Genomic DNA, 57,671 nt, shown 5'->3' with positions numbered 1-57,671 from the left:
CAAGCTCGGTCTGTCCTTCCTGGACCGTAATCTGCTGACGCAGCTCCTCCATGATTTCCGGCAGCGCATTCCTCTCGTTATACACTTCGAATTCGAAGAAGGAGTAGCCGTACACGATGCCTTCTACAGGCCTTCTGCTCACACCCTGGAATTTCACGTACCGGGCTTGCCTCTGCTGGAACTCGATCACGTCGGGCCCTTGCGCGGCTGCCGTCAGAATGCCGTCGTTCTCCATCACATTGTCCCAATTCACCTTGTCCTTGGATACCAGAATCTGATATTTGTCAGCGGGCGTCTGCCAATGAATGACGACTTTGGCGATCGGCTGCACTTCGCCCAGATCGACATAGAACCACTGCCCGTCATCCTTGGCGGACGACCATCTTGTTCCTGAGTCCCCGTCAACGGCATTGCCCGGTCCGAGCCAATCCACTTCATTGCCCGAAGCATAGACGGACTTGCCCACCGAGACGTTGGTGCCCGCAGCCTCGGACTTGTCCGGCTGAATAAAGACGATGGCGAATAAGAACATCATAACCATGAGAATGTAATAATCTCTGTTCCGCTTATTCATATACTTACCCTCCTGAAGAAACTAATAGTATCCAGTTCGTCCTGCTGTACAATCTGAAGTAGCGAACTCCCTCCCTACCCATGAAATTGAAGCTCCCGACACGCAAGCCGATCATAGGGAGCTTATTCTTTATTTTGGTTATAAACCTGTTGAGGAGGATAGATACTATTATTTACTTCCATATACAGTTATTGACCTGCGGACCTGGAGGATAAGCCGAATGGCTACAGCAGTAACCTGTGCGCGATCGGTGTCTTCAGGCTAACGAGGGACTTGGAGCTTCCGAACGGCAGGAGCGATTCCTGGAATGCCGTCAAAGCCTCTATCGACGAAGTCTGCACCTTCAGCATATAGTTGAAATCTCCGCTAGTTCTATGCAGCTCGCACACCTCCGGCGCGGTCTCGCAATAGGTCAGAAACGCCTGACACTTCTCCGTCTTGAACAAAAGAAAGGCGGATACTCCTCTATCCAGTCTTGCGGGATCGAGCGACGTGTAATAACCCGTAATAACGCCGCTTTCCTCCAGCTTAATGATCCGCTCCTTCACGGAAGGCTGCGACATCGCCACTTGCCGGCTGATTCGAGACACGGGCATACGCGCATTCTCCTGCAAGAGCTTCAGTATTTTCATATCTGTATCATCTAACTGTATGTGATGACGCACGACGACAACTCCTTAGGCGAAAAATGGGCTTAACCTTTATTAATAAGGCATTATAGCAATAATCCCTTCTTAATGACATGTCATCTCCCACTGCCAATCTGTACACTTGATGATGAAGGGAGAGACATCTATGTCCAACGTGAAAGGAATCGCACATATCGCCATTCAAGCCAAGCACTTCGAGCAGGCAGTCGCCTTCTATACAGAAGCGCTGGAGTTCCAAGTGGCCCACACCTGGTCCTTGCCCGAATTTCAATTGAAAAAAGCAGCTATGCTGGTATCCGCCGATCGACATACTTGCATAGAAGTATTCGATGACGAAGCGCAGATAGCTGCTCAAGGAAGCAAAGCTCACAGTGAAGAAGAGATGAAGCACGGCGCTTTGCTGCATATTGCCGTTGCGGTTGACAATGTACAGGAAGCCTACGACAGAGCTCTAAAGCATGGCGCGGCGAATTGCATCCCTCCCATGCACTTGAAACTGGGAGAACCTGCATGGGAAGTTCATAATGCGCTCGTATACAGCCCCAACGGGGAAGTCATCGAATTCATCGCATCCCCGATCTATCCGGCTCAGCCCGCCAATGCCTTCACCGAATAAGCGTACGTCCAAGTATAACTGCCGGAGCCGATCTCCAGTTGCATGCCCCCGTTGACCTGTCGGGCCTGCCCTTCCGGCGACACGCTGTCAGGATTGGCGCCGGGAAGCAGGATGGCGGCCGTCGTATTGGCGGGAATGGTTACATCCACCGTCAGCTGTCCATCCTCACCCAGCTGCCACTGACTTCTGATCTCGCCATACGGGGAAGCATAGGAAGCCTTGACATAGGTCAATCTGGCGTCCGGCTCCGGAGCGATAACGATTCGCTTAAAGCCGGGCGCTTCAGGGGCCATATCGATGCCCGCCGCCTTGCGGAACAGCCATTCCCCGACTGATCCGTAAGCGTAATGATTGTAAGAGTTCATATCCTTGCTCCAGAACGTGCCGTCCGGCTTAATGCCGTCCCAGTGCTCCCATATCGTGGTCGCTCCCTGCTCGATGGAATACAGCCAAGACGGGTATTGCTTGTTCAGCACAAGATTGTAAGCCCAATCGCTTCGCCCATGGCCGCTCAGAGCCAGACACAGATAAGGCGTGCCGACAAAGCCGGTCGTCATGCAGCCTTTATTATCCTCAATAAGCTTCACAAGCTCCCGTATTGCCCTTGACTGATGCTTCTCCTCCAGGAGACCGAATTGCAGTGCCAGCACATACGCCGTCTGGAACGGTCCGACCAGCCTGCCGTTCGCCGTGACGAATTCATCGCGGAAAGCTTGCACAATCGACTCATATAATGCCCCGTATTCCGCTGCGTCCTCCGCGTAACCGAGAGCCTCTGCCGACTTTGCCAGAAGCTCCGTAGAATAAGCATAGAAGGCTGTCGCAATCAAATCCTGCGGCGTCGCGCCGATATAGCTGCCTTCCTTCGCATCCATGCCAAGCCAGTCGCCGAAGTGGAAGCCCGTATTCCATAGCGCTTCCGTATCCCCTTGCGCCCGCATGTACTCCACCCAAGCCTTCATGCTGCCGTATTGCCGTGCAAGCACCCGCTTGTCTCCGTACATCTGGTATATCGTCCACGGACATACCGTTGCCGCATCGCCCCATGCGGCGGATGAATGCTGATCGCCTCCCAGCACATCCGGAATGACGAACGGCACCCCGCCATTGGGAAGCTGCTCCGAGCTCAAGTCCTGCAGCCACTTGGTGAAAAACGGCGCCACATTCCTGTTGTAAGCCGCCGTTCGTATGAACACCTGAGCGTCTCCCGTCCAGCCCAGACGTTCGTCGCGCTGCGGGCAGTCCGTCGGCACATCGACGAAATTTCCCTTCTGCCCCCAAACAATATTGCTCTGCAGCTGATTCAGCATAGAATCTGAGCATTCGAACGTGCCTGCCTGCTCCATGTCGGAATGCAGGACGATCGCGGTGAACCGCTCAAGCGCGATGTCTCCGGGATAGCCCGTCACGCGTACATAGCGGAAGCCCTGGAAGGTGAAGTGCGGCTCGAACACCTCTTCTTCGCCCCCCTTGCATATATAGCGGATCTCCTGCTTGGCGCTGCGCAGATTGTCCGTATAGAAGTTCCCTTCCTTATCCAGCACCTCCGCATGATGCAGAATAATGCTATCGCCCGCTGCGGCTTGCGAGATGCGCATTCTCACCCAGCCCACCATATTTTGGCCGAAGTCAAGCACTTGATCGCCCTCCGGCGTAACGATGAGTGACACGGGGGACAGCTCGCCCGACCTTCTCACCGGCTCGTTCACCTGCGCCAGCAGCCGATCATTCAGCGCCTCCACCGGCCATACGGGGAGCCAGCCTGCCGCTTCATAATCCGGAGCGCTCCAATTCCCTAGCTCTAGCCGCGCATCATATACCTCTCCATGGTAAATGGAAGAGGAGCGAATCGGGCCTTCGCTTCCGCTCCAGCTTCCATCCGTGCTTACGACATCCTCCGTCCCGTCCTCGTACCAAATATGGAGCAACGCACTCAAGGCTCTTCGCTTCCCGTAAATATCCTTCTGATCCTTCCAGCCCAACTCTCCTCTGTACCAGCCGTCCCCGACAACGCCGCCGAGGCCATTGTGTCCTTGCCGCAGCAGAGCCGTCACATCATACGTCTGGTACTGAATACGCTGCTTGTAATTCGTCCAGCCCGGCGTAAAATGGCTGTCTCCGACCCTCGTCCCATTCAGATACATTTCATACATGCCGCAAGCGGTTGCATATAGACGAGCCCTTCGCACGGCCGATTGGATACGGAAGGACGTCCGCAAGTAGTCGCAAGACGGTTCGTCTGCGCCGTCGTCGCCGCTTATCCACTCCGCTGTCCAACGCTCGGAAGGATGCAGCAAGCCCGTCTCGAACGCCGATGCCGTCCATCCGGACTCCCTTCCCGCATTGTCCCATGTTTTGACCCGGATACTATAGACCGTCTGAGGCTTCAATGCCTCACCGTCATATTCCACAAGCACGGACTGATCGCTCATCCGTTTGCCGCTATCCCATACGAGAGCACCGTCCCCCTCCTCATGCACCTCAATGTGATAAGCCGACTGCATCATATTCCGGCCATCGCCGGCAAGCTTCCAGGAGAAGCGCGGACGCTGCTCGTCAATTCCGATCGGGTTATCGCGATACTCGCAACGAATATCGTTGATTATCAGGGTGGAGTCTGTCATATCCCAGTCACCTCTTCGCTTTGTTTTCTCTAAGTATAGTGGGATAGACGATGTCATAATAAGGGGAAACGCGACATTTTCATAGGCGTAATCGGCATAAAGTAGTATAGTCGTCTTATAAGTATGGGGATGATTTGTTCGTCGCTTATCGGAATGCTTGTTGGGCAACCCGCAAGCCCCATCACTGAGGGTAGGTGTGAACTGTTCTGGATACTGTACGGAAGGACGATTAGGAGGGGGATATAGTTGAGCAAGCGGGTAATCGGCAATATAGATGCGCTTATTTTTGAAGATGAATTTCCGATCTATGTCAATCGGGTGACCGAGTCGTTCACGCAGTTGGAGCATACCCATGACTTCTATGAGATGACCTATGTCGCGGAAGGAAAGGGAACGCATTACATTAACGGACAAGCGGTTCCCGTCAGCAGGGGTGACCTGTTCTGGATTCCGCTCGGCGTCTCGCATGTGTTCCGTCCGGCGGGCGCAGGTCTGCGCGAAGCGCTTATCGTCTATAATTGCATCTTTCAGGAGGAGGCGATGATCAAGGCAGAGCAAGCCCACACCTCTTCCCTATTCGCCTTCTACAGGCAATTATCTGGCTGGAGGGGCATACGGGCCGTCGATAACGCCTTTGCTTCATTATTCGAATCGCTGCATCGGGAATACACGGGAAGCCTGGACTTTAGCCGTCTCACGGTGCAATGCAACTGGCTTATGCTGCTGGTTCAGTTCAAGCGAGTGCTGGAGCAGCCCTCTGCTTCCGATGCCTCCGGCGTGGCCACGATATTCGACAACATGCTGCACGATATTCGCAATCACCCCGAGCGCGAGCATACAGCGGAGAAGGTCGCCCGGAGCTTGCAGCTTAGCGTCCGTCAGCTTCAGCGATTATTCCGCGAGCGCATGGATATGGGCTTCAAGGCTTACCTGCAGGAAGTCCGGATTCAGCAATGCTGTGAGCTGCTGCGCACGACGGAGTTGACGGTGACGGAGATCCATCAGGCAGTCGGCTATCAGGACGCCAAGCACTTCCATGCGCTGTTCAAGCGGAAGACGGGCAAGACGCCAGGAGAGTACAGGCGGAGTGTACGTATATAGCATCCCTTGCCACATCCGTAGCTTTAACGGTCGCCACCGCTGCTAATTGACCATTTCTATCCGATTCTGCACACTAACGTATGCTATTGAGCCTATTTGATGAAATCCAGCAGCATTCGCTTCATTCTGCACCAAATAAGCGCAATGACGCCCATTAGCAGTTAGAAAATGGAATTATCATTCTATTAGCCTCTGTGGCGCTCGTTAGCTACAACAGCGATTACAATCCGCGCACAAGTCTGGCCAGCTCCAGGAAAGCATCCCATGCGCGGTTAATGCGAAGGGCGATCGCCTCATCCGGTTGTTCGTCACCCCGAGCTTGCCGGAACCATTCGCGCTGGCTTCCGCCAATGGATATCCACTCCGGCACATTGATCCCGTGCACATTGCGGATAATCGTCTGGAGGTGCTGCAGCGAGCTGACGCCGACTGCCCCTCCTGCCGAGCTGAGCGACAGAACCGGCTTGCCGCCAAGATGCTCCTTGCCCAGGAAGTCCAGCGCATTCTTCAGCACGCCGCTCACGCTGCCGTGATATTCCGGCGTAGCCAGCACGACGGCATCCGCTTGCCTCATCAGCTCTTTGAATTGCGTCAACCCTTTATGCCCCTCGTAATACTCATCTGGGCAGTAGAATGGGAGCGGTGTGCGGTATAAATCGAACAATTCCGTATCATGTCCTTTGCTTCGGGTCAGGCGCGCACCATATTCCGCCAGCCTCGTGCTTGTCGCGGAGCTTCTGTTGCTTCCTGCCACTATTGCGATTTTCATGAATGTCCTCAATCCTTTCAGCCATATCCTCTTTCACACTTATTCCGAATTGCAACCGAGGTCACATCGCCTGCAGCCCTCCAGCCGCACACTTTCCCGCCTACAACTGAGGTCACATCGCCTGCAGCCCTCTAGCAGCACACATTCCTGCCTCCAACCGAGGCCGCATAGTCTGCAGCCCTCCAGCAGCACACATTCCTGCCTCCAACCGAGGTCACATCACCTGCAGCCCTCCAGCAGCACACTTTCCCGTCTACAGCCGAGGTCACATCGCCTGCAGCCCTGCTTTATCCATGCCAACTATTCTACTCGTAGACTGCGAACGGATGTTACGCAGGAAGGCTGCTATTCCTGCGTCTACTCTTCCTCCCGCTCCACGAGATGCTTCAGCATAGACAGCTTGTTGCTCCAGAACTGGTCGAAGTAAGCAAGCCATTGCTGCAACTCCAGCAAGGGCTCGGGCTGCAGACGATACCTCTTCTCCCTGCCGACCTTGCGGCCGTTCACCAGCTGCGCTTCCGACAGAATATGCAGATGCTTCACAATTGCCGTACGACTTATGGGAAAGCGGGCGGCTATATCCGAGATGGGCAGCTCATGCTGCGCGAGCAAGCGAACGACTTCTCTGCGAGTCGGATCGGCAAGCGCCTGGAACACATCGTGCTTGGCTGCCCCCACTTACTCCTCCACAGCCTTTCTAAGCCGGTCGCGAACGATGCCTTCCCAGCCGCCATTCATCTTATCGCGGACAACAGAGGCCTTCTCGCCCGCCTTCGGCAGAATGTGCTCGCTCTCCTTCCATCCGCTATGGATCATGGTAAACTCCGTCTTGTCCTCCATCTCCCGCAGTGTGAACGTCACCACCCATCCATCCGTATCCCATGAGAAGGACAGTCTGTGCGGCTCGTCCACCTCCAATACCTTGCACGGAGACGGTCCGAACGGTGACTGCACATGGAATTCATGACCTATAACCGGTTTGAAGTCATTCGGCATGAACCAGACGGCGATGCCTTCCGCTGTCGATACGGTCCGCCATACTTTTTGAATTGGCGCTTCCAGCACCACTGTCTTTTCAATATCCGGTAGATGTTCCACTTAAACTCCTCACTTCCTGATGGCGATAATATCAAAAGTTTACGCCTCAACATAACACCTTAAGGTTTCATTAATTATATAACACCTTAAGGTTTCACGTCAATGCGGCTGGCATACTATCCCTACCTATTTCGGCGTGTGTCTGACGACAAACCATCTAGTAAACCAGAAGCATCCGTCATTGAACAACCTTTCCGTTCTTCGCCGTGAAAAGCGGAAGAGAAGGCCGGATAACCCCGGCCTTCTCTTCCTATTCTAACCTTATTCTCTGCCCTCATCCGTCGGGATCACAATGCGACCGTTCCCAACTACAGGTGCAAGTAATCGTTCATATCCTCAACTCCGGCATAGCCCTTGATCAGCGCGCCTGTGCTGTTGCTTGCATCCTGACTGTTCTGCTGGGAGGCATTCGGCGACGGGGAGAGAAACACGTTGTTGCGGGAGATGACCGTCTTGGCATTGTTGTCGACACGGACGCCCCGATTGCGGCCGCTCCCCGATATGTAGTAATTGTCCTCGAAGTAATTGCCCTCCACGACGGCGAGCTTCCCGATTCCGGATACATAGACATGATACGCGGAGCCGGAGCTCATGCCGTTGCCGAAGCCGATGGACTGATTGTTCCGGAAGATCAGCCTCTCCCCGGCGGTGAAGGTGGCGCCGCGCGAGGCGCCGGAGTCCGGATCGGCGGTAATGAGATTGCCCGTAACGGTCAGATTGTCCCATCCGCCCTTCGACTCCAGCCGGAATTCGATGCCGAGCTCCCTGATCATCTCGATGGAGTTGGACAGAATTTGCCCGTTGTACGCACCTTCGAAGCCCTGTATGCCTTTGAGACACTGACGAATTTTGTTATGCGCGTTAATGAAATGGTTGCTCTCCCGATAGCCGTTCGAGCTGCCGCCCTGGTTGGAGATGCCGGTGCGGAAGCGCTGGACTTCATTCGCAATGCACATCGTATGATGCGAGCCGATCAAGCGAATGCCATGGCTCTCTGCCGGATTCACCCCATTCTCATTGATCATTTTGTTGGCGTAGACCATCGTATTGTCCTGGAAGAATACTTCCACTCCCATCTTGCGCGTATTCAGCATTCGGTTCATCGCCACGATATTGCGGCCTGACACGCGCGCAGGGAAGCCGAGCTCGTGGCCGCCGCCCGCCAGGCTGACGGCAACGTCGCAGTACTCGAAGTCGTTGTTGAAGATGACGATCCGGTCGACGAACCATGACTTGAGACCGGAGTAGTTGTTGGCCTCGCCGCTTCCGCTGGGGCCCGCCTGCTGCGAGAATTTCAGCGAATGCACATTGACGTTCGCAATCCGTGTCATGCGGCTGCTCGTTCCCACCCGCAGCGCATTCCTCTGGCTGTTCGTCGTCAGATGGGAGGACGGCCCTGCACCGAATATCGTAATGTCCCCCCGCTCGCAGACGAACCCATCCGCGCTGAAGTAAGTGCCAGGCGGCACGAAGAGTGAACCGCCCGGCGGAACCGCCGCAATCGCCGCATTCCATGCTTCCGAATCGTCGGTCGTCCCGTTGCCCGCAGGACTGAACCAACCCAGATTGACCGCCCGCTCCGTCGATTCATTCAGCATCTTGGCGATCAGATCGGCATCCTCCGGACGGAACAGCTGCGGATCGCCGATCAGCTCGCTCAGCTCGTCGCAGCAGTCCGCGCCTTGCCCCTTTCCTCCCTTGTCCTTCTTCCCCTTCTCGCCGGCTTTCTCGTTAAAAGCGCTTGCAATGTTGCCGTTGATCAAGCCGCCCGCCACGACCGCTACGCTTGTCGCACCGATCGCCTTGAGCAGCTTTCTTCTGTCCATCATGATGCCGTTCGTAGACTGATCGCTTTCCGAGGCGGGCTCCACATGCCCATTGTGCTTGTTTTCCTCCATCTTCAACACTCCTCTTTATAAGCTAATTGCTACTTTAATACACCATTCTGCTCCAGCTGTTCCGTCACGGCGTCCACATACCGCTGCCCCTTGTAAGTTTCCATGTACGTCTTGACGTAGTCAGCCCAGCTGCTGTCGTCCAGCGCAACATTCGCATAGATGAACTTCATCATCATTTCGTTGACATACTTGTTCAGATCGGCGGCGTATTCGATCGGTTCCTTGGCGTAGCCCATCGTGAAGACGCTGCCTCTCTCCGGCTTGTCGCCAAGCAGCAGCATCTGCTGCTCGTAGAGGAACGGATCGGGATAGAAGGCCTGGACCGATTCCGGCTTCGTCTTCAGCGCCGTCTCTCCGATAAGCGAATAGGCGGGCAAATAATTGCTCTGCTTCCCCGGCAAGAACTCGGTCACCTTCCCGTTCTCCCGCTTGTGGTTCACGCCCTCTACGCCGAACGTCAGCAGCTCTTCGCCTATGCCGCCGTTCATCCAGTTCAGCAGGTCGATAATCTTCTGCACCTTGGCCGGATCGTCCTTCAGTTTCATCGTCACGCCGAGCACGCCGTTAGGCGCATATGTCTTGGCGTTGTTGGAGGCTCTCCCCGCAGGCCCCGTCACCGGAGGAAGGATAACCGTCTCCGCATCGGGATTGATCGCCTTCATATTGTCCACGATAGAAGCCGGGTAGCCCGCATGGAAGAAGATGCCCACCTGGCCCTGCTCGATCTTCTGCGTCACCCGGTCCAGGTTGTTCGTCGCCATATCGGGATCGATGGCGCCTTCCTTCATCAAGTCCTGCATATATTGCAAGTATTGCCGCATGCCGTCGCTTGTGGGGCCGCCCGCCAGCTTGCCCGCTTCATCCACCCAATAGGTTCCCCGCACGTCTCCGGTAAAAGAGGACAGCAGCTGCCAGAATACCTGATTCGTCATGGACGAGCCCGGCGCCGAGAAGCCGAACGTATCCTTCTTGCCGTTGCCGTCGGGATCATCGTGTGCGAATGCCAGCATCACCTCGCGCAGCTCCTCCGTCGTCTGCGGCATCGGCAGCTCCAGCTTGTCGAGCCAATCCTTGCGGATGAACAGACTGTTGGTCACGCTTGGCGGTCTGGAAGGGATGCCGTGGTAGTTCCCGTCGCTATCCGAGATGCTGAACAGCATTTCCTTGTTGATGTAGCCCATGTTGGAAGGCAGATTGTCGAGCGTGAGCACATCGTTGAGCGGCATCAGGTAGCCCTCCATCTGCGCCTTGACGTAATCCTTCATATTGAAGAACAGAATCGCTTCCGGCAGATCGCTCGCCGCGATTCTCGCTCCCAGCTTCGCCCTCCATTCGTCAGACTTGCCGCTGGTGAACGCATATTGCAGGTCGATGTTCAAATCCTTCTTGATCTGCTGCAGGATGGCGTCATTCCCCGGCTCAGGCGGGTCCACCGTGACCGAGAACCATCTCTCCACTTCGATCTTCACCGTCTCTTCAGGCGCGGCCGTCGCCGCTTGACCGGTATCGGTCTGATCCTCTTTCGCCCCGCCCTTCTCATTGCTTCCGTTATCGCCGTTATCGCCGTTGCTGCAAGCGACGCACAGCATCATTAATGCCAATACGATCAAGCCGGACATCCACTTCTTCATCGTCATCCTCCTCTTGTCTATCCCAAGCCATTGTGCCGAACATGTGAAGCTAACCTTTAATCGATCCAAGCAGCACCCCCTTCGTGAAATACTGTTGCAGGAACGGGTACAGCACCAATACCGGTATGATCGACAGTATGACAGCAGCCATCTTGCTCGCCTCCGTCGGAATGACCGTCTCGATCGTGCTCCCCTGCAGCTCCGAAGGGTCTGGTGTGTTCAGCATAGCGCGCAGCACCGTCTGCAGCGGATGCTTATCCGTATCGGACACATACAGAATCGCTTCGAAGAACGCGTTCCAATGCGTCACCGCGTAGAACAGTCCGATGGTCGCGATGATAGGAGCGGAGAGCGGAATGACGATTCGGAACAAGTAACCGATCTCCGTCGTGCCGTCGATCAGCGCGGCTTCCTCCAGATTGTGCGGCAAGTTCTCGATGAAGCTCTTCATAACCAGCACGTTGAATACCGACACAGTACCGGACAGGATAAGCACCCAGTACGTATTGAGCAAGCCCAGCGACTTCACCAGCATATACTGCGGAATCAGTCCTCCATGGAACAGCATCGTCAGCAGCAGCAGGAACAGAATGACATTGCGGCCCGGCATGGACGGATTGGTCAGCCCATAGGCCAGCATAAGTGACAGCAGGACGCCGATCGCCGTGGACACGACAGTAATATAGATGGAATTGGCGAACGCCCTCATCATGCCGGGGTCCTGCAGCAGCTCGCCATAGGCCTGGAACGTGATCTGCCGCGGGAACACGACGAAGCCTCCGTTGCGCACCAGCTCCAGATAAGGCGTGACCGATACGACAAGCACATAGAATACCGGGAACAATGCGATCAGCCCCATAATCGACAACAGCGCATAATTGATATAGTGAAATATTCGCTCGCTTAATGATAACCTCATCTTCACCCCTCCTACCATATACCGGAATCGCCGAATTTCTTGGCCAGCTTGTTGGCACCCAGCACAAGCAGGAGGCCGATGACCGACTTGAATAACCCGACAGCCGTCGCCATGCTGAAGTTGTTCTCGATAATGCCCTTCCGATATACCCATGTGTCGATAATATCGACGGATTCATAGACGAGCGGATTGTACATGGCGTATATTTGCGTGAAGCCCGCATCCAGCACCGTGCCCAGCTTGAGGATAAGCAACAGGACGATGACATTGCGGATGCCGGGGAGCGTAATATGCCACGTCTGCTTCCACCTGCCCGCCCCGTCAATCGTGGCGGCTTCATAGAGCTGCTGGTCGATCGCCGTCAGGGCCGCCAGATAGATAATCGCTCCCCAACCGATGTCCTTCCATATATCCGATCCGATCAGAATCCACCGGAACCAGTCATTCGACATAAGGAAGGCGACCGGGCTCATTCCCCATTCCTGCAGCATATGGTTGACCAGTCCCGTCGTCGGTGACAAGAAGGCGATTACAATGCCGTATATAATGACCCAGGACAGAAAATGCGGCATATACGTCAGCGTCTGGATGATTCGCTTGAACCATGATTTGCGAACCTCGTTCAGCAGCAGCGCCAGCAGAATGTCCGGCGTCATGCCGAATACGATCTTCATGACGCTGATGACGATCGTATTCCGGGTCACTTGCCAGAAGTCGGGGCTTTCCATGAACACCCGGAACCACTTCAGACCCACCCACGAACTGCCGCCGATGCCCTTGAACGGAGAGTAGTCGAGGAAGGCGATCGTCACTCCGTACAAGGGGCCGTATTTAAAGATGAGAATATAGAGCAGCCCGGGCAAAATAAGCAGGTACCGGTACTTGTATTTGAGCAGGACGCGCAGCTTTCTCGTCAATACCCAACGGGCAGCCGATGCGGCAGCTTTTCGTTTTTCTACAGGAAGCGTTGTCATATCTGTCCCCCAGCCGTTAAGTGTTGCCCCTATTGTACTCCGGCCCCTGCACCAAAAACTTACGGTTCCTTTAGCCAATCCTTCGCATTCTTTGGGACATCGTCCGTACACCGCATAAGGGAGCATGCTATAATCGGAATACAATTGCCATGCGATTTCCAATAGGAGTGCTGCGTTATGATGCGTTCGCTATTCGCCAGTCTGCCTCTCAAAATGTTCGGCATCGGCTTCATCTCGATATCGTCCCTTATTCTGCTGCTCGGTCTCGTCTCCCAGCAATACATCTCGCAGCAATTCACAAGCCAGCAGCAATCCTACGTCACCCATGCGCTGAACCGGACCGACTACTTTCTCAACCAATTCATGAAGAGCATACAGAAGGATCTTCATTTTATTGCCGGAGACGACCGGTTACGCTCTTCCGATCCTGACGAGATGATGGAGGCTCTCGACCGCTACAAGCTGCAGTGGAATGAAGACATCAAAAATCTGTACTATATGGATGGAAACGGCCATGTCGTCGGGACGTCCCGACTGCTCTGGGAGATCGCCCCGCCGGAGCAAATAAGCCGGCTCTACCGACACCTGAACAGCAGCGACTCCTCTGTCGTATGGACGGAGCCTTACTTCTCGCCCGTATCCGACTACACCGTCACCGTCGTCGTCAAGCTGCCGACTGCCGAAGACGGGAAGGCCGCGGCCATATTGGCGGCGGATCTGAATCTGGATGCGTTATGGACCAGCTACGTGGATCACGAATACAGCTCCCGGGAGTCGCTGCTCATTGTTAGTCGGGGATACCAGCCAATCTCCATCCATTCGCCTTACGTCGGTTACGATGCGTTCGGGAAGTCCTATTATCTCCGCGGATTCCCCGCCGTTAGCATAGAGAATAATCTGTCCTCCTGGCGGGTGAAAGACGACGATGGAAGGCGGCTGCTGATCACGAGGGCAAGCGGCAACCTGTGGGGCTGGCAAGTGATGATCATGCTGGATGAAAGCGTGCTGGAGCGTTCCTTGTCCTTCATGAAAGCGTTCTCCGCCTTAATCGGCTTGGCGGCGCTGCTGCTGTGCCTGTTCGTCTCCTATTACTTGGCCCGGTATGTCACGAGGCCGCTCAAGCAATTGATCGGACAGATGAAGAAGGTGAGCGCCGGCGACTTCCAGACCCAGATCGCTGTAGCCCGTCAGGATGAGCTGGGCATGCTGGGCATTGCTTTCAACCGGATGGTCGTCAAGGTGAAGCAGCTGATGGAGGCGAACGTGCGGACCGAGATCGAGAAGAAGCATTACGAGCTGAAGGTACTGCAGACGCAGATTCAACCCCACTTTCTCTATAATACGCTTAACTCCATCAGCTATCTGGCCCGAAGAGGAGAGACGAAGGAGGTCGATGCGATGATCACGAACCTGTCCGCGCTGCTTCACTTCCATCTGGATAAGGTGCAGGAATTCGTTCCCTTCTCCGAAGAGCTAGACGGGGTGAACCGTTACGTCTTCTTGATGAATATCCGTTATCCCGGGCAGTTCATTCTGGATTGCGATATCGGGGAGGATATGACCGAAGTGCTCATACCGAAATTCACGCTTCAGCCCGTTGTGGAAAATGCAATCTTCCATGGCATCCTTCCCAAAGGGGAGCTCGGTTCTATCGTTATTGCCGGAGAGAGAATCGGGGAACGCATCATGATACAAGTCAGCGACGACGGAGTCGGCATTCCGACGGAGAAGCGGAAGACGCTGCTGCTGTCGGCTCCCGCCGCTCCCATGACCGGTTATTACCATCTCGGGCTGCACAGCATTCACGAACGGCTGCGGCTGTATTACGGGGACGGATGCGGCCTGAGCATATCCAGTCCCGAAGGAGAGGGAACGACCATCACAATCGTCATTCCGGCAGAAGGAGGACCATCGCATGGCTGAATTGATCACTGCGCGTCCAGAAGTTTCCAGGCTCCGCGTGCTTATCGTCGACGACGAATATATGGTGCTGAACACGCTGCGAGAGGAGATCGCCTGGTCGCGGCTCGGCATGGAGCTGGTGGCGGAAGCGACCGGCGGCAAGCAGGCGCTGGAGAAGTGTGCCGCTTACTTGCCCGACCTGGTCGTCATCGACATCTCCATGCCCGCCATGAGCGGTCTGGATGTGATTCGCGCGGCCAAGGAGGACTTCCCCCATACGCGGTTCGCCATTCTGACCGCCCATCAGGACTTCGCCTACGCTCAGGAGGCGCTTCATCTGGGTGCGCTCGCGTACGTACTGAAGACGCCGGTACTGATGGCCGATATGGAGGAGATGCTGCGCAAGTGCCGCGCGATTCTACTGGGCGAGCGGGAGACCAGCAGCCGCCTGCAATACGCCGATCATATGCTGCAACGGCATGGCTGGGACATTCGGAAGGGGATTCTCCAATATCTGCTTAGAGGCAGCCACATCCAGGAACAGGATTGGGCTTATCTTCTGGGATCGGACGCAGCTTCCGACAGTCGGCAGTCTCATTGGCAAGTCATCCATCTCGCCGTCGCGGGCTTGAATGGCTTACTGTCCCGTTACCCTGATCGGGATCATCCGCTCGTGGCCTTCTCCATCTATCAGGCCGTTCACGAAGCGGCACAGGAAGCGGGCTGTGGAGCGGCGCTTCCCGACACTTCCGGCCATGTCTACATCATTCGCCCTTTCTCCCCTTCGGGCAGCCGACTGCAGAAGGAGGCCGCCATCCAGCAGCTGCATGCCCGGCTGGCGCGCTACTTCCGCAATTACCACTCCGTGGACATCATCGTCGGTATTAGCTCGGAATCAGGAGACCTGGCGCGGCTGCCGCAGCTTCTGAAGGAAGCCGCCGACGCAACGGAGCTGTCCTTCTATCAGCCGGGTCAGCCGCAATATTATTACTACGAGACAGGCAAGCAGAGTCGCGAACCGATCGATTGGAGCAAGCTGGAGCATATGCTTCTGACGGAATGCAGAAGAGACGGGATGGAGGCGCTGCATGGGCTCATCGACCGGCATCGGCCGCAGCCGTCTCTGCTGAAGGCTCAAGCAATAGCTATGCTGGAGAAGGCCGGCCATCCACTTGCGCGGGCGGATTGGTCCGCGCTTACGGACAACGTCCCGTTAGCGGAATGGATTCAACGGTTGGTGAATGTCCTGCTAAGGGATCGGACCGGCGGACAGCTCCCTTCCCCCGGCATGCATGAAGATATTAGCAAAGCGATCGCCTATATGCAGGAGCATCTGCACGACAACCTGACGCTTGCGAAGGTAGCGGAGCATATCCCGATGAACCCCAGCTACTTCAGCCATCTGTTCAAGGTGAACACGGGCGCTACCTTTATCGAACACTTGACCGTACTGCGAATGGAACGGGCCAAGCAACTGCTGCTTGGCCCGAACACGAAGAACTATATGCTGTGCGACAAGCTCGGCTTCGCCAGCTATCCGCACTTCTGCACCCAATTCAAGAAGTACACAGGCATGACGCCGAGCGAATACAAGCAGCAATACAAGTAGAGCCCTCCTCTGCCGAGGCGGTCGGGGTGGTTACCGGCGTCGAGTGAATTCAAGCAGCAGCATGACAGGGCCGCCTCTACCGGAGCGCTCCAAGCTGTCAAGGTAGTCGGATGGTCGGGGTGGTCGAGGTGTTCCCTCTAACGCTTTCGCCAATGTGCCAAGAGCCAATAGCTTAAACAAACACGCATAATGAACCAGAATCCAGAATCAAATCGCCAAATGGATTTTATGTCATTATTTCTCGTGTAAGGGAAGGGGATGCCCCAAACAAATGGAAATTATCCAGCTAATAAAGCTAATCTACACCGGATTGGCTCATATCGCTGATAATAAGTACAGTAAATCCATTTATTCAGTCCGCCACTTCTCTTAGGAGTAAAATTAATGACATCAAATACAGTTAGTTACTCATCCATAAGCGATAAGGCAAACGGTTGAATCTCCAATCGAGCTTACCGCATCATGCGCGAACTCAGCCCCGCTGCTCAGCGATCCCCCTAGACCGGTGTCCTTAATAACTCTCTTTAGCTCGCACACCTCTATTCGACACTCCAGTGTAGGATTCCCACTCTATTCTGCTCGCAGGAGTCGCTCCTCTAGCTAGCCTCTAGCTTTCAGTTAGTCAACTCGAACTTTAGGTTTATAACGCGGCAAAGCCCGGGAACTGCCTCCCGGGCTTCTTCATTATTATAGAGGCAGCAAGCTGATCCGATCCTTGCTCCTGATGCCTTCCATCATGTCGAGCCACTTCTGCGGCTTGTTCGGCAGTACCGTGTAATAGTTCGTCAGGAAGTCCGCCACCAGACTGGCCGGAACGTCCTGTACGGTCTCATCGGTCGGCATGAAGCAGAAGTCCAATCCCTCCACCGCCTCGCCGTCGTTCTTCCACGAAGGGTGAACGTAGGCCAGATCCAGCCGCTTGTAGCCGAGATGGGACAGCACTTCGCGGCGGACGTACGGATGCATCGGCATGACGCCGCCGAAGTCGTGATCGTCGCGCTCGTAGGGATCATAGATCTCCGCGAACATGCCGTACAGCTCCTTGCCGCCCGCCTGCGCCAGCTCATGCAGATCCTTCTCCCGCTTCCGGGCCAGGAAGCGCCCGATGCCAAGGCCGTGCCTGCCGATAATCGTAAAATCCGTCATCGCGATATTCCAGTCGGGGTAGTACCGGTATTCCGTCGCTCCTACGACCTCATCCTCATGCACGGCGACGAACACGCGAATGCCGGGATCTTCCAGCGGCTCCCGCCACAGCTCGTATTCCAGCACTTCCTCGGGAGGGAAGATCTCCCCCATTAACCGGTGCATTTTCTCAAATAAAGGATCATCGATGCTCGTTATTCTTCTGTAGTCCATCCCGTGTTCTCCTCCATTCCCTTGAACGGATTTCTCCATTCCATCAATAAGGCGTAGTGCAACGATTCCTCATCGTCCAAGTAATCTGCGACAAGCGATACCGGCGTTCTTCCGCATCGCAGCAGGAAAGATAGAACGGGATCTCTCCGCTCGCCGCGAATCACCTCGCGAACGTACTGCTCGGGAGTCAGCTCGGCTGCCGCCTTATGGTACCCCGGCATTCTTCCTCCTCCAAGCAGCCGATCCAGCCCCAGCTGAATAACGACACCGTACATCGCTTGCATCATATGCTTGCCCAGCCCCAGCTTGCGATGCTTCGGCCGGACGCTGATATCTACAATATAGAGCGTATTGCCCTGCGGATTATGATTCCGGATATAGCCGTTATCCGTGATCTCCTCCCACTTGTGGGCAGGGTGGGCGGGATCGAAGTCCACGCGAAGCCCCGTCAGCGAGCCCGCCAGCTCACCGCCCACCTCTACGCAGAGCGCCCCTTCCGGGAACAGCGCGATATGGCCCTTCAGCTGCTGCTCGTTCCACCACAGCTCCGGCGGGAACGGCGGCGGGAAGCACTCCGCCTGGATGGCGATCAGCTCCGCTATGTCGCTCATCGTATAGTTGCGGATAACGACCGGTACCGGCTTCTCCTGATCGTAGACATAGAATGTGCTGCGGTATGCCATCTTAAGCCTCTTCCCAATCGGGATACAAATCGGTGCGGCGGTCGCGCCACGTCGTGACGGAGCCCTTCTCCCGCACCTCGTACAACAGGCTCAGATCAAGATCGGCGGTCACCACCATATCGTTGTTCAGCTCGCCTTGCACCATGATGCCCTGAGGCGGGAACGGCACGTCGTTCGGCGTAATAACCGCCGCCTGACCGAAGTTGCCCCGCATGAAATCGACCGTCGGCAGCGAGCCGACCGTTCCCGTCAACACAACATACACCTGATTCTCGATCGCGCGGGCATGGCTCGTATATCGGACGCGGTGGAAGCCGTGCCGGTCATCCGTGCATGACGGACAGAAGATAACGTCCGCCCCCTTCGCCTTCGCCATCCGGACGATCTCCGGGAATTCAATGTCGTAGCAGGTGAGCATTGCAATACGTCCCTTGTCCGTATCGAACACTTCAAGGCCGTCTCCCGCCGACATATTCCACTCTTCCACTTCCGTCGGCGTAATGTGCAGCTTCGCTTGCTCGGCGATACGGCCGTCCGGATAGAACAGATGCGCCACATTGTAGAGCTTGCCCCCTCTGTCCACTACATGCGTGCCGCCGATAATATGCATGCCCGTCTCCTGCGCGAAGCGTGCGAACAGCTCCCGGTATTGCTCCGTGAAGCCCGGCAAGTCGTTAATCGACAAGGCCGATCCGTGACCATCGCCGATGGAGAGCAGCTGCGTCGTGAAAAATTCGGGAAACAGAATGAATTCCGAGCCGAATTCCTGCGCTGTCTTTATATAATGCTCGCATTGCTTCGCAAAGTCTTCGAACGATTGAATCGTATGCAGATGATACTGCACAACGGAAACACGTATTTTCAACGCCATCCCTCTCTATTCCCAATAAAATATGATCATTAATGCCTCATTATTTCATATTCGTCTCCGCAAATCAATTGTACGCAAAGACGATGAGGAAGACGTTTAGAGTGGCCGTGTCCTTACTCCAGATTGGCATGCCTGCCATACATCGCGGCTCCGTCCATGCCTTGTTCGCGCATCAAGCTCAAGACGATGGCGTCACAGAATAAGAGGAGCGTCTGCTCAAACAACGTCCCCATCGGTTGTACGGAGCGGCCTGCTCCTTCCGCGGCATCTTTGGGGGAACCGGGCAATATCACCGTTATATCGGCAAGCCTGCCGATGGTAGATTCGCGATTGATCGTCATAACGGCTATTCGGCCGCCAAGCTTCTTTGCTTTCTCCGCTATGGATACCAAGCCGGCCGTCTCTCCCGACCCTGAGCCGATGATGAGCGTATCGCCTTTCTCCATATTGGGTGTGACCGTCTCCCCTACAACATAGGCTTGAAATCCCATTTGCATCAGTCTCATCGCCAGAGATTTCATCATCAGTCCCGACCGGCCCATGCCCGTTACGAAAATTTTTCTCGACGCAGCTACGGCTTCTGTCAGCTCTTCGGCTTCATGACGGGCAATTTGCGCCATTGCGGAAGTCAATTCCTGCACAATGTCCGCACCATACGCAGTCGTTGCCATCATCGGCATTATACCTGCGCAGCCATTTCGCGTTTTATCATTTTCTGCATGTCTGCAGCCGCTGCTTTCTTATCCGCTTGTCCGGTAATGCCTCCGCCCACGATAACCAGATCAGGCTGCGCCTTCACCGCTTCTGCCAGCGTCTCCAACTTAATGCCGCCCGCAATCGCCGTCTTCGCTCGTGTTACGACGCGCTTAATCGTCTGCAGCTGCTCGAACGGACTTTCTCCCGCTGCTTGAAGGTCGTAGCCCGTGTGCACACAGATGTAGTCGACGCCGAGCGCATCCACTTCTTGTGCGCGCTTCTCCAGCTCCTTCACATTAATCATATCCACGACGATTTGGGAACCGTGCTTCTTCGCCTCCGTTACAGCTCCTTGGATGGTGGAATCATCCGTTGCTCCCAGTACCGTAATCAGATCCGCGCCGGCTTCGGAAGCTTTCATCACTTCATAAGCGCCCGCATCCATTACTTTCAGATCGGCCAGCACCTTCAAATGAGGGAACGTTTCTTTCATTTCCTTCACCGCTCGCAGCCCTTCATTAATAATGACGGGCGTGCCAATTTCGACAATGTCGATATGCTCCTGCACTTCCTCTACTACCGCTTTGCCTTCCGGAATATTAACAAGATCCAACGCCAACTGCAATTCCATTACTCGTCACTCCCTATCCCAAGTTTATGGAATTAAGTATACAGCGTACGTCAGAATTAAAAAGTACGCACTTTAATCGCATATAGTCACTTAAAAAGCACATAGTGTGCAAAAAGTTACTATCCGGAGGATGACTCTACCTGCAAATCTCAAGTCATTGCGATCGCGTATGGACGCTGCTTAAAGCCCTTCCACTTCGGCGAGGCGATTGAGTATGCGATGAAATTTAGAAAGAGTATCTTGCCCAATGCTTTCCACATCGCAGTTCATAAACATAATGGCTGCGACTCCGCTTTCCTTGACATACATAAACGTATTAATTCCCGGGTCCCCCCCTGTGTGGCCCCATGAATTTAACGATGTATAATCCCAAAACAGTCCAGAATTATGCTTTCGCTCTTTTAGCTCATGCGGGATATTTGTATCATTAAACTGTTTTTCCAGCATGGCGGCAATACTTTCCGAACTTAAAAATGCCGTATCTTGTTTTCTCATCAATTCCAATAAAAATGTGGATAAATCATTAACGCTGGTAAATACGCCTCCGTCCGGATAAGTTGCCAATTTATACGGCGCCAGCGGTTCCATTTTTGATCCGGTACTATGCTCCTTCTTCTTGAAATCAATCCTTTCCTTTGAATAATTCAGAGCTACAGCATCGCTATTGAATTCAACGGGACTCCACCCCGAATGATGCATGTTCAGTTCATTGAAAATATGTTCTCTTACATATTCTTCATACGGGATTCCGCTTTTTACTTCAATGCAGTATGCCGCAAGCGCCGAGGCTATATTGCTGTACTCATAGCTTGTTCCTGCGCTTTCATTTAAAAAGTTTGTACGCTTATACCATTCACCGTCTGGACTTAAATAGTTATAAAGGAAATCCTTTAACGTTATCCCCTCATCATATAGAGAGTAATAAGAATGCTGCGCATATATGTCGTCATCATCTTTTATTCCGGAAGTATGTGTGGCCAGATTTCTTAAAGTTATACTATCCTCGGGGGAATTTGGATTGACGACTTGAAAGGGAAGAATATGATTAATATCTTCGTCCAGGCTCAGCAGCTCATCTTCTACCGCTTTCATTAGAGCCGCCGATATAAAGGTCTTGCTTATAGAGCCTATATTCATCACCGTATCTAATGTAAACGGAATTTTCTGCTGCACATCGGCATATCCAAGCTCTTTTTCATATAAAACACGATCTTTTGAGAAGACGGCTACAGCCACTCCCGGAATTTTAGCTTTTTCATATGCTGATTCCAATTCATAATCAAACCGTTGTTCAACAGACATGCTTTCCAGTTTTTTCTTTTCCACAAAACCACTTACACCTACATAACCAAAACAAACAAGAATGAACAGCAACAAAGACAGAATCACATAACGATTTTTAAAGATTTTCAACACGGATCATTACCTCCCAAAACCATTCTCAAATTGATCATTCCAAAAAATAGGGGTTAAAACGCTCTTGCTTACGTTTTTAGTGTAGTTGGTTTGAAGCTGAGGCAAAATAGACCTTTGGGCGGTTCTGAACTGGACTTTGGTCGAATCGCTCGCCCGTCTATAGACGCGGCAACAAACAATCGCCTTTTCCGTGCAATCCGATGCTGGCGAGACCGATAAGGCCAATGTGCAAACGGTCTTTGGCATAAAAAATAACGCATAGCAAGCCGCTATGCGTTATCGTCGTATATGCAAATCGTCTGTTATTTCGTGGAATCCTTCACCTCGACCTCATGGTCGATGACATGCTCGCTATAATGCTTGCCCCACTCGTACATGGATTCCAGGATCGGCATAAGGGTGATTCCGTGCTCAGTCAAGGAATATTCCACCTTCGGCGGCACGACCGGATACACCTCGCGGTGTACGATGCGGTCTTCCTCCAGCTCGCGCAGCTGATTCACCAGCATTCTCTGCGTAATTCCCGGCATGAGCGACTTCAGCTCGCCGAATCGCTTGGTCCCCTCTCTCCCCAGATGCCACAAGATGAGCATCTTCCACTTGCCCCCGATGACGGCAAGCGTCAATTCCTTCTCGCAGCTGTACGTTTTGCCGCACACATGTCCCATGCCCTTCACCTCTTGCTCTGCATAGTATCGTGTCATCACTATATCATGTGCGGGAGCAGAGAGGCAAAGTCGTTCAGCAGTGAACGATTGCAAAGCTCAGCATCTCGGCCAACTTGGAGAATGATAGCCTGCATCTATTGATATTCTGACGGACTCTTACCCGTATATTTCTTGAACACTCTTGCGAAATAGCTTGGGTCCTTATACCCCAGACGATCAGCTACTTCATATACCATCACTCGTTCAATCTGAAGAAGATGAATAGCTCTCTCCATCTTCTTCCGCATGACGAAGTCGGAGAACGATTCGCCCGTTACATCACGGAACAACCTGCTGAGATATGACGCATTGACATATACATGATCTGCCGCAGCCTCCCGGGTCACTTGGTCATAGATGTGCCTATCAATATATTCCTTCGCCTGCTGCACAATCTTCGTCTTGCGGTCGGAACGATATCCCTCATAGGCTCGACTCAGGTCAATAAAGCGCTCCAGCCACCACTCTTGCATCTCGTCCATGGAACGAAATAACTCAGGCTCTCGCCACTTCTTCATATTCTCCTTATCAAGAAAAGCACGAATCGTTTTCCCTAGACGATGGGTCAGACCTGTGAACAAGCCGATGAATTGGAAGGAGACCTCATCAGGATAGGCCAGAGGCTTCTGACTCTTCCACTTGTCGAACAGTCCCTTGATGCTTCTCTCGATGTCCGCAATATTATTCATCTCTACCGCATGTGCCAACAGCGTCTGCTCAGACTCGTAGAGCACGGCAGCCGCCTCTTCTGAATCGGCATGCACCATACGTTCATGAAGAATCAAGTCCGTACCGAAGGTCAGCTTCAGCCTCAGCAAGCGCCTCGCTTCCTGGAAGATACGGGGCAATTGCCGGATATGTACGGCTTCAGGCCCTATCCCCGCAGTGACGCTGACATTCAGAATTGCACTAACTTTAACCCTTGCTCTATCCGCCCATAACATGACATCCTCTACCAGATCGCTCGATACCGATTGATAGATGACAACGGTCTGGCCGTCGCCCCTTTGATATACAATTCCTATCTGCTCAGCAAGCTCGCTTACGATATTATGCATAGCGAACTCCAGCAGCTTGCGGTCGGAGATCGAGTAGTTGCCCGCCTCGCTTATATCCAGCTCGAAGAGCGCCAAAGCAGCAGAATTGTCGAAATCATAAGCAACCCCCAGAAAAGCGAAAGTTTCCTGCAGCGCCTCCTCCGAAAGCGGAGCATTGCCGCTTAGCCAATCGTCCAGGAAAGTATTGTACAAAACAGGCAGATGGCTTTTCAGTTTCTCTTCCAGCAGATGAATCTGCCGCCCCTTCAACCGATCTTCTCTCCAGCTCCGAACTACCTGCTCCAGTTCTGCGTGAAATTGCTTCTTGCCGATTGGCTTGAGCAGATAATTCGTCACTCCAAGTGCTATACATCGCTGAGCGTATTGAAATTCGTCATGGCCGCTGATGATCAGCACCTTAGTATCCGGCTTTCTCTCCATGATCGCCTCTGTCATGGCGAGTCCATCCATAACCGGCATGCGGATATCCGCAACGACAAGGTGGGGCTCGCACTGCAGGAACAACTCCAGACCTTCCAGTCCGTTCGCAGCGGTTCCTGCCAGCTCAAGACCATACTGCCCCCAGTTGACCAGCTCGGCTAATCCCTTCCTTACCTTCGGCTCATCCTCTACGATGATCGCTCTCATCTTCATGCACGTTCACCTCCCAGCCGCTTCAATCGTATTCGGACTGATACACAGGTCCCCTTCATCGGCTCGCTCCGGATTTCAAAGCTCATATCGTCGCCGTACTGTATAAGCAAGCGTTGGTACAAATTGCGCAATCCGTATGTTGTACCGGAGACGCCATCCTCACGCATAATTTCTTTCATCAAGCGGGACAATCGATCCCTTCCTATGCCTATCCCCGTATCCGTCACGGTAAAGCATGCAGCTTCATGCTCACGGTAGATGGCAATCGTCAGCTGGCAAGGCTCAGCCGCCCTCTCAAGACTGTGCACGATCGCATTCTCCACAATCGGCTGCAGCATCAGCTTCATAATCTTGATATCACGCAGCTCCTCGTCCACTGCCCAAATAACCTCAAATTTATCCGTATGCCGGAACTGCTGGAGACGCAAATAATAGTCGAGATGCTCTACACTTTCCTTCACACTTACGTAATCCTTGCCGCGGCTAAGGCTCAATCTGAAAAATCTGGACAGGTCCAGCACAACTTCGCTGATCTCCTCCAATTCTCTCTCCTCGGCAATCCAATAAATAGAATCTAGCGTATTGTACAAAAAGTGCGGATTGACTTGTGACTGAAGAAATTTCAGTTCAATATCCTTCTTATGCAATTGCTCTTCATAAATCGTCTTGCGCATGCTCTGCTCATTATGAACCATATCATTGAACCTCTTCTGCAGATAACCCAGCTCATCCATTCGATCAATAGGAATAGGCTTGAAGGACAATCCCTTCTCAATCTGAACCATACTCTGAATTAACCGTTTGATCGGATTAAAAATTTGCATATAGAGCAATCCGAACGTGAACAGCATAATTACCGCTAACAATGAAAAAATAACGACCACCACACGTTGCATGATCAGAACATCGTACATAATCTCTCGATAGGGAATAATGAGGCTTGTGGTCCAGCCTGTCACATGCGAAGTTTTGTTCACGACAATATACTTCTGTCCCATGACAGCAATGGAGTCGTAAGCCTTCTTCGCGATCGGCATCTTGTCCAGTTGCTCCTCTGTCAATCTTGCCGTATAGAAGACCTTGCCCCGCTCATCGCTTATGGCAATCCCTGTTCCCTGCCAGAGCTTTGCGCTTCCGGTATACATATCCAGTATCTTTTTATTGAAATTAATGAGCAGGATATGTTCCTGGTTCCGACCCGGCAGCTTGCGCATCACACTAATCATGGAGCGCCCTCTAACGGCATAGTCGGGCACAACCCCCTTTGCGTCCGCTATCATGGTCAACGGCTCAGTACTGCTTCCGATCACCTCTTCCCATTCCTCTCTGTCTGAGGACATATTGAATATGCCATCCGTCGTCGACAGGATTTTACGCGACCCCATGTTATAAATAGCAACGGAATCTATATTCTGATTCATGGCGGAGAAGCTCTTCAGCTTCTCCAGCAGCTGCACCATGGACCATACCGAACCGGGCGAAGAGAAGTCAGAATGCTCGCGAAGCAGCTTGATCAAGTTGCTGTCAATCGCGATCGTATCCGACAGCCGGATATGATTCTCCATATATAAATCCACATGATTGATGATCATATCCATCGTTTGCATCGCTAATGCGCTAATCTTATTTTCCAGCACGGACTGGAACCACATGAACAAGGTGAACAACAGTACAGAGAATAGAAGAAGATGCCCGATAACGATGACCATCAGCTTGTTCTTGATCGTTGAATGGTTCCGTTTATTAAGCATCTTCTTCATTGTCAATCACCGTGCCTTCCGGTTGTTATGGAGCGCTTTTACTTGGAGCTCGTATACCATTCCTGTACTTCCTGTGTAATGACTTCCCCGCCCTTGGCATTGTATTCTTGAACGAATTCGTCGAAAGCATCGACGGGCAGCTCGCCGACAATGATCTTCGTGAATGTCTCGCTTCTTAATTTCTCCAGACTGCTCATGTTCTCAATCATTGAAGGTGTCGGAGCACCCATGAACAGATTCGGAATCGCATACTGAACAGAGTGCATAATGGTGCCGACTAGATCGAACTGGGCCCCAAGAGACTCCATCTTCTTCTCGTTCAATTCCTTAGGCTGCATGTACATGAGCTGTTGGCGGTAGCCATATTTATTATGATTCTCGAAGTTCAATGCATATTTGCCATCAACGATATCATACAGCACGCCTTCACCCAAATCCCCGAATCCGAATACGAATTTATCCATCGCGTCCGGTACAGCCATCCAGTTCAACATCTTCAATATAGCATCCGGATGCTTGGCTTGACTGCTGATGACGGCAATTGATTTGAAGTAGGGCCCGCCGAACACACCTTGCTTGCCGTTCGGACCTGTCGGAGGAGCGATTGCAATCCATTCCGCATTGGGATCGTTCTGCACGCTCGTGTTAATCTCGCCGCGCGGCGCCGCCCAGCTGCCTTCGAAGATGCCGGTCTGGTTATTCGCAACCTTCTCCTTCAATGCGGCAATCTTCGTAATCGGCCATTCGTTGTCGAGCAGCTTTTCCTTATAAAGCTTATGGATGTAAGCAAGCGCATCTTTCATCTCCGGCTGGATATCGGATATCACCAGCTGCCCTTCCTTCTCCACCCAGAAGCCCGGGACGACTCCGAATGCACCGAATAGATGGGACCAGCCGAGCATATTGTCGTAGGCGACCATAGCATAAGTATCATTCTTGCCGTTGCCGTCGGGGTCCTCATCCCTGAACGCCTTGATCACTTGCTCGTAGTCCTCCAGTGTCTTAGGCACATCCAGCTTTAAGCGATCCAGCCAGTCCTTGCGTATATACAGATTGTCTGTAGCTTTGTTCCCGTCATTCAAGACAGGAATCGCGTATATCTTTCCATTATACTTTACTGCTTCCCATGATTCAGGATAGACGGCGTTCATAATGTTGCTGTACGGATCGAGCTTGCCATCCAATTCCATTAACGCTCCAAGCTCGGCATTCTCCATCAGCCAATTCTGATAGCTGGAAGGAATCAAGAACAGGTCGGGAATATCGTTGGAGGCGATCTTCAGATTCAACTTGCTCATGAATTCATCCGGAGCTGACGGACCGTAATCAATCTGAAGATCGATATTGTTTTCTTTCTCTATCATTTCTGTCCAGGGATTCTCGTTAATGTCTTGTCCCTCGGGGAACTTGGCTCCTCCCATCATGAACACCTTAATGACGGCGGGCTTATCTGAACCATTTTTATCCGTCGAATCGCCTGTTCCTTTCTCACCTGCAGTTGAACCTTGCCCAGTCGACGATGCGTCCTTATTTGTGTTGCCGCTAGGGGAGTTCACTTCGTTGCCGGAACTGCAGCCTGCCGCAAGGACAACAGCAAGAATAAAAGCCAGAACAATTATTGTCATTCTCTTCATCGATATAGACCCTCCTCTATTCATCTATCACTTCACCGATTACTATCGACACGTCGTTCACTCCTTGATCGCTCCAAGCATGACACCCTTAACAAAAAATCGTTGTACAAACGGATAAACAACAATCATCGGCAGAACACTCGCTATAATCGTCGCAGCCTTCAGCGTCTCCGGAGCTACCAAGAATAATCCGGTAAGATTGGTCATATCGATATTCGAATCATTCAGTACGATTATATTGCGCAGGTAGACCTGAAGCGGAATGAGATTCGGATTGTTGATATACATGACTGCGTCAAAATAAGTGTTCCAGTGCATGACCGCATAGAATAAACTCAATGTGGCCATTGCCGGCATCGACAGCGGTACATAAATCCGAAACAATATTGAGCCATGAGAGGCTCCGTCGATCTTCGCTGACTCTTCCATGCTGTCAGGTACGGATTGAAAGAAATTTTTCAGCAAGATCAGATTGAAAGCGCTGACAGCTGAAGGCAACAGCAGGGACCATATCGAATCCAGCATCGACAGCTCTTTCAACAACAGGAAGGTGGGAATCAGTCCTCCCTGGAACAGCATTGTGAAGATCACCATATTCATGACAACGCTTCTTCCCGCCAGCCTTCTTCTTGACAACGGATATGCCATCAGACATGTCAGCGTCATATTGATGGCGACCCCCGCAACGGTACGAAGGATCGAGATGCCGAATGCTTGATAGAATGCACTGTCATTGAGCAAGAGACGGTACGCCTCAATCTGGAAATTGATTGGATAGACGGTCACCTGATTCGATACGACGGCAGCCTGGCTGCTGAGCGATTGGGCAAGCACGTGAAGAAGGGGAAACAGAGTAATGCAACCCAGCAATGCGAGCAGACTATAATTCGTCAGATTGCCCATTCTCGCGGACAGAGACGCTCTCATCTACCATAGCCCCCCTCCGCCATAACGCTTGGCAAGAAAATTCGCCATATAAATCAGAATTAATCCAACAGTAGCTTGGAACAATCCAACGGCAGTAGCAAAGCTGTATTTCTGTTCCGTCAGCCCTACCCGATACACGTAGGTATCAATAATATCTCCTACTTCATAGACCAATGGGTTGTAGAGCATAAATACTTGCTGAACCCCCAGTTCAAGAATATTGCCCAGCTGCAAAATGAATAAGATGATTATCGTACTCTTAATGCCGGGTAATGTCACATGCCAGATTTCATGCAGCTTCTTAGCCCCATCCATTCTCACAGCTTCGTATAATGCGGGGTCCACGCCTGCAATAGCCGCAATGTAAATAATCGATGCCCAGCCCGATTCCTTGAGAATATCCGAAATGACCAGAATGCTGCGAAAAAACGCCTTCTCGGCCATAAACATAATCGGCTCTCCTCCGAAAAAAGCAATCACACTATTGACCATGCCCTTAGACGACAGCACTTGTATGACGATCCCGCCGAAGATAACCCATGAAAAGAAATGAGGGATGTAAAATAATGTCTGCGCCGTTCGCTTGAACCATAATATTCTGACCTCATTCAGCATAAGTGCAAGAATGATCGGGACGGGAAACCCGAAAATCAGCTTATACAAACTAATGAGCAATGTATTGCGGAATACGGTGATAAACTCATCATCTTCGAAAAAACGCATAAAATGCTTCAGCCCGACAAATTCGCTTCCCGTTATCCCTTTAAACGGGCTATAGTCCTGAAAAGCAATCATAATACCGTACATGGGCAAGTACTTAAATATGACGAAGTACAATAGACCAGGTATTAAAAACAGGTACAGCATCCAATCCGCCCGTATCATTCGCCCCCATCTTCCTTGAACCATTCGATTCACCTCTTCTCTGTGTACTAGTTCGACGATACGATTGAGTTCATTGTAGAAGACAGTAGACGCTATGTGCAGATGATTACCGTTGCAATTCCCGCACTTATATGACCGGATTATTCCTGCGTCAAATAGCGAGCGGCAGTCTGCTGCAGGGCTGGAGCACGGTCATACATCAACAAGCAGGGGATTCCAATGTCCCGTACATCGTACTCCGAACCGAAGTGAATCCAGAGTCCTCTATTGACCCGCTTCATTTCATTCCTGAAGAGCGAAATCCAGTTATCGGCAATCGGCTTATGATGACATATGGCAAGCATGATATTACGGTCGGGTTGAATGCTCTTCAACTGATTCAGCGCTTCCTCGAAGCTGTCTATCAGGCACTCCTCAATCGTTGGGAGTCTTCTCCGCACACCTTCTGCGAAGACACATAAATGACGATCGCAAATGAGCAGCCATGCTGTGTCGGATTGTTCAAGCAAGACCCCCGCTCTCATGCTTCCTATCGGCGTAGCGGCGAGACTTGCCAATTCGAGAGCTGTCTCTTCCGACTCCCTTTGCTTGAACACCTTTTCTTCATACACCGACGGACGGTACAATTGTGCAGTTAACCGGTACTTTTGTTTCATTCTCTTGATGCGGCCATAGGACTCCTCGATGCGCTCCAGTGGAATTCTCCCCCGTCTTACAGCTTCCACTACGGCTTCCAGCATAGAGGCCGCTTGCTGCACATCTTCCGCAGTTGCCAGCAGTATATCGGCCCCGGCAAGAACTGCCCGTATGCACGCCTCTTCCATCGAGAACTGATTAGTGATCCCCTTCATGGATAATCCGTCCGTGACGATGAGCCCCTGGAACTGCATATTCTTACGCAAAAGCCCCGTCGTTATCTCATAGGATAGAGAAGCCGGCATAAGTGAAGGATCGATCGCAGGAACTGCCATATGCCCTACCATAATGGCATCTGCTCCTTGTGAGATCGCACTGCGAAACGGCACCCATTCCATAGATTCCAACCGCTCCTTCGTGAAGGAAAGCACGGGCAGATCCTCATGAGAATCTACATGGGTATCGCCATGTCCCGGAAAATGCTTAGCTGTAGCTATCATTCCATGTTCCTGATAGCCGCGAATAACAGCATTGCCCAATCGGCTGACTAGCTGCTTATCTGCACCGAATGAATGGGTTCCGATGACCGGGTTTTTGGGATTGTTATTCACATCCACGACAGGGCTGTAATTAAAGTTAACACCTATAGCCAAGCTTTCCATCGCCGTTATCCTGCCCGTCTCGTAAGCCAGGCCTTCGTCCGCCGCCGCTCCGATCGCCCGATTTTTGGGGAAATGAACGGCGCCTTGCACCTTGCAGCCTGCGCCGGCTACGAAATCCGCCGAGATGAACAACGGAATGCCGCTGCCCTCTGTCATGGACAAGCCTTGCAGCTCTGAAGTCAGACTGTGTACCTGCTTCGTATTTTGCAAGCTGGCAGTACCGAGGAACAGTCCTCCTGCTTTTAGTTCTGTCAGTAAAAACCGTGTATCCTCATTCAACGACGCTCCGAAAACAGAGAACGTAAACATTTGGGCTACTTTATCTCTCATCTGCATATCCTGCTTATTCATCAGACACACCATCCGGTTCATTTTATTTTTCAGGGCTCAAGCTCGCCTAGACGAACATTGTCGACATACAGGTGATTGGGAAGCGGCAAATAGTTGCTATTGTTCCTCTGATAGAAATCTATGCGTTTTATAGAGCCCACATCCAGTGCATATGAGTTCCCTTCTCCCAACGTAGAAAAGTAAACGGCACCGGCATGAACAGGCATAAGGGCTAACATTAGTAGTGCCGCCATGATGATTGCTATGCATTTCCTCAAACAAATCATCCCCCAATTCAACATTTGATTTGAACCGCAATGCTATTGTACGGATAGGTGCCGAAAGATTATAGATGAAAATCGTAAGATTTTGCGTAGTATTATGACTTCCTGAAGAAACAAAAAATACGCATAACGGCCTTTAATAGCCGTTATGCGTTATGAATAAAAGTAAGGGGTTATCGCTCAAAATGATCACATAGAATCGGAAAAAGAGAGAAAAGTCTGCGCTATCGCTCATTTTGCTCACATAGCCCCGCCAAGCGTGCCTTGTACCGCCGAAAAGTAGGAGCTATCGCTCAAAATGGTCACATAGAATCGGAAAAATAGAGAAAAGTCTGCGCTATCGCTCATTTTGCTCACATAGCCCCGTCAAGCGTGCCTTGTACCGCCGAAAAGTAGGAGCTATCGCTCAAAATGGTCACATAGAATCGAAAAAATAGAGAAAAGTCTGCGCTATCGCTCATTTTGCTCACATAGCCCCGCCAAGCGTGCCTTGTACCGCCGAAAAGTAGGAGCTATCGCTCAAAATGATCACATAGAATCGGAAAAATAGAGAAAAGTCTGCGCTATCGCTCATTTTGCTCACATAGCCCCGCCAAGCGTGCCTCGTACTGAATGGACCTAAGTGGTAACCTTGGCTTGCACAAGCTCCGCCCGCCCCTTCACAGACACCCTGACGCTGACAACCGGCTTGGGGTCGCCCGTGAACTTGCAGCTGAACGACAACGTCTGGCCGCCGCCCCGAAGCGTCGGAACATCCGCATCCGCCCGCACCTCGGACAGCAGATTCCAGTTCAGATCGTAGATGCGGCCCGTCCGGTCGCCGTCGCATACGAGATACTGATTCGCCCCGACTTCCGTATCGAATGTCATATAGGCGCCGTTCGTATAGAAGGTCGGCCGGAGGATCGATGCATCGTCATTGCCGTACGAAGCGTTCACGCGCAAGCAGAACGCCAACGATTGGGAGTCGTACGGGTTGAAATACGCCCAGTCCGCTCCTCCCGGCTGCCCCGGCTGCAGTTCCTGCGGGTCGCACTCCAGCGGCTGCGAGTAATGAACGGGATACAGCTTCCATGTCCCTTCACTCACCGCTTCAAGATGCCAGTCTCCCCTGGGATCTTGAAGACGTTCCCGCTGCTCCTGCGTGAATGCATTCGCATGCCGGGCCAACTCCCATTCGCGCACCGCGCGAAGCAACGCTTCGCCGTTGCCGATACGCTTCCATACGGCAAGATCGGCGACGAGCGCGAAGCCTGCCCCGAAGCCCGCTGCCTTCGACAGCACCCATTCGATCTCATCCAGCTGCGTCGCCTGGAAACGCTCGGAATGGGCCCGAATAAGGAACCAGCCCAGCATCGGCGGAATGAAATTCCGTTGGAAATAACGCTGATTGCTCAGCCGCCATTCCAGTTGCCCCTCGCGGGTAGCGGCCCCCCAAGGCTCTCCCCAGTTGAATCGCGTGAAGATATGCCACAAGTAATTCGGAACTACGATGCTGGCATCGTTAATGACTTCGTCGCCCCAGCCCTCATGGCACCGCTGGACGAAGCGATTCACGCCGTAGCCGTCCTGTCCGGTGGCGTATACGCCTTCCAGGCCGTCGAACGATATCTGCTTCAGCCCCGTCTTCGCGAACAGTCCGGCAATGCGATCGCTATATCGATCCTGCAATTGATGATTCGGGAAGAAGACGTCGTAGGGATGATCCCATAATCGCTCAATCGCCAAGCCCGCCTGATGCGCCGACACCATAGTGCCGTTAGCTCCGCGCTTCACGCCGAGAAGCTTCCACGGAGCCGATTCCGACACGCCGGCATACTCAATAATCTCATCTCCGATGCGTGCGGAGCGGCGGAACAAGGCGACAGTGAACGGCCCGGGATCATCCACTTCCCATTCATCGCTCGTCTCATGAACGTCCGCGACAAGCGATGCGCTTCCCACCGTCTGCAGATCTCGCGAAGGCTTGGGCGTGACATATGGATCATTGAGCGTCGTGAAGTTGGACAACGTATGGACGCCTACCTTCACCCCTTCGCCCGCCGCATAGTCGACGCAAGCCCGCAAGCCTTCATCCCCGTTCGGGAAGCTGCCCGGCTTCAGAGTGAAGTGTCCCCACTCGCTGAACGGGTCCGGATGGTACACATATGAGAGATTGGCCATACGGGCGTAGCGGACGGCATCGGAGATCGTCTGCTCCGTGAAGTCGGTAATGAGATACGATTGATTCGCTGCTGGAGACGTCTTCCCCCATACGCCTTCAATCATCGGATGAGGAAGTCCCTCTCCCAACTCGATATCCTCAATCGTATGCAGCACATCCACGAACCGGCTTCCGAACAAGGCAATTCCCGTTCCTGCAATAAACGCATCTTCTCCCTCGATAGGCGCCACCGGGATATCCGGCAAGTTCCACACTTTCCGTCGTGCAGCCCGCGTACGATTTCTGGCGTAAGCCTGCAGCATGCTGCCGTCGCCGGTTGGCCAAGCCGCGCACACCTCGTATTTGAATTTATTGTCCGAAGGCTTCCTGCTGTCGGGGTCCGGCATGCCGGCATCGCTGCCTGAATAGGTATCCTGCACGCCTTCCAGCCGATCCAGCTCGACGGGCCAGCCTCCGATCGTCTTCGCGTTCAATGCTTGTATGCCGCATGCGAACTGCCCGTCATGCACGACGCCGACCGACTCCCCGATCGAGCCGCTCAGAGAGGACATATAAGGTCCCCAGATGATCGCATCCGGCTCCTCTCCCGCTATCCCGCTGACTCGAAAGGCGGCATAACGGTCCCGGATCGTAACGGCAATGTCGATTCTCGCGCCGCATTCGGCGAACACGAAGGTGAGCGTATCCACTTCTTCCGCATAGCTCATGGACGTCGGCAATTCCGTCTTGCCTGCTACGGCCGCCCGGATGAATGGCAAGCCACGCTTGCCGGACCGCAGCTCCCGGCCGCTGTCCGCATCCTGCCATTCCACGATTTCCCCGGCTTCATTCAGCCGTATGAGCAGCTTTCCCGCTTGTATATGCATAGTGTCTCCCCACTCCCCGCTTCTGTCATCAATTGGATTACTTTAAGTACTCCTCGTACACTTGCTGAGCTTCCTCCAGCACCTTGTCTCCGCCATTCTTCTTCCAATCCGCTATGAAGTCGTCGAACTCAGCCAGCGACTTGCGCCCGGTAATGAAGTCGATGAAGGTCTGAAGCGTATACTGCTCCAGCTTATCCTGCACTTCGTTATAGACAGGCTTGTTGAAAGGAGCGAGAATATCGATATTTCTCGTCATCGCTTCACGGGTCTGCTGCGCCAGCTGCCGCAATTCCTTATCCGACGTATAGGAAGTCTGGAACTCGTAATCGTTGAACGAGCCTGCCATGGAATAACCGACCAGTCCCGCTTTCTTTCGCTCATCCTCATCGGTATATGGCGCTATAAATTCAACCGTCCCCTGATCGGACAACTTCCAATGGGTATCCTTCACGCCGAAGTTCAACATCTCATACGTCTCCGGATCGAACTGGCTGGCTTCGAATACTTGCATATACTTGATCATCTTGTCGCGGTCGTCCGCCAGCTGCTTGCCGAACATGACGCCGGAGGCGAATGCCGGATTGTATTGCGACAGCCCGTAGCTGCCGTCTGGCCCCTTCACTCCGCCGGTAATGGCAAAGTTGAAGTCGGAATGCTTGCTCTTCAGCTTGTCGTACCACTGCTCGCCCCCGAGGAAAGCGCTGCCGGGCAGGAAAGCCCACCAGTAGTACTCAATGGCGCCGATCTTATCCGTCATCATCTTGTCCTCTACATTCTCGCCCTTGTTCACGACGAACTCGGGATCGATCAATTCATTCTGGTACCAGCGATGCAATACTTCAAGCGCTTGCTTCGCCCCCGGTTCGATCTCTCCCCGCACGATCTGCCCGTCTTTCTCCCGGAAGATGTTCGGATACGCATCGTATGCGCCGAATACGGAGCTGAATATCGCTTCGATGTTGGAGCCTTGGGCCGTTATGCCGTACGTGTCCTTCTTGCCGTTCCCGTCGGGATCATCATGCCGGAACTTGGTTAAGGCGATTTCCATCTCTTCGATCGTTTCCGGCGTTTTGTCGATACCGACGTTCTTGAGCCAGTCTTCACGAAATGCCAGGCCCAGTCCGTCCATGCCGATATCCCAGATGACAGGCAGCCCATAGATCTTTCCGTCTCTTCTCACATACTTGAACGGGTCTTCGCCGAGGAATCGCTTCAGCCATTCCATATATTTCGGCATATGCTCTTCAATAAGCTCTTGCGGAATTTCCGCCGCCACTTCCTGCTGCAGGAATTTGTCATAGTCTGTGAACGACGGTTCTTTCCACCAGTCCGGAATTTCGCCGGAAGCGATTTTCAAGTTCAGCGTCTCCTTCATCGCTTCCCGCGAAGCGTTAATGAAGCCGATCTCTACATCGAACTTCTCTTCCACATAACTGAGTCCGGCCGACTCCGTTACATTCTCATCCAGATTCCAGAAGGTCAGCTTCGTCTTCTCCGCCGCTTGCTCTTCGCCCTTTCCTGTATTCGCAGGACGATTATCCGAGCCGGAGCCGCCGGACTTCTCCCCCGCATTGCCGCTGCATGCCGCCAGCAAGGATACGATCATGACATAACACAGCAATGACTGCCACTTGATTATTTTATTCACTCGAACCACCCTTTCTTCTTTTCATTCATGGATTGCCGTGCATGTACTAGCCTTTGATTGCGCCGATCATGACGCCCTTCACGAAATACTTCTGGATGAACGGATAGACGATCAGCATCGGGATGATCGAAAACATGACGACCGTCGCTTGCAGCTGCCTGCCGGAGAACACCGTTGTCTTTCCGATGTTTTGAATGACGCTGTTAATGTCAGCCATGTTGTTCTGAATAATAATTTTGCGCAGCACAATCTGGAGAACTTGCTTATCGGGATCTGTCACATAGATCATGCTGTCGAACCAGGCGTTCCAATGGCCGACGGCTACCCACAACGCAATTGTCGCCAGGACGGGCTTGGATAACGGCAAGATGATCAGCAGAAAAATTCGGAAGTAGCCTGCTCCGTCCACTCTGGCCGACTCCTCGACCTCCCCGGGAATACCGCGGAAGAAATTCCGCATAATCAACACGTTGAACGCTCCGATCGCCGTCGGAATAACCAGTGCCCAGATCGTATTGAGCATATTCAGCTCTTTGATCAGTAAGTAAATCGGAATCATCCCGCCGGAGAACAGCATAGTGAACAAGATGAAGCCGGTTATCGCGCGATTGAACGGCAGGTCGCTCTTGGCAAGCGGATAAGCCGTAATGGACGTCAAGCAGACAGATAGTGCAACCCCCAATACGGTCCGTACGATCGTATTCCGGTAACCGGTCCATAGCGCATCGAACTGAAAAGCCAGCTTATAGCTTTCGAATGTCAGTTCGCTCGGGAACAGAATCACTCCGGAAGAATAAGCTGCGCTGTCGGCGCCGGCCCCATCCAGCGAGATGACAACTTGCGTCCAGAACGGATAAAGGGTAATGAGCGCGATGCCCGCCAGAATGATCGCCAGCCAGACGTCAATGAGGCGATCGCCGGTTGTTTTCTTCGTATGAATCATCGCTTTCTCTCCTTGCCGGTTATGATTACCACAGAGCGTGCTCCTTGCCGCCGATGAGCTTCACCGCCTTGTTCACGGCAAGAATCAGCAGCAGCGCGACAACCGATTTGAACAATCCGACCGCCGTCGCATAGCTGTAGCTCATCTCGACAAGCCCTTTGCGATAGACGTAAGTATCGATAATATCGGCTACGTTGTATACTTTCACATTGTACATATTGAATATTTGATCGAAGCCCGCATCCAGTATGCCCGACATGGACAAGATCAGCATGATCGCAATGACGGGTGTAAGCATCGGAATCGAGATGTAATACATTCGCTTGAATCTTCCGGCGCCATCCATAACGGCCGCTTCGTGCAGTTGAGGGTCGATATTCGACAATGCGGCAAAGTAAATAATGGAGCCCCAGCCGAACCCTTGAAAAATATGCGTAACGACCAGAATGGTACGGAAATAGCGGTCATCTGCCAAGAAGAGCAGCGGGTCGCCGCCGAACAGCTTGATGATGCCGTTCACTGGTCCGTCGAGCGAGAAAATCGTAAAAAAAATGCCGGCCAATACAACCCAGGATATAAAGTGCGGCAAGTAGGAAACGGTCTGCACCATTTTTTTAAACTTGACACTCGTCATCTCGCTAAGCAGCAGCGCGAATAGAATGGGTACCGGAAATCCGAATACGAGCTTGTATACGCTGATGACGATCGTGTTTTTTAGCACCGTATAGAAATAAGAATCGTGAAGAATGGTGGTAAAGTGATGGAATCCCGCCCAAGGGCTGCTCAGTATGCCTTGCGTAATTTTGAAATCCTTGAATGCCAGCAGCACCCCGTACATCGGCAAATAGTGAAACACGGTAAAGTAGACAACGGCCGGTATCAGCATCATAAACAAAATACGGTATTGTCTGATCTTTTTTCGCCTCTCCCCTTTCATGAGCCGCTTGATTGGCTGCGGTGCTGTTCCCAGCTGCATAGGCACTCCCCCCTCTAATGTTAGCGCTTTCTTGTTCACTTCAAACTTTATCACAGACGATCTCCGATGAAATTATCAAATCCTTCTGAAATGATTCAGTATTTTACGCGTTTTGGAGAAAAGAAAAAAATCTGCCCGAAAAGGCAGATTTCTCGAATCTCGCTATACCCTCTTATTCAACTTGAACCTGTTTTATACTGCGGACAGGTGATTCGCATCAATGTACCCTCTCCAAGCCGGCTATGAACGGATACGCCGAAGGCCGCTCCGAACAGCAGCTGCAATCGTTCATGCACGTTCTTCAGCCCGTAACCGGAAGAGTTCATCGACAATATCGCATCCGCAGTCTCCGGCGACATGCCCGGTCCGTTATCTTCGATATCAAAGACGATCGTCTCTCCGACCAGTCTGGCGCTTACCTTCAACAGGCCGCTTCCCTCTCGCTTCTGCTTAATGCCATGCTTGATTGCGTTCTCGGCAAGCGGTTGAAGAATCAAATTAATGGTCGAGTACTCGTACACCGCTTCGTCGAACCGGTACTCCACATCGAACCGATATTCGCTCATCACTTGTACGATCTCAATATAGGACATAATATTGTCCAGCTCGTCTCGAACCGTAATCATGTTATGGCCCCGATTAAGCGCCGTCCGGTAAAACCTGGCCATAGCCGTAACGACCTGGCTGATATCCTCTGCGCCGTTCCTTAACGCCTGCCAGTTAATAAACGACAACGTATTGTAAAGAAAATGGGGGTTAATCTGCCACTGAAGCGCTTTCATCTCAGCTTCCTGCTGCTTGATCTTGCTCCGGTAAGACTCCTCAATCAAAGCGTTGAAGCGCACAAGCATATGGCCGAACTGATTCGTCAATTGTCCGATCTCGTCCTTGGAATCGCTCGATATCCTGATATTGGTGTTGCCGACCTCTACCCGCTTCATCAAGGAATTCAGCTTGTATATCCGTCTGAGCATCGTCTTCGAGAATATCGTAATAATGGCAAGCAAAGTGATCATGCATACGCCAATAATGACTAGGGTGGCGCGAATAATCGAGCCCGCATCGGATGCCACCTGCGCAATCGGCACGAAGCAATAAATCGTCCAGCCGGCATGCTCCACTTGCTTGCTGACAAGAAGAAATTCCTTCCCGTCGATCAGGATTTCCCTGTCATGCAGGCCAATCAATCCCGCGATGTCATCGGCCGCCAATCCCCACTCGCCATAGTTGCCGTACAGAATCTGATTCTCTTGGTCGACAATGGCAATCCCGTATTCATTCGTCAGCTCTGACACCGGCTTGAAGAAGCTGTCTTCATTGATTCGCATATAGACAAAGTGACGGTCCGGTGAGAATAGAATGGGAAACGTTCCCGTTGCGAAAATTTCTCCGTCATAAAACCAGCGGATTTCGCTGCCTGTCCCTTCGGTGGCCTCGTCGTACCACCATTCCTCCCGCACCCTGCCGGCGGACTGCACCAGATTGCCATACTCCGGCACATCGCCTTGCGCATAGACAGTCACCTTCTCCACATCCTGATCCAGATTGGCTATCATGGTGACGTAAGGCGATAAATACGACTGCAGATCGCGGGACAAGTTGACGAGATCAATATAATCGTTCGTGACGATCTTCTGGAACGTCCCGTTGAACAGCATCGAGCGAAGGAGATGATTATATTGACCGGTCGAACGGCTCATGCTCTCAGATACAGTGCTCACAGTCTTGTCCAGCCCCTGCAGCATCTGCATGTTCAGCATTGTCTTGGATTGCCAGTAAGCATATGCGCCCAATACGGATACGGGAATGATCACGACGAGCAAGTAGGAGAGAAACAGCTTCCGATTAAATCTCAAATGGTTGAAATAGCGATATACTGCCCGTATCATCGCTTAGGCCTCTTCCCGGTACTGGGACGGAGATACGCCGAAGCGGTTTTTGAACAGAGAGCTGAAGTAAGGAAAGTTATGATAGCCGACATCCCGGGCAATATCGACAATTTTGCGATTGGTCGTTCTTAGCAGCTCCTCGGCCTTGTTCATGCGGAATAGCGTGATATATTTATTGACGCTTATCTTCTTCTCCTTCTTGAACAAGTGGCTCAAATAGTTGGGCGACAAGTACACTTGCTCGGCGAGCCCTTCCAGCGACAAATCGGAAGCGTATCGTTCCTCAACAATGCGAACGACCTGCTCGATCGCCTTCGATAGCCCCTCGTCGGCCTTCGGAGCCGTTCCCGATGACCCGTGCAGCCTCGCAGTGTTGCGCGATTGGCGTTCCTCCTCGCACATGCGGATCACTTCGGTTACGACGTTGACGAATTCCGAGACTTGCACCGGCTTCAAAATATATTGAACCGCTTTCAAATGTATGGCGCGCTTCGCATATTCGAACTCGCCGTATGCGCTCATAAAAATGACTTTGGTCTGCCGGCCCATATCCCGCACTTTCTCGGCCAGCGTAAGTCCATCCATCTCCCGCATGCGGATGTCCGTGAACAGAATATCCACCTCGTTCTGTTCCATATATGCAAGCGCGCTCTCACCGCTGTCCGCTTCAACGATTGCCGTGTTCAGACCGTACTTATCCACCAGGAATTTCACGCCTTCTCGCTCGAACTTGTCGTCGTCGACAACCAGCATTGTCAGCATTGCCCTCATCACCTTCCGGCCAGTGTCTTTTTAAGAGAGAGTCTACCACAGCCCTCCAAGAAAGCACAATGACTCCATGTTCAGGCTAGCTTGGCGATCAAGCGCGGCTTCCGCCTGTATACCAAGCCTTTACCGCATGCGCCGTATCCGGCTTCAGCCTGACGGGATTGCGGCAGGTCAATCCGATGTCCATGCCTTGCAGCTGCGCTATGAGCTTGGAAGTCATCGGGTAGGCTCCGCCGCCGGTAAGCATGCTGTCCAATACGACCAGCTCGCGATGAAGCCGCTCGGCCTCGGGGTCTTGCCTGATCGCCTTCTGCCAGAAGTCCAGAACCAGATCGGCTGAAGATGCCGATGAGATTGCCATAATGCCCCGCGCTCCCATCCGTACGGCCTCCAGCATGTAAGGGTGATTGGCTTGATAGACCACACTGTCGGGAGCGGCGTCGATCTTGCCCTTAATGCCCTCTCTCGTGCAGGTCGTATCCTTGATCCCCCATACATTATGATGATTCGCCAGTTGTTCGTACACCTCCGTGTCGAGCAGATAAGCCTGCACCATCGGCCATTCGTAGACGAGGCAAGGGATCGGGGCGCTGTCCGCGAGCTTGGCGTAATAGTCGCCCAGAGCCTGCTGATCAACGCCCATGCCGTCCGGCGGTACGAGCACAATGGCCGCCGCCCCTGTATCCGCCATCCGCTTTACCTTTTCTCCGTGGCTTGCCGGATCTGAGCCCAGATTGCCTGTGACGACGACAGGGACGTTCCCAGCCAGCTTCGCCGCCCTGCTCGCCAGCTGCTCGCGCTCTTCAAGCGTCAGCCACTTCATCTCGCTGCTGCCGCAGACGCCGAACAGTCCATGCGGCTTCCGCTCCAGCTGCCACTCCACATAGCGGTCGTAAGCTTGCCAGTTCACTTCGCCATTCTCATGGAATGGCGTCAGCAGCAAGGAGAATACCCCCTCGAACTTGCCGCCCGCTTCCCTTGAATACCATTGTGCCATCTTCCCATTCCCCTTTCATCCTTCAGAATTGGTCCTGCTCCACTTCTCTGTCGGGCTTCCGCACGATTGCCGGATGACCAGCCGGTGCTGGAACTGAACGGATACCGGCGGACTCGCCTTGCGGCTCATCAGGTCCACCAGCAGCCGGACACTCGATGCGGCCATCTGTTCCACGGGCAGATGAATCGTGGTCAGCGCCGGAATGCTGTACTTTGCCGTCTCGAAGTCATCGTGCCCGACGATCTCCATCCCGCCCGGCACCGCGATGCCGAGCTCATGAAGCGCACAAAGCGCCCCTACCGCCATCTGGTCGCTTAAGCAGAACAGCGCGCCGGGCAAGGAGCCGCCTTCGGCCATCCGCTTCACTCCGCGATAGCCGCCCTCCTCCGAGAAGTCCTCCAGCACCGTATGGCCCCCGGCCACTAGCAATCCTCTGGCGGCGCATTCCTCCAGGAATCCGTACCGCCTTAGCTGCACCGCCTTCGAAGACACATCCGGCACAAGAAGCCCTGCCTCCCGGTGGCCCCTATCTGCCAGCAAGCCCGCTACCGTCCTGCCTGCTTCGTCATTGTCCACGTTCACCGTACTGTACTTGCCGGAGTCCCGCTGGACAAGAACGATCGGCACCGGGATGTCGCTTGCTTCCAGATAGGCTTCATCCTCCTCCGTCGGATTGGCAATGATCGCTCCGTTGAATCTCGTCCGGGTCAGCAAACTTTTTACATCGGAGAGCCGCGAGCTGACATAGGGCTGAATCAATATTTCATGCTCCGTCTCCAGTTGGCTTACCGCCAGTTGCACGCCTTTCAAGAAGCGCCCCATCAGCTCCCAGCGAGTGTCCATCGTCCAGAATAAAGCGATAATCGGGACGACCGATTCCCCTTGGCTCCTGAGCCGCTTCGCCGATATGTTCGGCTGATAATTCAGTTGCCGGGCGATCTCGAACACCCGCTCTTGCGTCGCTGCCGCAATGCGGTACTGATCGCCCTTGCCGTTCAATACCAGCGATGCCGTCCCTTGCGACACGCCCGCCTGTCGGGCGATTTCCTTCATGCTCATGCCTTTTGTCCCACCTTCTTGCTGCAGCTCGCTGTTATGCTGCGATTGTAATAACGATTGAGTCCGCTAGTCTGCTGAATAATATTGCGTTATTGCTCTTTATTGCTCTCGGACAATCATTTCGTCCAACTGATGCAGTTGCAGTACTGCTCAATGCCCACTGATGATACTTAGTGGTTTAGTTCAATCAGTCAATTCTGCTAATACGTATTAGCAGAATTGACAATATTATAATGCTAATACGTATTAGCATGCAAGAAGATTTCATGCAGAAGATTTCATGCAGCTGGTTGCTTTCAGACATACCTTTAGGCTGGACGGGGGGTGCGGTTGGGGAGGAAAGAGCCTCGGTTGGCGGGGCTATATTAGAAAAAAAAGGGCGCGACCCCGAAGCAATGCTCGATGCGTGCCCAATAATCATTCCGCTATTGTGATATCAGCTCGCTGACAATCTGATCGAATTGATGCTCCAGCGCAATCGCATCGCTGTAGTAGAATGCGTCGACGCTGTACGGATACACCTTGCCGTTCTGCACGGCAGGCAAGTTCTGCCACAGCTTGCTGTTCATAATCTGGCTCTCCATCTCCGATGCGTCATTGCGGACGCCGAGGAAGATATGATCCGCCTCGCCGAGCACTTCCGGAATCGACTCTTGCGAGATGCCTGCCCAGCCCGCTTCGAAAGCCAGTTCCTCCACTTTGGCGGGAGCGTGCAGTCCCAGCACTTCATAGATGATTTGCCCGCCTCTGCCATAGGTTTTGCCCATCAGATAAATTTCCTTGGCACTCAATTCAACGATAGCGACTTTCTCGTCGGCGCCAATAGCCTTTAACAGCTCTTCCTTTTTCTCTGCGCCTTTCTGTTGAAAACCGTCGATCCATTTCTCCGCTTCTGCTTCTTTATTCAGCACCTTGCCAATCTCGGTCACCCGCTGTTCGTAGCCGTATTCCAGCGGAATGACGATAGTCGGCGCAATTTTGGACAGCTCCTCATAGCTGTTCTGATCGTATGTAAGGATAACGTCGGGGTCCAGCGCAATGACCTTCTCCGCCGACACTTCTCTATTCTCGCCCACGTTCTCAATGTCCTTGATCAGCTCTTTATGATATGGCGAGGTCTCCGATATCCAGCCGGCCACACCGATCGGCTTCACGCCCAGCACCAGCACATCGCCGACATAATCCTGTACGGCAAGCAGCACCCGCTCCGGATTGGCAGGCAGCTCAATCGCACCGTTGATGCTTTCATAGATGCGAACATCTCCGGATTCGTTCTCCTGCTTGCTGTCATCCTGCTCATTGACCTCGTTGCCCGGTGCATCCTCTTGCTTCTGCACATCGCCTCCGTTCGAACCTGCAACATTCTCATTTCCTTCTGCACCGCAACCGCTCACGACCAATACCATGCATACGAGCAGCGCAGCCCATAGCAGCAATCTTCTTGTTTTCAACATCCAGTTCTCCTTCCTAATCCTCATTCGGTTTTGACAAAGTTATGATAACTTGATAATGATACTTATTATCAATTAACCCAACCGAATTCTACCATACCTGACTTGACCGGGTCAACCCGGATATATGCTATCGGTTAGATGTCACCGTATTGGCGCCCTCACAACGATTTCTCCGTATATTCCAACGACCAGACGCCACTAGGCTCGGCAACCTGATCGCCTGCAAGAGACCGCCCGTGCAGAAAACGGCGTAGACGTTCGTGCAGATGGCTGCATTGCTGACAGACGTCCGCGCAAAGCAGTTAAAGGAAGTGCGAGCGGCAATTGAGGAACATCGACTGATGCCGCTGTTGATGAAAACGGAGCATTGCAACGTATGCGAGGCCATCCAGGCTAAAGTGGAAAGTATGGTGGAGAAAATGCCTGGTACATAGCGGATATGTGTATGTGGAGGATGTACCGGAGCTTGCTTCCGAATATTTGGTGCTTACTGCCCCTGTCCTGCTGTTATTCTTCAAGGGAAGAGAGGTGCAGCACTTCTCCCGCTTCGTCAAGTTAGAGGAACTTCATAGCTTGTTGGAGAGGTATACCGATTGGATGGATAATGGCCATTTCAATCCATTCCATCTGGAGCAACTTCCACTTTTCTAGTTTAATAGATTGGAGGAAGGCTCCAGAAAAAATGAAGTTATTGTGGAGCGATAAATGCATACTGGGGTTCGTTGCCTGCTTGATGTATTTCTTCAAGCTATCAAGAAACTTCAGAGTCAGAGGTTCAGGATACCCAATCGCTCAAAATCGCTTTGAAACCCATCGTACGGAAATAACCTCCGGCGGCGACCTGTGTCTCCCCGTCAATCAAAGTGACGGAATAGGGGAGGTCTGCAGGAAGAAAGACAACCAATTCCCTGTCGCTGACACATTCATAGTAGATTCCTTTCTCTGTTTGCCGCCACGCGATCCTCACCGTGCCATCCGTATTGACAATTGGCCTTGTCCCGGAAGCATATGTCAGCCCTCCCGTATGCAAACGGAAGTCGAAAGCCAGCGTTTCTCCTGCACCTCTCGGCTGCAAGCCGAGAAAGTAATTGGATAATTGCCATGACGGGCAGCCGGACCAGGCATGGCAGTGACTCCATCGATGATCGAATACCTCGAACAATGTTGTCGCTCCCTGCTCCAGCATCCACCCCCAGCAGGTTCGAAACTGTTGAATGACGAACGCCGCCTCATCCTGCTCCAACAGCGCTGTTAGTGCGTAGTGCCCAAAATACGGCGTAATAAGCTGCCGATCATTCGCTGCCGGATTAGACAAACGAGGAGCGTCCGACCGATTCGGAAAACAATTCAGCATATGCCGCTTGATTAAGTCAACTGCTCGTGCACGTAAATCACCGCTTAATAAGCCATATCGCAGCGCAAACACATTGGCATGAAAACCAGGATTTTCCACGAACGTATTCGATTGGCCAGAGCAATCGGCCGCCTGGACTGGAATGGAAGCGAGCAGCAACCCATTCGCTCCGGTCATTTTGTCCAATATTATCTGCGTAAGCCGATCACGTTGCTCGGACCGGCGGCGGAACTGCTGTTTATCGCCAAGCATCTCCGCCCAATTTGTTAAATCACTGATTGCCTTCCAGACCAGCACGTTCAACGCAACGTTCACTTCATCCTTCGTCACCATATGGCCCCAATCAACGAAATCCCAATATGGAAAACGGGCAATGCCGTTCTCGGTCAAACAAGACCAATACAGGTCAACAACTTCATTGGCAGCAGCGAAATGAGACTGAATGAAGTGACGATCACCGGTCAATCCGTAATATCGCATGCACCCGGATACCCACAGCATGGCGAATGAAGACACCGGAATGATCTGCCCCGGGTAGCATCCCGGAATCATCCCGTCATCCCGTCTGCAAAGCACGGCCTGTTCAAGACTTCTGCGAATTAATGACAAATCGCCATAAGCGGCTTCCAGCACTTCCATCCCTACCGCTACTGCATCGCCCAGCCACTGTCCTCGCTCACGCGTTGGTGTGTCGGTAAGTGCGTCCTCACTGCATGATTGCAAAGTTTCCACACACATGGACCAAATCTGGTTCAAGAGCGGATCCGAGCTCTCAAATCGGCCAACCGGCGAACCGAAATAAGATCGTTGCAAGGCTGCCGCTTCATGCACCGCAACCTGTTCAGGAGGTGCTTCAACATGCAGCTCCAGAAAACGAAACCCTCGTGCCGAGAAGGTCGAGAAGGTCTGCTTGCCTCCGCGTGCGATCCATCGGTCCATATGACAAGACTGGCTGGCAGAAAGCGAGATTACCGGCATCACTCTCTCATCTGTCAAAAATTCGCTATAGCCGGCTTCTATCACCGTTCCTTTCGGCACGTCCAGAATAATGGAAGGACGATACAGCCCCACCTTGCCTAAATCGAACCGAAACCACACACCATCCGGAGACAACGTTGACTGCAGCTCCCGGAGCATGAAGCGGACCGGAGGATCATCCATTTCATAGCCAAATCTGTTCACATAACGACCTGCGCCTATCTGCGCGGCCTTCACCGATAAGCTGTGGCAACGGCGTTCAGCCGTTGCTGGGCGAAACATTGGAGGCGCCAGATCGATCCACGGATCAACAGGTTTAACCGGTCGCCACATCAACGATTCATCAGGGGCTTCCATTCTCTCGTCAACGTTCCACTCGGGAAGCAGCCGTGTATCGCAACGTTCCGCCCATCCGAGTTGTCCATTCACCCTGCGTCCCATCGGCAAATAAGCATCGAGTTCCCTGCACAGCCACGTTAGGATAATCGGCTTTCCACCGGAATCCCGCACGTCGGCCTGAAGAAAAGGCGGAAGTTTATTGGCCGTTATCCGTGTAGGTACGCCATAATAATGTACAGTGACAATCAATTCATGTCTGCCTTCTGCAAGCTCCAGCAAGTACGTATCGTATTCCGGCTGCCCAAGCGCAAAGCGCGGGGGACCTTCGCCAATTTCACGGCCCTGGCAGTATATGCGGTACATATCGCATCCAAACAGCCGAATGGTGATCGGCTCTGGATGCTCCAATGTGATGGTCGTGCGAAAAGCAACGTAAATATCTTGCCATCGAGACGGTGCGGGGTGCCAAAAAGCCTCTACTTGGTTCATCGATGGATCATCCTCCCTCTCCCTCCGAACGAATAGCTTCCGAAACCCGACGCCGCACAATGTGCTGCGGCGATTCAGAAATACCGGCTGGCCACAACACATAACTATCGGAATACCGATCGCCTTCCGTATGGAAATGATCCGGTGAATACGCGTTGCTGTAAACAGGAACCATGTGGAGCGGACCAAAGGTATTGCGGCGCGTCATATAGAGTTGAAGTTCAAAACCAGCCTTAGCACGCACCGGCCCCGTAATATCAGCTTCAAATGGTGTCCAGGGCATCAATTGCTCCTCGCCTTCTTCGAATACCACCTTGGCGCAAGCTGCGTTGACAGACGGAAGCCGCAGCAGGTGAACAACACTATCCGATTCGTTCCCGTCCATGTTCACAATCTCATTTGCGCCCATAGGCGCATTCACCATTCGCCGCTTGTCGGTATGGATTCGAAAGGTAATCATTCCCCCATAGAATGGAAGCCCCTGACCGACCAAATCGCCGACTGCCATCGTATCAGCCAGACGCGTCAAAATTTTCTTTGTGCCCTCCAATCGGACTCCAAAGCTGCCCAAAATGTAAAGCGGCTCCAAATCGACGCGTTCATGGAACGCAGTTTCCAGCGTAATCCGATTTTCACCGATTCGCAGCATGGAGACAGGCAAGGGTAACAGCTTGAAACAATGATTGACCCAATGCTCCTCCGTTGGAGTTGCCAATAATAGCTTTCCATTGATGGAGATGGCAAATTGCTCAGGCTTCTCTACCGCCAGATACCAAGTCCGCTCATTCCCATGCTCGTCCTGTGGCAGTTGTTCGATGATGAATGCAAATGAAAGCGCGATACTGCCCAGCATTGCAATCGGCCACAGACCGTGCTCCAGCGCATACCAAGGCTGCACCATCTTGTTGTTTCGCCAATCCGTCTTAAGCTTATCTCGAATCATCCGATCGGCCTTCAGAATGTCGATCTCTGCCTGCCACTCCCCTTCATCAATCCGATATTCCGCTCGATCAAGCACACATACATTCGGCTCACTGAGCCGATAAGGAAACGGTCCTTCCCAGCACCCTTCCACATGCTCTTCATAAACCGGCTGATACGGAGGAAGTGTTGCTGCCGGATTCTGATCGGTACGGATAAAGTACAAGCGTTCCCCGGATGGCGGAAAATCGGTCGTAATTTCCATACCGTGTGCCCCGCTAGTCGCAGAGATTCGATTTCGCCCCCCCGTCAGCGCATTCCACTGCTCCACGGAGCCGTGTAAACTAAAGCGCAAACGCACCTGGCGATGCCAGTTGTCGCGATCCATATTCATGAACAGCGCCAAGTATCCTTCATCAACCTCGCGCACTTGGCAGAACAAATCCCTTATTCGTTCATTCGCTACAGGGTCGAACGCCTCTATTGTTACTCGTTGATAAGGGGTGCAGGCATCCTCAATCGCTTCCTCGTCCCAGGCCACCTGATCACCTCGCTTCAACAGTTGGGTAGCTGTCTGCGAAGGCTGTGCATCCACATAAGCAGGCGGGGCTGCAGCAGTTACAACTTGCCCTCCCGCATTCAGGAAATCTTCCAGCAATCGTAATGTAGAAGAACGTATCGTCACCAAGCCCGCGACGACAACGACACGATAGGATGACTTACCCACCTGCAGCACAGGAACACCCGAAGTATCCTGCGAGATGGAACCGTATTGAGACAACAAATGCTCGTCTCCATAATCAAAGTCAAGCTGCGCCCCCGCCAAAAAGTGGAAGAGCTCCTTATATTGCCGCTCGATTTGAATAACCTCAGACGAGACGGCGGCAAGCGACGATGACCAGCCGCAATACACTTGACACCATACGCTCTCCACAGGATTGATGACGAGGATATCGCATATTTCCTTTCCTTGAGACATCACGGACCCTAGGCGAGAAAAATACATCTCCACCTTCTCATACTCCCGCCACCAGGCGCTGGCCGGACCAATGCTTCCCGGGAAATCCCGTTTGGACTCCCCTTCCATCGTATACCAGGTCAAATGATGGCTTCGCGCATTAATCCCGAACAACGCCTGCCAGTCTCCCGTCGCTTTGTGTCCTTGAAATGGCATTTGCCAGCCGGTGCATCCGTATAGCTCGGAAAAAAGCCATTTCTTTCCCAATTGCCTCGCAGCAGAAGAAAGCTGCTTGGCTACCCAATAGCTGCGATTCCCCTCAGTCAATACATCAATGCCCGGTTCCTCCATGTGTTCATAATAGCGCATGACCGAACCCGACATGACGGTCTGCGCCGTAAGCGAATCCTCATGGAGAATATGCCCGGTCAGGCGAAGCCCATGCTTGGTACACCATTCCTGCACGGGGATTGCAAAGTTCTCCAGGAACATGCGTTGCAGCAATTCGATATAATGCCATTTCACCGCAGAAACCGATTCACCATTATTTCGATAGAACAACTCCGGCAAGCGGTCCGTCAAATCATAGCCAAATGTGTCCTGAAACCGTTCAAACAGATCGTAAGTCCACGGCAAATGCCTCTCCTTGTCCGGATTCGTAATGCCGAATCCGTCAAGCACGCTGCCGCGATGCGGTTCGTCCGTAAAGATGCCCTGGATCGCATTTCCGAACAGATTGGCGCAACCTTCACGATACTTTTCGTGCGTCATCTCTAGGAAGCGTTCTGTTGCTTCACGGTTCAGCGTATCAAGGTAAGTTGCCCCGTTGTAGAACGAGGAAGCGGCCATCTCCGTGATGGTAAATGCCAGTACCTTACGGCTCGACGTCGGGACAGGCGATTCCCCCCGCTTGATCCGCGCGCAATGGCGTACATCGCTGCCATCCAATTCACAGTGGAAAGCGGCAATCGTATCAGCTGTCCATTCGAAAGTGGATGGTTCCATCCAATCTGCTCTCACGAATTTCAATCTATATCGCGGTTCGCTTGTGACCATCCCCCCGGCTGTACCGCTTGGCCAGCGATCCTCATCGTAAAGCCACGCTTCCATCCCGATTCGCCGCGCTTCTTCCGCACATACACGAGTCAGCCTCATCCATTCATCACTGAGATATCTCGTCTTCAAACCAACTCTGGCGTGCATATAAAACCCGCCGAATCCCATTACTTTGAAATCATGAATTTGTTTAATCAACTGCTCCTCATCCAGTTCACCGTTCCACGACCAGAGCGGCTTGCCTCGAAATTGATTCGATGGATTGAGAAATTGTTCGTACAAGAATTGTCCCATCCTAGAGCTTCCTTCCTTGCAGCAATTGTTGCTTGATCCACGGATTCGCCACCACGCTGTCCCCTTCTTGCAACAGGATCTCGTACAATCGTTTTCGAAGCGCCCGGATTTGATCTGTCCAATCGGCATCATGGATTAGATTGTTTAATTCAGCGGGATCGCTCTGCAGATCATATAACTCATCGACATCGGTCGGATTCCATACCAACTTCATACACCCGTCCGTTATCATCCGTTGAATGAACAGTCCAAATTGCTGACCATTATAAGTAGAAACAATTTCCTTTCGCCATTCTTGCGCCAGGACATCATACAAGGGATCCAGCAAAGGCTTCAGCGATCTTCCCTGAAACTTGCCCGGTTCAAACCCGGCCAGTGCGGACAAGGTTGGCGGAAGATCAAGCAAATTGTACACCAGCTCCTGACGAATTTGGCCGTGTGGCATCCCCGGTCCGCTTATGATCAAAGGGACGCGCATAATATCCTCGTACATGATACAGTGCTTATCCATCATCCGATGAGCGCCGCACATATCGCCGTGATCGGCAGTAAAAATCACAATAGTGCGTTCGCTCAAATTCGAGCGTTTCAGGAAGTCGATGATCTTCCCGACAGCATCGTCCATCTGACTGATGGCCGCATAATAACGGGCAACCGTCGGCGACCAGTCCGACCATTCATAGTGTTCCACCTGCCAGTTCAGCAGCTGTTGCTTCTGAATGTAAGGCTTGTTCTCGAATCGCTCATTAAAACTATCCCATCTTGGCACTTCATCCGGCTTGTACCAGGAGGCGAATGGCTCGCTCGGTCTGCACGGCAGATGCGGCTCGTCAAAGTCAAGCCGAACATGCCATGGGCCGCTATGCTCGCACTCGTATCGTTCAATTAACGAGATGGCTTGATCAGCCATCCAGTGCGTGCGCGCATCATCAATCGGCACAGGGTCCGTTTCGCCAAAAAATCCATTGTTATATGCAGGCGGGCCATAGTTCGCTTGCCGAAACTGCTGATAGTCCTGCAGGGAAACATAATCGTCATATCCGTAACTTGTAGGATCGAACGTTGGATGCACATGCCACTTGCCCAGGTAGCCCGTTGCATAACCGATTCGATTCAATTCTCTTGGCCATGCATACATATCCGGCCCCAACGCCGGTGTCGGTGGACCGAGATCATAATTCCAGAGCGACCCGAAAGTCTCGGGCCGCCTGCCGTTCAGTAAACTTTGTCTCGCCGGACAGCATAAGGGAATATGCGTGTAGGCGTTGGAGAACCAGACACCTTCATCAGCCAACCGATCCAAATTCGGCGTCCTAACCGGATATCGACCGCTAAAACCTATGCAATCATAACGAAGTTGATCCGACACGATGAGTAAAATATTCGGCTGCGTCATACTCATTGGAACCTTAACTGTACTTCACCCAAACCGATTTCGGATTTGAATATTGCCGGTGCCGTCGGCCCCTCAGAGGTGGCGGCGACATACAATGCGCGGAACGTGTCGTTCCCCAAATATTCCAGCTGACCTGTTCCGTCTATCGTCGACAAGCCGAGAAAGAACACGCTGCTGTTCTCCAGAGGGCCATCGCTGGTAGCCAACATCGGATATTGACGCGTAGCATCACGCTCCCATATCAACCCGTCCCTGGACAGCTCAATGGTGGGATGCCTTTGATTGGTCGACGGATTGTTCACGAACGTAATGCGGACAAACACCCGCCCTCCGGGGGCTTCATTGGCATAGCCGATTTGGTTGCCGAGTTGTCCCATGCCATCCGTGCTTTCGTGCTCCAGCCAATCGAAAGTCGTCGGATCGTCCGAACGGATTCTAACATGGGATTGCGCCTCTCCATCCACAAAGTAGAATACGTACATCCACCACGGTTTTCCATCCTCATCATCCGGCACATACACCATTTCGTGATGCGTCAGCTTCGTGGATGCCGGCGAAGTCAAATTAACGACAACTCCCCGATCGGTCTTGCGAGTCCAGTTCACCCCGTCTGTGGAAGTGGCAAGCCCAATGCGGTCGGCCAATACAGTGGCGGTCTCTCCGGTGTCCACCTGATCTCCCGGGAAAATCTGCGCCTGCCAAAACATATAATAAGTTCCGTTCACTTTGATGACTTCCGGCTCCAGCGTATTATCCGTCCACCAACCGGTAAAACCGATTTCCTGCCCCTTATAGAAGACGGGACGCTCAATTTGCCGGGACCAAGTGTAGCCATCAGCCGAACTTGAATAAAGAATATGGTCTCCGTCATACAGATTTTCCCCGCCGACCAGAATTGGGTCGCCATTCTGATCCACCGTCTTCCAACGACCTCCCGTCCACATTCGGTAACCGCTTCCATCCTTGATCAAATGAGCGGAATAATCATAAGCAGCAAGCCCTGTAGCAAATCTGGCTCTGAAATACAGATTGCCAGGAATAAATTCCACGAGATCGGCTGCCCCGTCGGCATTGATCTGTCCAATACGGGCAATAGCCGCAGGATTGTTCCAAGTATGCCGCGTTCTCAGATGATATTCGCTGAGAGTCCCGAGTTCACTCGGCTTGGGCCCGAATGTACCGTCCCCTCGGCCCATGCGGAAAGCATAACCGGTCGAATGCGAACTGCTGCGATACAGACCAATGTCAACTAGACGATCCTGATTCAGATCCCCAACGACCAATTGACCCCCAACCGGTACTCCAGACCAGTTTGTGCTGACACCGGATATTACAGGGAAATCTCCCGCGCCGTCGCCAAACCACACATCGACAGCTCCAGTTGAAGCGGAATAAACAATGATGTCGGCATACGTGTCCCCGTTAACATCGCCGACTTCCATCTGGCCGCCCGTAATCGGCACATTCACGGCAGTCGTTGTTCCGCCGAAGCCTCCGATTCCGTCTCCATAACCGATCGTGACATCGGCGCCAGTGCCCGTCAGATGAACCGTTCCCAAATCAGCGTAACCGTCTCCGTTGAAATCACCGGCCAAAAAGCCGCCGTTGATGCCTGTACTCCACATATAAATATTTGCGGCTCCAAAAGTGCCGTTGCCCAAGCCAAGGAACCAGGTCAATTGTCCACTGCCAATATGGTAGTACAACGCATCGTCCAGGCCATCACCGTCCAAATCTGCCAGTCGAAAACGCATGTCGCTGCTCCAGACAATATTCATCAGATGTTCAGATTCGTTTCCGAAATTAAATCCGTAATTGGTAAAATCGCGATTCATAGCCTTCTGATAGCCATGAAATTCACTAGTATAATCAACAGAAGTAAAGCCGGCAAATCCGCTGTAGCTCACTGTTTCACTTACCGGCGAAGCGACAGAAGCCGATGCGCTTAACACAAAAACCAATGCCGTAATCAGCAACTTTTTCCTCATGTTCAGCCCCCCTGATTCCAGCGATCATAAGCTTGTTGATAAATATCTACATATTCCTGCACATTCATTTTTTCCAGCGTGCTGATATAGGCATCCCATTGGTCAAGAGAAGTATCGCCAACGATGAATTTGGCAGACATTTCATTCACATAGGACGTAATGTCCACTTCCAGCACCTTTAACCGTTGCTGCTCTTCCAGCGTGAAGTAAGTCAGCGGGAATGCGTCCCGGGCGATCGGTTCGAGCTTGAGCTTTGATTCAACCGCAATATGATGGTTAAGCGGATTCGTTTCCTCTATCTTGTATTGATTCAACTTCTGTACCGGCTCGTGTATGCGTGGAATAAATGTTCCTGCGTTTGGCGATATCGTCCCACGAAACTGCGCCGGGTTTTCCCCTTCAGGTATTAAGGCTTTCAGCCCCTGACCGTTATCCACATATTCGAAATGCTTGCCTTCAATCCCTTGCGCGGCCAGTATCGCCCCTTCCTTGCTGTACAAATGATCCACCCAGCGAATCGTCGCTTCGGGATAAGCGTTGCTGGACGTAATAGCGAAAGTGCCTCTGATCAAATTGTTGCCGCGAATGGAGAACGGCTGCTTGTTCGCCTCGGAAACAAGCGGAGGCAACAGATTATAATTTTTGTCCAACTCGTTGCCTACAACCTGGAAAGCTCCTCCGGCAGAAAAAATGCCCAACGTGCTATTGTTCCCTTTCGCGTTTTTTTGCTGCACGGTTTGCGAGTAACCTTCCTTATCAATCAATCCTGCGGCATATAGTCGATTCATAAAAGCAAGATATGATCGATATTCAGGCTCAAACGGCGCGAAACGCACTATACTATCATCCACCGTAACCGGTCCGGTAAAACCGAAAGCGCTGAACAAGAAGGATTGGATATCTGGAACGCCACTTCCCGGCACGAGATGGAACGACATAGGAATTTCATCAGGCTGACCGTTTTGGTTCGGATCCTTTTCCTTGAACGCCAAGAGTACATCGAATAATTCATCGACCGTAGATGGCATTGGAAGCTGTACCGCTTCCAGCCAGCGTTCGTTAATCCATAATTTCGGATAGACGCCGAAGGCGCCGGGAGTGTCCACGAACGGCAAGGAGTAAATGTGTCCTGACGGCGTAGTAAGATTACTGCGGATGTCCGGATTATCATCAAGCAGCTTCCGAATATTCGGCGCGTATTCCTCAATCAGACCTTCCAGCGGAATCAATTGCCCCTGGCTGCCGAACAAGATTTCATTCTCCGGCAGCAGATTTGCTCCGAACAGCACATCAGGCAAATTTCCACTCGCAAACCTCAGATTCAGCTTTTCTCTGTAGTTCTCGGCCGCAGGCGTATCAAATTCAAAACGGATCTGGGTCAAATTCTCCATTTCCTGAAAGAACGCCATCTCTTCCCAAACCAGTTGATTCGCTGTCTTCGCTCCCATCATGGCAAGCGTAATCGGCTCCTTCACAATAGGAAATTCTGCCTCGTTCAAATTAGCCGGCAACTGCTCTTGATCACTCTGCCCCTTGTTATCGGATGTTGCGTTGGGCGATCCGCTTGGCGTTTCATTTGCTGTTACGTGACTGCCAGAATCATTTTTTTTGTTGTCCGAGCAGCCCGCTACGACGGCAGCGATCAATAAAGCCACCATAAACGGCACCCACCATTTGCTGATTTTCATTTGTGCCACCTCTTCTTTTGATTATTCGAACAAACCTTAACCTTTCAGTGAACCAATCAGCACACCCTTTACAAAAAAGCGCTGCAGAAACGGGTATACGACAAGCAGCGGCAAAGCGGAAATAATCATGACGGCATACTTCAAAATGTCCGCGATTCTCGCTTGCTCTGCCAAACCTTCCAGTTGATCCCCGCTCATCATCATCGAGGTATTCATTTCCTGAAGAATGAGAATTTCCCTTAAAATGAGCTGCAAGGGAAACAAGCTGCGATCGGACAAATACAGCAATGCCGAGAAGTACTGGTTCCATAACCCGACCGCATGAAACAGTGACATAACGGCGATTATCGGTCCTGAAAGCGGCAGTGCGATTCGAAAGAACACACCGAACAAATGACTCCCGTCGATTTCGGCCGCTTCCTGCAGTTCTTGCGGCACATTCATCGCAAAGAACGTGCGCGTCACTACGATTGACCAAATGCTTATCGCCCCGGGAACCATCACCGCCCACCCGGTATTCATCATACCAAGCTCCTTGATCAACAAATAATTGGGAATCAACCCACCGCTGAAAAACATAGTCAGCAGAAGAAATAGCATGATGATCCCCTTTCCGTGCATATCTTTGCGCGACAAGGCAAATGCGCAAGGTAGGAGCAGCGCAAGATGGATTACAGTACCGATCAACGTATAAACACTCGTGTTCAGGTAGCCCATCCCAATTTCTCGGTTGTCAAACACCCGCATGTACCCTTCAAATGTCATGTCCACGGGCCATAGCCACATTTTCCCTGAATTCACATCTAGCGGATTGCTGACGGAAGCGCTGAGAATGTAAATAATCGGATACAGAATCACCAGCAGCATCAGCAACGTGAAGGCAAAATTTAATACTGTAAAGAGTTTATCCGATAGAGACTGTCGCAAGCGCTCACCCTCCTTCTATAACAAGCTCGTACTGTTTAATTTGCGGGCAATATGGTTTACGGAAAGCAGCAAAATCAGATTAATGACGGAGTTGAACAGTCCCACTGCGCTTGAGAAACTGTATTGCCCTTCCAGGAGACCGCTGCGGTAAACATAGGTTTGAATGATGTCAGAGGCTTCCATGTTCAGGGAATTTTGCAGCAAGTATATGCGTTCAAAACCGATAGTCATGAAATTGCCGACATTTAAAATAAGCAAAATAACGATTGTTGGCATTATGCCTGGAATATTGATGTGCCAAATACGCTGCAACCGGGTGGCACCGTCCACTCTGGCCGCCTCGTGCAGTTCCGGATTGATGCCGACCAAAGCCGCCAAATAAATAATCGCTCCCCATCCAAGATTTTGCCATTCCCCTGACAGAACAAAGATACTTTTAAACCATACAGGCTCCGTCATGAATGAAACCGCTTCAAAACCAAGCCACTCGATAAACTTGTTAATGATCCCGGTAGAAGGACTGAGGAAGGCAATAAGCATTCCGTTCATCACGACGACAGAAATGAAATGAGGCGCATAGGTAACGGTTTGTACTGTTTTCTTGTACCATCCATTGACAAGCTCATTCAATGACAACGCTACAATAATCGACACCGGAAATAAGGCCAATTGATATAAACTAATGAGCAGCGTGTTCCGAATTAGCCGCCAAAAGTAAAAGGATTGGAAGAAACGTTCGAAATGATCGAAACCGATCCATTCACTCCCCCATATTCCTTTGGTCACATAATAGTTTTTGAAAGCGATTTGAACCCCGTACATCGGAACGTATTGAAAGATAACGAAATGCACGATCGCCGGCAACACCAGTACATATAGCGGCCAGGTTCGCTTCAGTCGCGAGACAAACATGATCTTCACCTCCTTCGTGTGACCTCGGCCACACTTCAGAAGTATACGTATCGTGGTGCCCGGCGTATAT

General features: G+C 52.2%; 45 protein-coding genes (1 of these 45 only partly in view). 6 read left to right on the top strand and 39 right to left on the bottom strand.

The window, feature by feature from the left end:
- A protein-coding gene (locus M6D81_RS10545; RefSeq protein ID WP_262676840.1) for a discoidin domain-containing protein crosses the window boundary here: on the bottom strand, nt 1-574 show its beginning. The gene continues 3,437 nt to the left of window position 1, outside the view; 574 of the gene's 4,011 nt are visible here — the first part of the coding sequence; the start codon lies at nt 572-574; its stop codon lies off the left edge, out of view.
- Nucleotides 575-798: 224 nt separating this feature from the next.
- Nucleotides 799-1,239, bottom strand: coding sequence for an Lrp/AsnC family transcriptional regulator (locus M6D81_RS10540; protein WP_262676839.1), 441 nt, complete (start codon nt 1,237-1,239; stop codon nt 799-801).
- A gap of 130 nt (nt 1,240-1,369) precedes the next feature.
- On the opposite strand from M6D81_RS10540, the gene M6D81_RS10535 reads away from it, so the two are divergent.
- A complete protein-coding gene (locus tag M6D81_RS10535; protein WP_262676838.1) occupies nt 1,370-1,840 on the top strand; it encodes a VOC family protein in 471 nt (156 codons plus the stop codon).
- Here the strand turns inward: M6D81_RS10535 and M6D81_RS10530 are convergent.
- On the bottom strand, nt 1,813-4,464 hold the full coding sequence (locus M6D81_RS10530; RefSeq protein ID WP_262676837.1) for a glycoside hydrolase family 78 protein: 2,652 nt from the start codon (nt 4,462-4,464) through the stop codon (nt 1,813-1,815). The two genes, M6D81_RS10535 and M6D81_RS10530, sit on opposite strands and share 28 nt — an antisense overlap.
- Nucleotides 4,465-4,710: 246 nt before the next feature.
- Here M6D81_RS10530 and M6D81_RS10525 point away from each other — a divergent pair, with 246 nt between their 5' ends.
- The gene (locus M6D81_RS10525; RefSeq protein ID WP_262676836.1) at nt 4,711-5,565 is read left to right on the top strand and encodes an AraC family transcriptional regulator; all 855 of its coding nucleotides are present in this window, start codon (nt 4,711-4,713) and stop codon (nt 5,563-5,565) included.
- Between the two features lie 220 nt (nt 5,566-5,785).
- On the opposite strand, the gene M6D81_RS10520 is transcribed toward M6D81_RS10525, so the two are convergent.
- From M6D81_RS10520 to M6D81_RS10490, 7 genes are all read right to left on the bottom strand, one after another.
- A complete protein-coding gene (locus tag M6D81_RS10520) occupies nt 5,786-6,334 on the bottom strand; it encodes an NADPH-dependent FMN reductase (protein ID WP_262676835.1) in 549 nt (182 codons plus the stop codon).
- Between the two features lie 357 nt (nt 6,335-6,691).
- Nucleotides 6,692-7,012, bottom strand: coding sequence for an ArsR/SmtB family transcription factor (locus tag M6D81_RS10515; protein ID WP_262676834.1), 321 nt, complete (start codon nt 7,010-7,012; stop codon nt 6,692-6,694).
- Complete coding sequence (locus tag M6D81_RS10510; protein ID WP_262676833.1) at nt 7,013-7,432, bottom strand: SRPBCC family protein; 420 nt, start codon at nt 7,430-7,432, stop codon at nt 7,013-7,015.
- Between the two features lie 308 nt (nt 7,433-7,740).
- Nucleotides 7,741-9,330, bottom strand: coding sequence for a right-handed parallel beta-helix repeat-containing protein (locus M6D81_RS10505; RefSeq protein ID WP_262676832.1), 1,590 nt, complete (start codon nt 9,328-9,330; stop codon nt 7,741-7,743).
- A 29-nt stretch (nt 9,331-9,359) separates the two neighbouring features.
- Nucleotides 9,360-10,961 (bottom strand): extracellular solute-binding protein, encoded by a 1,602-nt coding sequence (locus M6D81_RS10500; protein WP_262676831.1) that lies wholly within the window; start codon nt 10,959-10,961, stop codon nt 9,360-9,362.
- 49 nt (nt 10,962-11,010) lie between these two features.
- A complete protein-coding gene (locus M6D81_RS10495) occupies nt 11,011-11,880 on the bottom strand; it encodes a carbohydrate ABC transporter permease (protein ID WP_262676830.1) in 870 nt (289 codons plus the stop codon).
- An 11-nt stretch (nt 11,881-11,891) separates the two neighbouring features.
- Entirely contained in the window at nt 11,892-12,854 is a 963-nt protein-coding gene (locus tag M6D81_RS10490; protein ID WP_262676829.1) for an ABC transporter permease, read from the bottom strand.
- A gap of 177 nt (nt 12,855-13,031) precedes the next feature.
- Here M6D81_RS10490 and M6D81_RS10485 point away from each other — a divergent pair, with 177 nt between their 5' ends.
- Together M6D81_RS10485 and M6D81_RS10480 are read left to right on the top strand one after the other, a co-directional pair.
- The gene (locus tag M6D81_RS10485) at nt 13,032-14,777 is read left to right on the top strand and encodes a sensor histidine kinase (protein ID WP_262676828.1); all 1,746 of its coding nucleotides are present in this window, start codon (nt 13,032-13,034) and stop codon (nt 14,775-14,777) included.
- Nucleotides 14,770-16,365, top strand: coding sequence for a response regulator (locus tag M6D81_RS10480; protein WP_262676827.1), 1,596 nt, complete (start codon nt 14,770-14,772; stop codon nt 16,363-16,365). The genes M6D81_RS10485 and M6D81_RS10480 overlap by 8 nt, the downstream gene beginning before the upstream one ends.
- Nucleotides 16,366-17,052: 687 nt before the next feature.
- On the opposite strand, the gene M6D81_RS10475 is transcribed toward M6D81_RS10480, so the two are convergent.
- The 22 genes from M6D81_RS10475 to M6D81_RS10370 form a co-directional block, all read right to left on the bottom strand.
- Nucleotides 17,053-17,724, bottom strand: coding sequence for a GNAT family N-acetyltransferase (locus M6D81_RS10475; protein WP_262676826.1), 672 nt, complete (start codon nt 17,722-17,724; stop codon nt 17,053-17,055).
- Nucleotides 17,706-18,407 (bottom strand): GNAT family N-acetyltransferase, encoded by a 702-nt coding sequence (locus tag M6D81_RS10470; protein ID WP_262676825.1) that lies wholly within the window; start codon nt 18,405-18,407, stop codon nt 17,706-17,708. Before M6D81_RS10470 ends, M6D81_RS10475 begins: the two co-directional genes overlap by 19 nt.
- A gap of 1 nt (nt 18,408) precedes the next feature.
- Nucleotides 18,409-19,272 carry a carbon-nitrogen hydrolase family protein gene (locus M6D81_RS10465; protein WP_262676824.1) on the bottom strand — a complete coding sequence of 288 codons (864 nt, stop codon included), beginning with the start codon at nt 19,270-19,272 and terminating at the stop codon, nt 18,409-18,411.
- A 119-nt stretch (nt 19,273-19,391) separates the two neighbouring features.
- Entirely contained in the window at nt 19,392-19,949 is a 558-nt protein-coding gene (hxlB, locus tag M6D81_RS10460; RefSeq protein WP_262676862.1) for a 6-phospho-3-hexuloisomerase, read from the bottom strand.
- An 8-nt stretch (nt 19,950-19,957) separates the two neighbouring features.
- On the bottom strand, nt 19,958-20,605 hold the full coding sequence (gene hxlA, locus M6D81_RS10455) for a 3-hexulose-6-phosphate synthase (RefSeq protein ID WP_262676823.1): 648 nt from the start codon (nt 20,603-20,605) through the stop codon (nt 19,958-19,960).
- Between the two features lie 180 nt (nt 20,606-20,785).
- A complete protein-coding gene (locus M6D81_RS10450; protein ID WP_262676822.1) occupies nt 20,786-22,021 on the bottom strand; it encodes a serine hydrolase domain-containing protein in 1,236 nt (411 codons plus the stop codon).
- A gap of 302 nt (nt 22,022-22,323) precedes the next feature.
- A complete protein-coding gene (hxlR, locus tag M6D81_RS10445) occupies nt 22,324-22,689 on the bottom strand; it encodes a transcriptional activator HxlR (RefSeq protein ID WP_262676861.1) in 366 nt (121 codons plus the stop codon).
- 134 nt (nt 22,690-22,823) lie between these two features.
- On the bottom strand, nt 22,824-24,419 hold the full coding sequence (locus tag M6D81_RS10440; protein ID WP_262676821.1) for a response regulator: 1,596 nt from the start codon (nt 24,417-24,419) through the stop codon (nt 22,824-22,826).
- Nucleotides 24,416-26,179, bottom strand: a complete 1,764-nt coding sequence (locus M6D81_RS10435; protein WP_262676860.1) for a cache domain-containing sensor histidine kinase — start codon at nt 26,177-26,179, stop codon at nt 24,416-24,418. The genes M6D81_RS10440 and M6D81_RS10435 overlap by 4 nt, the downstream gene beginning before the upstream one ends.
- A gap of 38 nt (nt 26,180-26,217) precedes the next feature.
- Nucleotides 26,218-27,813 carry an extracellular solute-binding protein gene (locus M6D81_RS10430; protein WP_262676819.1) on the bottom strand — a complete coding sequence of 532 codons (1,596 nt, stop codon included), beginning with the start codon at nt 27,811-27,813 and terminating at the stop codon, nt 26,218-26,220.
- 57 nt (nt 27,814-27,870) lie between these two features.
- Nucleotides 27,871-28,740: a carbohydrate ABC transporter permease gene (locus M6D81_RS10425; RefSeq protein WP_262676818.1), complete on the bottom strand. Its 870-nt coding sequence runs from the start codon at nt 28,738-28,740 to the stop codon at nt 27,871-27,873.
- On the bottom strand, nt 28,741-29,649 hold the full coding sequence (locus tag M6D81_RS10420; RefSeq protein ID WP_262676817.1) for an ABC transporter permease: 909 nt from the start codon (nt 29,647-29,649) through the stop codon (nt 28,741-28,743).
- Between the two features lie 116 nt (nt 29,650-29,765).
- Nucleotides 29,766-31,253, bottom strand: coding sequence for a glycoside hydrolase family 3 protein (locus tag M6D81_RS10415; RefSeq protein ID WP_262676816.1), 1,488 nt, complete (start codon nt 31,251-31,253; stop codon nt 29,766-29,768).
- Between the two features lie 902 nt (nt 31,254-32,155).
- A complete protein-coding gene (locus tag M6D81_RS10410) occupies nt 32,156-34,567 on the bottom strand; it encodes a hypothetical protein (protein ID WP_262676815.1) in 2,412 nt (803 codons plus the stop codon).
- Nucleotides 34,568-34,604: 37 nt separating this feature from the next.
- Nucleotides 34,605-36,215 (bottom strand): extracellular solute-binding protein, encoded by a 1,611-nt coding sequence (locus M6D81_RS10405; RefSeq protein WP_262676814.1) that lies wholly within the window; start codon nt 36,213-36,215, stop codon nt 34,605-34,607.
- 46 nt (nt 36,216-36,261) lie between these two features.
- On the bottom strand, nt 36,262-37,158 hold the full coding sequence (locus M6D81_RS10400) for a carbohydrate ABC transporter permease (protein WP_262676813.1): 897 nt from the start codon (nt 37,156-37,158) through the stop codon (nt 36,262-36,264).
- A gap of 25 nt (nt 37,159-37,183) precedes the next feature.
- A complete protein-coding gene (locus M6D81_RS10395; protein ID WP_262676812.1) occupies nt 37,184-38,134 on the bottom strand; it encodes an ABC transporter permease in 951 nt (316 codons plus the stop codon).
- 176 nt (nt 38,135-38,310) lie between these two features.
- Nucleotides 38,311-40,023 (bottom strand): sensor histidine kinase, encoded by a 1,713-nt coding sequence (locus tag M6D81_RS10390; RefSeq protein WP_262676811.1) that lies wholly within the window; start codon nt 40,021-40,023, stop codon nt 38,311-38,313.
- A gap of 3 nt (nt 40,024-40,026) precedes the next feature.
- Nucleotides 40,027-40,785 (bottom strand): response regulator transcription factor, encoded by a 759-nt coding sequence (locus tag M6D81_RS10385; protein WP_262676810.1) that lies wholly within the window; start codon nt 40,783-40,785, stop codon nt 40,027-40,029.
- A 97-nt stretch (nt 40,786-40,882) separates the two neighbouring features.
- A complete protein-coding gene (locus M6D81_RS10380) occupies nt 40,883-41,788 on the bottom strand; it encodes a dihydrodipicolinate synthase family protein (protein ID WP_262676809.1) in 906 nt (301 codons plus the stop codon).
- Between the two features lie 15 nt (nt 41,789-41,803).
- The gene (locus M6D81_RS10375; protein WP_262676808.1) at nt 41,804-42,847 is read right to left on the bottom strand and encodes a LacI family DNA-binding transcriptional regulator; all 1,044 of its coding nucleotides are present in this window, start codon (nt 42,845-42,847) and stop codon (nt 41,804-41,806) included.
- Nucleotides 42,848-43,272: 425 nt separating this feature from the next.
- The gene (locus M6D81_RS10370) at nt 43,273-44,301 is read right to left on the bottom strand and encodes an ABC transporter substrate-binding protein (RefSeq protein ID WP_262676807.1); all 1,029 of its coding nucleotides are present in this window, start codon (nt 44,299-44,301) and stop codon (nt 43,273-43,275) included.
- 266 nt (nt 44,302-44,567) lie between these two features.
- Between M6D81_RS10370 and M6D81_RS10365 the strand changes: the two genes are divergently transcribed.
- Nucleotides 44,568-44,735, top strand: coding sequence for a hypothetical protein (locus M6D81_RS10365; protein WP_262676806.1), 168 nt, complete (start codon nt 44,568-44,570; stop codon nt 44,733-44,735).
- A 13-nt stretch (nt 44,736-44,748) separates the two neighbouring features.
- Nucleotides 44,749-44,952: a thioredoxin family protein gene (locus M6D81_RS10360; RefSeq protein ID WP_262676805.1), complete on the top strand. Its 204-nt coding sequence runs from the start codon at nt 44,749-44,751 to the stop codon at nt 44,950-44,952.
- A gap of 124 nt (nt 44,953-45,076) precedes the next feature.
- Here the strand turns inward: M6D81_RS10360 and M6D81_RS10355 are convergent, their stop codons facing one another.
- The 7 genes from M6D81_RS10355 to M6D81_RS10325 all read right to left on the bottom strand — a co-directional run bounded on the left by M6D81_RS10355 (nt 45,077) and on the right by M6D81_RS10325 (nt 57,601).
- Nucleotides 45,077-47,461, bottom strand: a complete 2,385-nt coding sequence (locus M6D81_RS10355) for an alpha-L-rhamnosidase-related protein (RefSeq protein ID WP_262676804.1) — start codon at nt 47,459-47,461, stop codon at nt 45,077-45,079.
- A 7-nt stretch (nt 47,462-47,468) separates the two neighbouring features.
- Nucleotides 47,469-50,690: a glycosyl hydrolase family 2 protein gene (locus M6D81_RS10350; RefSeq protein WP_262676803.1), complete on the bottom strand. Its 3,222-nt coding sequence runs from the start codon at nt 50,688-50,690 to the stop codon at nt 47,469-47,471.
- A gap of 1 nt (nt 50,691) precedes the next feature.
- The gene (locus M6D81_RS10345; protein ID WP_262676802.1) at nt 50,692-52,086 is read right to left on the bottom strand and encodes a sulfatase family protein; all 1,395 of its coding nucleotides are present in this window, start codon (nt 52,084-52,086) and stop codon (nt 50,692-50,694) included.
- A gap of 2 nt (nt 52,087-52,088) precedes the next feature.
- Nucleotides 52,089-54,074 carry an FG-GAP-like repeat-containing protein gene (locus M6D81_RS10340; protein ID WP_262676801.1) on the bottom strand — a complete coding sequence of 662 codons (1,986 nt, stop codon included), beginning with the start codon at nt 54,072-54,074 and terminating at the stop codon, nt 52,089-52,091.
- 2 nt (nt 54,075-54,076) lie between these two features.
- Complete coding sequence (locus M6D81_RS10335; RefSeq protein ID WP_262676800.1) at nt 54,077-55,762, bottom strand: extracellular solute-binding protein; 1,686 nt, start codon at nt 55,760-55,762, stop codon at nt 54,077-54,079.
- A 36-nt stretch (nt 55,763-55,798) separates the two neighbouring features.
- Complete coding sequence (locus M6D81_RS10330; RefSeq protein WP_262676859.1) at nt 55,799-56,629, bottom strand: carbohydrate ABC transporter permease; 831 nt, start codon at nt 56,627-56,629, stop codon at nt 55,799-55,801.
- Nucleotides 56,630-56,704: 75 nt separating this feature from the next.
- A complete protein-coding gene (locus M6D81_RS10325) occupies nt 56,705-57,601 on the bottom strand; it encodes an ABC transporter permease (RefSeq protein WP_262676799.1) in 897 nt (298 codons plus the stop codon).
- Nucleotides 57,602-57,671 lie beyond the last annotated feature (70 nt).

This window comes from Paenibacillus sp. J5C2022 (assembly GCF_025567625.1).
Lineage (GTDB): Bacteria > Bacillota > Bacilli > Paenibacillales > Paenibacillaceae > Pristimantibacillus.
The sequence above is the reverse complement of the archived record's forward strand: the minus strand, read 5'-3'. Positions and strand labels throughout refer to the sequence as shown.

Excerpts from the sequence above, each read along its gene's own strand:
- M6D81_RS10400 (WP_262676813.1), bottom strand. The coding sequence starts at position 37,158 with ATGATTCATACGAAGAAAACAACCGGCGATCGCCTCATTGACGTCTGG.
- M6D81_RS10375 (WP_262676808.1), bottom strand. The coding sequence starts at position 42,847 with ATGAGCATGAAGGAAATCGCCCGACAGGCGGGCGTGTCGCAAGGGACG.
- M6D81_RS10345 (WP_262676802.1), bottom strand. The coding sequence starts at position 52,086 with ATGACGCAGCCGAATATTTTACTCATCGTGTCGGATCAACTTCGTTAT.
- M6D81_RS10395 (WP_262676812.1), bottom strand. The coding sequence starts at position 38,134 with ATGCAGCTGGGAACAGCACCGCAGCCAATCAAGCGGCTCATGAAAGGG.
- M6D81_RS10505 (WP_262676832.1), bottom strand. The coding sequence starts at position 9,330 with ATGGAGGAAAACAAGCACAATGGGCATGTGGAGCCCGCCTCGGAAAGC.
- hxlR (WP_262676861.1), bottom strand. The coding sequence starts at position 22,689 with ATGGGACATGTGTGCGGCAAAACGTACAGCTGCGAGAAGGAATTGACG.
- M6D81_RS10430 (WP_262676819.1), bottom strand. The coding sequence starts at position 27,813 with ATGAAGAGAATGACAATAATTGTTCTGGCTTTTATTCTTGCTGTTGTC.
- M6D81_RS10420 (WP_262676817.1), bottom strand. The coding sequence starts at position 29,649 with ATGGTTCAAGGAAGATGGGGGCGAATGATACGGGCGGATTGGATGCTG.
- M6D81_RS10480 (WP_262676827.1), top strand. The coding sequence starts at position 14,770 with ATGGCTGAATTGATCACTGCGCGTCCAGAAGTTTCCAGGCTCCGCGTG.
- M6D81_RS10350 (WP_262676803.1), bottom strand. The coding sequence starts at position 50,690 with ATGGGACAATTCTTGTACGAACAATTTCTCAATCCATCGAATCAATTT.
- M6D81_RS10365 (WP_262676806.1), top strand. The coding sequence starts at position 44,568 with ATGGCTGCATTGCTGACAGACGTCCGCGCAAAGCAGTTAAAGGAAGTG.
- M6D81_RS10495 (WP_262676830.1), bottom strand. The coding sequence starts at position 11,880 with ATGAGGTTATCATTAAGCGAGCGAATATTTCACTATATCAATTATGCG.
- M6D81_RS10325 (WP_262676799.1), bottom strand. The coding sequence starts at position 57,601 with ATGTTTGTCTCGCGACTGAAGCGAACCTGGCCGCTATATGTACTGGTG.
- M6D81_RS10380 (WP_262676809.1), bottom strand. The coding sequence starts at position 41,788 with ATGGCACAATGGTATTCAAGGGAAGCGGGCGGCAAGTTCGAGGGGGTA.
- M6D81_RS10370 (WP_262676807.1), bottom strand. The coding sequence starts at position 44,301 with ATGTTGAAAACAAGAAGATTGCTGCTATGGGCTGCGCTGCTCGTATGC.
- M6D81_RS10500 (WP_262676831.1), bottom strand. The coding sequence starts at position 10,961 with ATGAAGAAGTGGATGTCCGGCTTGATCGTATTGGCATTAATGATGCTG.
- M6D81_RS10330 (WP_262676859.1), bottom strand. The coding sequence starts at position 56,629 with ATGCTGCTGGTGATTCTGTATCCGATTATTTACATTCTCAGCGCTTCC.
- M6D81_RS10340 (WP_262676801.1), bottom strand. The coding sequence starts at position 54,074 with ATGAGGAAAAAGTTGCTGATTACGGCATTGGTTTTTGTGTTAAGCGCA.
- M6D81_RS10335 (WP_262676800.1), bottom strand. The coding sequence starts at position 55,762 with ATGAAAATCAGCAAATGGTGGGTGCCGTTTATGGTGGCTTTATTGATC.
- M6D81_RS10385 (WP_262676810.1), bottom strand. The coding sequence starts at position 40,785 with ATGCTGACAATGCTGGTTGTCGACGACGACAAGTTCGAGCGAGAAGGC.
- hxlB (WP_262676862.1), bottom strand. The coding sequence starts at position 19,949 with ATGGCAACGACTGCGTATGGTGCGGACATTGTGCAGGAATTGACTTCC.
- M6D81_RS10530 (WP_262676837.1), bottom strand. The coding sequence starts at position 4,464 with ATGACAGACTCCACCCTGATAATCAACGATATTCGTTGCGAGTATCGC.
- M6D81_RS10470 (WP_262676825.1), bottom strand. The coding sequence starts at position 18,407 with ATGGCATACCGCAGCACATTCTATGTCTACGATCAGGAGAAGCCGGTA.
- M6D81_RS10520 (WP_262676835.1), bottom strand. The coding sequence starts at position 6,334 with ATGAAAATCGCAATAGTGGCAGGAAGCAACAGAAGCTCCGCGACAAGC.
- M6D81_RS10440 (WP_262676821.1), bottom strand. The coding sequence starts at position 24,419 with ATGAAGATGAGAGCGATCATCGTAGAGGATGAGCCGAAGGTAAGGAAG.
- M6D81_RS10485 (WP_262676828.1), top strand. The coding sequence starts at position 13,032 with ATGATGCGTTCGCTATTCGCCAGTCTGCCTCTCAAAATGTTCGGCATC.
- M6D81_RS10390 (WP_262676811.1), bottom strand. The coding sequence starts at position 40,023 with ATGATACGGGCAGTATATCGCTATTTCAACCATTTGAGATTTAATCGG.
- M6D81_RS10355 (WP_262676804.1), bottom strand. The coding sequence starts at position 47,461 with ATGAACCAAGTAGAGGCTTTTTGGCACCCCGCACCGTCTCGATGGCAA.
- hxlA (WP_262676823.1), bottom strand. The coding sequence starts at position 20,605 with ATGGAATTGCAGTTGGCGTTGGATCTTGTTAATATTCCGGAAGGCAAA.
- M6D81_RS10475 (WP_262676826.1), bottom strand. The coding sequence starts at position 17,724 with ATGGACTACAGAAGAATAACGAGCATCGATGATCCTTTATTTGAGAAA.
- M6D81_RS10410 (WP_262676815.1), bottom strand. The coding sequence starts at position 34,567 with ATGCATATACAAGCGGGAAAGCTGCTCATACGGCTGAATGAAGCCGGG.
- M6D81_RS10535 (WP_262676838.1), top strand. The coding sequence starts at position 1,370 with ATGTCCAACGTGAAAGGAATCGCACATATCGCCATTCAAGCCAAGCAC.
- M6D81_RS10435 (WP_262676860.1), bottom strand. The coding sequence starts at position 26,179 with ATGAAGAAGATGCTTAATAAACGGAACCATTCAACGATCAAGAACAAG.
- M6D81_RS10415 (WP_262676816.1), bottom strand. The coding sequence starts at position 31,253 with ATGAGAGATAAAGTAGCCCAAATGTTTACGTTCTCTGTTTTCGGAGCG.
- M6D81_RS10425 (WP_262676818.1), bottom strand. The coding sequence starts at position 28,740 with ATGAGAGCGTCTCTGTCCGCGAGAATGGGCAATCTGACGAATTATAGT.
- M6D81_RS10490 (WP_262676829.1), bottom strand. The coding sequence starts at position 12,854 with ATGACAACGCTTCCTGTAGAAAAACGAAAAGCTGCCGCATCGGCTGCC.